Origin of the sequence: Mycobacterium sp. VKM Ac-1816D (assembly GCF_000416385.1) — a bacterium.
Lineage (GTDB): Bacteria > Actinomycetota > Actinomycetes > Mycobacteriales > Mycobacteriaceae > Mycobacterium > Mycobacterium neoaurum_A.
Map to the genome: position 1 here is coordinate 1 of NZ_AOHQ01000128.1, position 57671 is coordinate 57671.

A 57671-nucleotide genomic window follows, 5' to 3' on the forward strand; every position below is an offset into this window, starting at 1 on the left:
CCTATCTGTCGCAGGCCAATCTGCCGGGAAAAGGCTCTACCCGCTCGTGAAGGAGCTCGCCGGCGGCACCCCTGGTCGCGCTCCCCTGGGCTACCTCAACAAACGGCGCGTCGAGGGCGTCGCCGACATCCGGTGGGTCGAGCCAGATCCAGATCGTGCCGACCACCTGCGATGGGGCCTTCGAGCAGTATGCGACCGGCGAGTGGAGTTTGGCGAGGCTCGCGGCCGAACTGGAAGCCCGTGGACTCCGGACCCGTGCCACTCCGAAGGTACCGAGCCGACCTGTGACCATCAGCGCGCTGCACAAGCTGCTGACTAACCCCTACTTCATCGGCATCGTCGCCTACAAGGGTGTGTATCACGAAGGGACACACGAGCCGCTGGTCTCCGTCAATACGTGGCTAAGAGTGCAGGACGTCATGAAGGCACATAACTTCGCAGGTGAGAAAGAAAGCCGTCACAGCCAGTATTTGAGAGGATCCGTATGGTGTAGCGAATGTGACCAGCGTTTAATTTTTTCGAGGAACAAGGGCCGTGGCGGCACCTACGACTACTTTTTCTGTATGGGTCGCCGCGACAAGCAAAAGCCCTGCAGCCGTTCCTATATCGCGGTCACCAGTGTTGAAGAAGGGGTTATTGACTTCTACCGATCCTTGCAACTGAGCGTGGCACGTGCTGCCGTCATTCGCGAAACGATTATCCGCGAACTGGCAGGCCAAACTGAGCAGGCCGCGCGCGACGTGGCCGAAGCTCGCCGTCAGCAAGAACGACTCGAGAATGAGCGCCAGAAGCTGCTTGAGGCCCATTACGCCGGGGCGATTCCGCTGGACATACTCAAACGGGAGATGGACCGCCTCACCCGCGAGTTGCATGAGGCAGACACCCGCGCCGCCGCCGTCGCGCAATCCCAGGAGGAACTTGTCAGGCTGCTCGATGCCGCGCTCGCGCTCGCGACAAACTGCTACCGGCTCTACGACACCGCCAACCACCGGGAACGCCGCATGTTCAATCAAGGTTTCTTCACCCGGCTGTACATCGCCGCAGACGGCAGTGTCGATCACGCCGAGCTACAAGAACCGTTCGTACAGCTCATGGCGCGAGATAAGGGTGTGGTGATCGCCCGCAAGAATCCCGCGCGAGCGGCTTCTCGGAGCACTTTGGAGACCGGCCTAGCAGCGACCGGCACGGACGGCGTCGCGGTGCCCCAATTGCTCTCACGCGGCCAGCAGGCCGCGAAAAGGCAAGCGCAACGCCGACAGGAAGCAGTGCTAATTAGTTTCGGCAAAGACGAACAAACCCAGCTTTCGCTGGGTTCGAACATCGATCTTTTGGCGGTGGCGGAGGGATTTGAACCCTCGGACGGGGGTTACCCGTCACACGCTTTCGAGGCGTGCTCCTTAGGCCGCTCGGACACGCCACCGGCGGGAAGCTTACCGGGCGGTCGCCCTGAGCCCTAATCGCGTGCCGACACGACGGTTTGTGGCGAGAAACGGCCATGATCACGCCACAAAACGTCGTCTCGGCGCGAGCTCAGAGAAGACCACCTCAACGATGCCGCGCGAAGAACTCCTCCAGCGGTGCGGCGCATTCGCGTTCCAGCAGCCCGCCGCGCACCTGCGGGCGGTGCGTCAGTCGCCGGTCGCGCACCACATCCCACAGCGACCCCACTGCGCCCGTCTTGGGCTCCCACGCCCCGAACACCAGCCGGCCGACCCGCGCCATCACCAGCGCGCCCGCGCACATCGTGCACGGCTCCACCGTGACCGCCAGGGTGCAGTCGGTCAGCCGCCAGCCGTCGCCCAACACCTGAGCAGCCGCACGCATCGCCAGGATCTCGGCGTGCGCGGTGGGATCACGCAGGACCTCCCGCGCATTGGCCGCGCGGGCCAACTCCGTCCCGTCGGGTCCGAACACCACCGCACCGATCGGGATATCGTCGGGCCCGGCCAGCCGGGCCGCCTCCAGCGCCTGCCGGATCAGCTCGCTGTCGGAGCTCACCGACCCAGTTTGTCCAGCACCGCGGACAGTTCGTCGGCGAAGCCCATCCGCTCGGCGATCGCCGTGATCTGCTCCTCGATCTCGGATTCTTCGTCGGCGATGATCACCCCGAGCACCCCCTCGGGCAGGCCGATATCGGCAAGCAGCCCGAGGTCGCCCTCCTCGAACGGGTCGGTGTCTTCCAGGTCCTCGTCATCGAAATCGGAATCGAGCGTGTCGAGCACCTCGGCGGCGATGTCGTAGTCCAGCGCAGCGGTCGCATCGGAGAGCAGCAGCCGGGTACCTGCCGGGGCCGGGCGCAGGATGATCAGGAACTCCTCGTCGACGTCCAGCAGACCGAACACCGCACCGGCACTACGCAGCTCACGCAACTCGGTCTCGGCCGCCGACAGGCTGTTCAACGCCGCCCGACGCAGGGCGGTACACCGCCACTTGCCGTCCTCGCGGACGACCGCGACGGCGAATCCACCGGGCAGGTCGGCAGCCTGTTGTGCGGTGGCCCGCTGTGCTCCCATGGCCGCTAACGCTAGTCGCCCGCCATGTGCTTGACCAGCGGTCACAGCCAGTCCCCATCAACCATGTGCCAACCTAGAGCGGTGACCGACACACCGGTATGCGTGCTGGGCCTTGGACTGATCGGCGGCTCGGTGATGCGGGCCGCCACGGCAGCGGGTCGCACCGTGTTCGGCTACAACCGATCGGTCGACGGGGTGAGCGCCGCACAGGCCGATGGATTCGACGCCACCGCCGCCCTCGATCAGGCGCTGACGCGTGCCGCGGACACCGAGGCGCTGATCGTGCTGGCGGTGCCGATGCCGGCACTGGCCGGCATGCTCGAACACATCCGCACCGTCGCCCCGCGTTGCGCGCTGACCGATGTGATCAGCGTCAAGGGCGCGGTGCTGGCCGCGGTGGAAAAGGCCGGTCTGCGATCACGCTTCGTGGGTGGGCACCCGATGACCGGCACCGCACACTCGGGCTGGTCTGCCGGTGACGCGGGCCTGTTCGTCGACGCCCCGTGGGTGATCAGCGTCGACGACGACGTCGACCCGACCGTCTTCGCTCAGGTCATGCGGCTGGCCCTGGACTGCGGTGCCGTGGTGGTGCCCGCGCGCTCCGATGAGCACGACGCCGCCGCGGCCGCGATCTCGCACCTGCCGCATCTGCTGGCCGAGACGCTGGCCGTGACCGCAGCCGATGTCCCGCTGGCGTTCGCGCTGGCCGCCGGTTCGTTCCGGGACGGCACCCGGGTCGCGGCGACCGCACCCGATCTGGTGCGCGCCATGTGCGAGGCCAACGCCGACCACTTGGCGACCGGCCTGGATCGGGCCATCGAATTGCTCACCGACGCTCGCGACCACCTGCTCACCCACACCTCGGTGGCCGCGCTGGTCGAGTCCGGACACGCCGCCCGGGTTCGCTACGAAAGCTTCCGCAGGCCCGACATCCTGCACGTCACCATCGGCGCCGCGCAGTGGCGGGACGAACTGGCTGCCGCCGGGCGAGCCGGCGGGGTGATCAGATCCGCGCTGCCAGTCCTGGGTAGTCCAGGATGAATCCGTCGTCGTCGACAGTGACGACGGTCTCGGCGACCGGCGACTTCAGCCCGAACCCGTCGGCCTCGCGGGTGTAGGTGATGTTCTCCAGCTCGACACTGAGCTCGGGCAACCGCACATAGACCACCGGCAGCGTCAGCGACTCGGGTCCACCACCCTTGTGCAGTTCGTTGCGCCGGATCGGCAGTGCGTTGAAGAACGGGCTGAACACCACATCCACATCGAGCGCTCCGTCGAACGCGGCGCGGCTGGTCTGGTTCTGGTGATCGCGGACCAGCCACATGCCCTCTTCGTCGCGGGCGATGGAAAGCTGGCGCTCCCGCTCGGCCAGCGTCATCGTCAGCGACAACCGTTTGGTGGCGCCTACTTCGTCGGTGACCAGGTCATAGGAGGCGCTGAAGGCGGGATCGGTCGAGGTGGCGGCCGACACGATGCGGCCGTACGCCTTGATTCGATTACCGGAAAGCTGTATCCGCACCGACTCCATCCTCGGCACATCGTGTGCTCGCCAGGTCAGGATCGCGGGCCACGCTTCGGCTGGTTCAGTCACCCTCATACCGTATGCGACGGCCCCCGGGCTCCGTAGCCACGTTGGCCGATTCCAACGCCACCTCGTCGTCGAGCAGCGGTTGCGGCAGATCACTCGACCTCGTGAAACGGGCGGCGCCGGGTTGGGACAACCACACCGCGGCGGCCAGCAGCGCATCGAGCATCAGGGCCAGCAAGGTGACCATCAACGCACCCACCAAGGCGAGATAGAACTCTCGTACCTTGATCCCGTCGATCAGGTACCGGCCGAGGCCGCCGAGGCTGGCGTAGGCGGCCACCGTAGCGGTCGCCACGATCTGCAGCGTCGCGGTCCGCAGTCCCCCGACGATGAGCGGCAGCGCGTTGGGCACCTCGACCCGGAACAGCACCTGGCGTTCGGTCATCCCCATCGCCCGGGCGGCGTCGACCACCGACGGTTCGACGGCCGCGATCCCCGAGTACGTGCCCGCCAGCAGCGGCGGGATCCCCAACAACATCAGCGCGACCGTCGGCGGGATGAGCCCGAGCCCCCACAACAGCACCCCGAGCAGCAGCACACCGAGGGTGGGCAGGGCGCGCAACGCGTTGACTCCGGTGACGACCAGGAAGGTTCCACGCCCGGTATGCCCGATGATCAGACCGATCGGTACCGCGATCAACGCCGAGAACACCACCGCGATACCGGTGTACTGCAGGTGCTCGACGATCCGGATGCCGAGGCCGGCAGGCCCCGTCCAGTTCTGCGCCGTGAAGATGAACGCCAGCGCCTCGTGCAGGAAGTTCATACCGCACCGGCCTTCGCTCGGGTCCACGGTGTGATCGCCTTGCCTGCCAACAGAATCAGCGTGTCGACAACCACCGCCAGGACGAAGATGGCGATGATGCCCGCGATGATCTGGCCGCTCTTGTTGGCCTGGTAACCCTCGGTGAACCAGGTGCCCAATCCGCCGATGCCGATCACCGAACCCACCGACACCATCGAGATGTTGGTCACCGCGACGACCCGCAGGCTCGCCACCAGAATCGGAATGGACAGCGGCAATTCCACTTTCACAACCCGGGTGAAGGGTCGGTAGCCGACGGCGGTGGCCGCGTCGCGCACCGCGGGCGGGACGGCATCCAGCGCCTCGGGCACCGCCCGGACCAGCAGTGCGGTCGTGTAGAGGGTGAGCGCCACGATGACGTTGGCCTCATCGAGGATGCGGGTCGGGATGATCAGCGGAAGCACGACGAACAGCGCCAGCGAGGGAATGGTGAAGATGATGCTGGCGGTGATCGTGCTGACCCGCCGCAGCACCGTGGTCCGCTGCACCAGCGCACCGAGGGGAACCGCGATCAGCAGGCCGAGGACGATCGGCACCAGTGACAGCCGCAGGTGGATGAGAGTCAGCGTCCACGCGTTGTCGAGGTGGGTCAGCAGATACTGCATCTACCCGGTCCGCCGCTTGCGCTCATCGTCGATGGCGGCCAGAACATCCTCGGCGCGGATCCCGCCGAGCACCTGGTCGTTGCCGTCCACGGCGACACCGAGGCCCGCCGGTGACGACAGCGCCGCGTCCAGCGCCAGCCGCAGCGTGCCGTCCGGCCGGAACAGCGAGCCGCCGGCGATGGTGCTGTCATAGAGCGAACTCCCACCGCGGTGCAGGGCCACCCCCTCGGCGTTGATCCAGCCGTACGGCTCGCCACCCGGTTTGGTGACCAGCGCCCATTGGCCCGGTGTGAGTTCGAGTGCGTCGATACCCGGTTCGCCGACATGCTGGATGTCGTGCAGCGGCAGGCCACTGTGGCGCAGGAACTGCAGACCGCGGTAGCCGCGGTCGGCGCCGACGAATCCGGCGACGAAATCGTTTGCCGGATTGGACAACAGGCGCTGCGGCGGATCGAACTGCTGCAGAACCCCACCGCGGCCGAACACCGCGACCTTCTCCCCCAGCTTGAGCGCCTCGTCGATATCGTGGGTGACGAAGACGATGGTCTTGCGCAGTTCGCTCTGCAGCCGCAGGATCTCGGTCTGCAATTCCTCACGCACGACGGGGTCCACCGCGCTGAACGGTTCGTCCATCAGCAGGATGGGCGGGTCCGCGGCCAGCGCCCGGGCCACCCCCACCCGCTGCTGTTGACCACCGGAAAGCTGCGCCGGGTAGCGTTGCGCCAGTGTGGGATCCAGCCCGACACGTTCCAGTACGCCCAGCGCGGCCTTGCGCGCCTCGCGTCGCGACTGTCCCTTGAGCACCGGGACGCATGCGACGTTGTCCACCACCCGCTGGTGCGGCATCAGCCCGGCGCTCTGGATGACGTAGCCGATACCCAGTCGCAACTTCACCGGATCGACCTTGGTGACGTCTTCCCCGTTGACCGTGAGCGTGCCGGAGGTGGGATCGATCATCCGATTGATCATCCGCATGGAGGTGGTCTTGCCGCACCCGGAGGGTCCGACGAACGCGGCGAGCGTGCCCTCGGGGATGTCGAGGGTCAGGTCATCGACCGCAACGGTGCCATCGGCGTAAGTCTTGGTGACGGAGGTGAAGGTGATCATCGGCTCACTCACTTCCCCGGCAGGGGTTGGTCGAATCCGTTGTCGGCGATCCATTTCTGTGCGGCCTCGTCGGGGTCCACACCCGAGTTCCCCTCCACCGATCCGTTCAACTCGATCAGGGCCTCGGTGGTGAGCTTGGCGCTGACGGCGTCGAGCACCGTCTTGAGCTCATTCGACATCTTCTGCGAGGCCACCAGCGGCACCACATTGGCCGCGAGGAAGACGTTCTCCGGGTCTTCGAGCACCACGAGGTTGTTCTTCTCGATCGCCGGCGAGGTGCTGAAGATGTTGGCCGCGGTGACGGTTCCGTTGCTCAGCGCCTGCACCGTCGCCGGTCCGCCGCCGTCGCTGATGGCGATGAAATTGGCGGGCGCGATGTCGAGTCCGTACTTCTGCTGCAATCCCACCAGACCGGTCTGGCGGGTCTGAAACTCCGACGGCCCACCGACTTTCACCTCGGGCGAGCGGGCGGCCAGATCGGCGATGGTCTTGAGATTCCATTCCCTGGCGGTGGTCTCGGACACCGCGAGGGTGTCCTTGTCCTCGGCCGGCGAGGGATACAGGATCGCAAGATCACCGGGAAGGGCGCGCAACAGACCCAACAGCACCTCATCGGAGGTGGTCGCGGTCGCCTCCTTGTCGAAGTACTGCAGCAGATTACCGGTGTACTCCGGGATCAGATCGATCGAATGGTCCTGCACGGCCGGGATGTAGGTCTCCCTGCTGCCGATGCCGAATTGCCGACTGATGTTGAAGCCGTTGGCCTCCAGCGCCTGTGCGTATATCTCGGCGATGATCTTCGACTCGGTGAAGTCGGCCGAACCGACCGCGATGGTTTTCAGGTCCCCCGATATCTCTCCGCCGCCGAGCGGATTGGAACTCCCGCAGCCCGCACTCACCAGGGTGAGCAATGCTGCGGTGAAGACAGCGAACCGTTTCCTGCAGCGCATACCGTCCCCTCAGGTGGCTGTGTGACGCCTGGCAATTTCTTCGACATTAACCGGCGTCGCCACGACATGCCGCGCTTTGGTTCACCGTGAGGTGGTTTGCCGACGGCCTATAGGGGGCAAGATAAGACCATGACGACCGACCCGAACGCACTGCCGCACGAATCAGAGCAGGTGCACCAACCCATTGGCACGTCGGAGCCGGTCCCCCCGCCCGAGGACAATGTCAAGTTCACCAGGGCCGCGGCCCTGTGGACCTCCCTGATCATCGGTTTCCTGGTGCTGATCGTGCTGCTGATCTTCATCGCCCAGAACACCGATCAGGGCACCTTCCACTTCCTCGGCTGGAACTGGACCCTGCCGCTGGGTGTGGCGCTGCTACTGGCTGCGGTCGGCGGCGGGTTGCTCGCTGTTCTGGTGGGCGCGGCGCGCATCGTGCAGTTGCGTATCGCGGCGCGCAAGAACCTCAAAGCCGCCCGGCGCGTGACGTAGGTCAGGCCTAGATCAGTTTCAGTCCCTCGGCAAGCAGCGGAGCCACCGCTGCACCGACACCGCCGTGGGTATCGCCGGCCTCCCTGGCGCGGAAGTCGATACCCGCGGCGATGATGGCGATCTTGAAATACGACAGGGCCATGTAGAAGTCCCAGTTCTGCAGCTCCTGCCCGCTGGCAAGGGCATAGCGCTGCGCCAGCTCGTCTGCCGAGGGCAACAGCGGCGATGTCCATGCCGCGCGCATCCCGAGGACATCGTCGAAATTTGGGTTGCGGTACACACACATCAGGGCCGCGTCCGAGAGCGGATCACCGAGTGTGGACAACTCCCAGTCGAGCACCGCCCGGACCACCGTGGGGTCCGAGGAGTCGAGGATGGTGTTGTCGATGCGGTAGTCGCCGTGCACGATCGATGCCCGCGGGCTGGCCGGAATGCGTTCCGCCAGAGCCGAATGCAGCCGGGCGACATCACCGTCCCGGGTGTCGTCGGTGAGCCGCACATGCTCCCACTGCGACCCCCAGCGCCGGACCTGCCGTTCCAGATACCCCTCGGCGCGGCCGAAATCAGCGAGCCCGACGGCCTCGGGATCGACGGCATGCAGATCGGCCAGCGCGGTGATCAACGACGTCACACACCCGTCGATCACCCCGGGTCCGCCGGCCTGCTGCAGCGCCTCCAGTTCCGCCGCGCTGCGCACCACGTTGCCGTCGACGTTCTCGACCATCTGGAACGGTGCACCCAGCACGGAGTCGTCATTGCGCATGGTGACCGCCCGGGCCACCGGCACAGCGGTCCCGGCCAGTGCGGCGACCACCTTGTACTCGCGGGCCATGTCGTGGGCGGACGGGGTCAGACCGTGCAGCGGCGGACGGCGCAGCACCCAGGCGGACTCGTCATCCCAGACCCGGAAGGTCAGATTCGACCGTCCACCGGAGAGCAGTTCGGCGCGCAGGTCACCGGCGCGGGCGATGCCCTCGGCACGAAGGTGGCGATCGAGGGCGTCGAGGTCCAGGCCGTCAAGATTGGTCACGCGAAATGTTTACCACTGCGCATTTCGCGGCAGCAGATCCCATACGTGTTCGGTGCTGTTGATCGCCGCCATCGACAGGCGGCCGCTGCGCGAGGACAGCACCCGGGTGACACCCGCGTAGTCCACCTGGACGGACAACAACCGCTCGGTCTTCATGACACGGTGCACCACCGCGTTGATCACGCCACCATGGCTGAACAGTGCGATCGTGTCATCGTGACCCGAGCCGGCGACGATGTCCTCGATGCCCGCCCAGATCCGGGACTGGAACGCGTGGGGATCGACGTCACCGGGCAGCTCGCCGTTGATCAACCGCTGCAGATCCTCCTTCGAGGCCTGCTCGATCGGCGTGTAGTGCGACAACCCGTAGTCGTATTCGGCGAGTCGCTCGTCGATGTCGACGCCCAGCCCCAGCGCGTCGGCCACCGGCTGCGCGGTCTGCTGCGCGCGCCGCTGCGGGCTGCTGACCAGCCGGGTGATCCGGAATCGGGCGAGCGCGGCGGGCAGTCGGGCCGCCTGGGCGATGCCGTCGCCGGACAGGTCGGGATCGGAACCCGCACCGGGTTCGCTGCGTAGCGGCAGCGCGTGCCGGACCAGAAGCAGTTGCACGGTGCCACCATAGGGCGGGCGACAGCGGCCGCCCCGACCGACCGCCCCGACTACGGGGTGACGACTACGGGGTGACGATGTCGAAGTTCGGGTCCGGCCGGTCGAGTACCCCGAGCAGGGTGCCCAGCGCCCCGGCATCGCCGGTGAACTCCACCCCCGGGGAGTCGCGGTCGCCGGCGGCGAAGGCCAGCAGCCTGGCCTTCGTCGCGAAGGTGACGGTGGCCGTCGCGGTCGCCGGATCGGCGGCAACGCGGCGGTGCACCAGCACGCCGTTGCGCAAAGTCAGCCGGTAGTCGGCACCCAGGTCGACGAAGGTCACGTCCAGGGTCAGGTCCAGATCCCAGGCCCGCGGTCCGTCGATGCTGATGGCCAGGGTGTCGAAGATCTGCTCGGGGCTCAGTTGGGCGATCATGGTGGGCGCCGTCGTCGTGGTCGGGGTACCGAAGTTGCCCTCCCGCAGCTCGGTTGCCCCGGAGAGGAAGAAGTTCCGCCACACCGCGTTCTCGGCCCCGTAGGCCAGCTGCTCGAGGGTGTCGGCATATAGCTCGCGCGCCGCCGGGTGGTGTTGGTCGGTGAAGATGGCATGATCCAACAGGGTTGCCGCCCAACGGTAATCGCCCGAATCGAAGGCTGCGCGGGCGATCTCGACCACCCGGTCGAGCCCGCCCATCGCCTCGACATAGCGCGGGCCGGCCGCCTCGGGCGGATGCTGCCAGAGCCGGGCGGGGTTGCCGTCGAACCAGCCCATGTAGCGCTGGTAGACCGCCTTGACGTTGTGGCTGACCGAACCGTAGTACCCGTGGGTGTGCCAGGCCTTTTCCAGCGCAGGTGGCATCCGGAAGGTCTCGGCGATCTCGATACCGGTGAATCCCTGGTTCAGCTGCCGCAACGTCTGGTCGTGCAGATAGGCGTACAGATCCCGTTGCAGCGAAAGGTATTCCACGATGTTCTCGCGCCCCCAGGTGGGCCAGTGGTGAGAGGCGAAGACGACGTCGGTGCGGTCTGCGAACGAGTCGATGGCCTCGGTCAGGTACCCGGCCCAGCCGTGCGGATCACGTACCAGGGCACCGCGCAGGGTGAGCAGGTTGTGCAGGTTGTGGGTGGCATTCTCGGCCATGCACAGCGCGCGGAATTGTGGGAAATAGAAGTGCATCTCGGCAGGGGCCTCGGTACCCGGGGCCATCTGGAACTCGATCTGCACACCGTCGACGGTGTGGGTCTCACCGGTACTGCGCACATCGATGGTGGGGACGATCATGGCCACCTCGCCCAGCGACGGCGCCTGCCCGAGACCACAACCCACCTGCCCCTGCGGCCCACGCGCCAGCACCGCACCGTACATATAGGCCGCCCGGCGGGTCATCGCCGTGCCCGCATACACGTTCTCCTGCACGGCGTGTTCGACGAACCCCTCGGGCGCCAGCACCTGCACGCGGCCCGCGTCGACGTCGGCCTGGGTGGTCACCCCGAGTACGCCGCCGAAGTGGTCGACATGGCTGTGGGTGTAGATGACCGCGGTGACGACGCGCTCGCCGCGGTGCGCTCGGTAGAGCGCCAGGGCTGCCGCAGCGGTTTCGGTCGACACCAACGGGTCGATGACGATGACCCCGGTGTCACCTTCGATGAAGCTGATGTTGGACAGGTCGAGCCCGCGCACCTGATAGATGCCCTCGACCACCTCATAGAGCCCCTGTTTGATGCAGAGCTGCGATTGCCGCCATAGGCTGGGATGCACGCTGTCGGGCGCATCGGCCGCCAGGAACCCGTAACTGTCGTTGTCCCACACGACCTTCCCGCCGGCTCCGGTGACCACACAGGGTTCCAGCGCACCGATGAAGCCACGGTCGGCGTCCGCGAAATCGCGGTCGTCCTCGAAGGGCAGGGTGTCCCGGTGCGCGCGGTTGGCGGCGGCGATCACATCGCTGGGTGGCTTGGCGGTCATATCCGTGAGACTGCCACGCAGGGGCGCCGCGCGAGCGCTAACGGACCAGTTTGTGCAGTGCCACCGGGCCCAGCGCACCGTCGGACAATTCGGCCGTCATATAAGTGCAATGTGGCTGCCGTCGGCGGTCGGTGGGTGAGCCGGGATTGAGTAACCGCAGCGTCCCACCGCCCGGCCTGTCGACGGTGGCATCCCAGGGGATGTGGCTGTGCCCGAACACCAGGACGTCGGTATCGGGATAGGCCCGCGCCATGCGGTTGTCCCGCCCGGCCGCCGCACCGGTCTCGTGCGTCACGGTGAAGCGCAGCCCGTCGAGGACGACATCGGCGCGTTCCGGTAGCCGCGCGCGCAGTTCGTCGCCGTCATTGTTGCCCCAGCACGCGACCAGCCGCCGCGCCCGCTCGGCCAACCGGTCCAGCAGGGCGACCTCCATCCAATCCCCGGCGTGGAAGACGACATCGGCCACATCCACCGCGGCCCACACCTCGGCCGGCATATCGCGCGCCCGGGTGGGCAGATGGGTGTCGGAGATCAGCAGCAGCCGCACCGGTCCGAGAGTAGCGCAACCCACGTGAAGCAAGTTGCTGGAGGGACTGCCACGAAATGCCGTCTCAACTGCGAAAACTCGCTCTAAACTGCATGTAATGCCCACTTCCAGAACGAACTTCGGCTACGCCACAGGTGTGGCGGTTTACCTGGTGTTCGTTTGCTGGTTGATTTCCGGTTGGGGCGGACCGCAGGTGACGGCGACCGTCGCGTCGCTGGGCTTCGTTGCGTTCTGTGCAGCAACGTGCGCGTGCACGGTTGCCGCCGCCATATCCGGCCGCGGCAGCATCCGCCTGGCATGGGCTGCACTGACCGTGGGCTTCCTCGGCTGGGTCCTCGGAAGTGCCGTCGACGCGTACTACGAGGTGCTGCTCGATCAGGAGCCGCCGTTCCCGTCGGTGGCCGATCTGGGGTACCTGACGCTTCCGCTTGCCGTCGTGGTGGTGTGGCTGCTGCGCACCACCACGGACCCGTTGTCGATGTTTCGTCAGTTGATGGATGGACTGGTGATCTCGTCGGCACTGTTCGTCGTGGTGTGGGTGGCGGTGCTCGACCGCCTCTTCACCCTCGATGCGTACAGCACCATGGACGCGGTCCTGACCGCCATCTACCCCATCTCGGCGCTCACCATGGTGACGCTGTCGATGTTGGTGTTGACCGTCGGACGTCCCGGGCGGCGTCAGGTCCTCGGGCTGTTCACCACCGGGCTGGCCGCCATCGCTCTCGGTGAGGTCGCCGAGTTGTACATCCAGATCAACGACAGCGTCGACTCGGCGAGCACGTTCCCGATCATCAGCAAGGTGACCGGGCTGCTGATGGTCTCGGCCGGCGCCTACATGTCGGCCCAGGACATCAGGGCTCCACGGCGCGACGACCCACGTCCGTCACCGATGACCATCATCTGGCTGCCCTACGCGCCCATGCCCTTCGCGATCATCGCGGCGGTGGCGCACCTGTGGCCCGACACGAACATCCGACCGGTACTGCTCGGCTCGACGATCCTGGTGATATCGGCGTTGGTAAGGCAGCTGACCGTGCTGGTGGAGAATCGCCGCCTGCTCGACGAGGTCGCCGCCCACGCGTTCCAGGACCCGCTGACGGGACTGGCCAACCGGCTACTGTTCACCGACCGGCTCGAACAGGCCGTCGCCCGGCAACGCCGCGGCGGCCGCCCGACGGCGGTGCTCTCACTGGATCTCGACGACTTCAAGCTCGTCAACGACAACCTGGGGCACCACTGCGGGGACGAGTTGCTGCGCGATATCGCCGGACGGTTGGTGGCGTGCCTGCCCTCCGGCCAGACCGTGGCGCGTCTCGGCGGTGACGAGTTCGCGGTCATCATCGAGGACGGTTCGCTATCCGCCGAGGAGGTCGCTGCGACGGTGGTCCGCGCCTTCGACGAGGTATTCGATCTCGGTGGGCACGAGGTGTACATCCGACCCAGCATCGGCCTCGCCGTGGCGAGCGCGACCGACGATGTTGCCGTCGGCACCGAGGAGCTACTGCGGCAGGCCGATATCGCGATGTACGTCGCGAAGCGGTCCGGGGTCGGCGGGGTGCAGATGTACTCCGCAGGGATGGAACTCACCGACACCGGCACCCTCTGGGTGGAGGACACCGCGCCGACGCCCGTGGTGCCCGAGATCACCCTGCTCGGACAGTTGCGCCGGGTCGTCGACGGTGGGGCGCTGCGACTGGCCTATCAGCCCCAGATCTCGCTGGCCACCGGCGAGATGATCGGTGTCGAGGCGCTGGTGCGCTGGCCGCACCCCGAACTGGGGTTGTTGACCCCGAATCAGTTCCTGCCGCTGATACGCCGCAGCGGATTGATGGGAGCGATGACCGATCTGGTGGTGGAGCAGGCTGCCCGCGACGCCGCGGCCTGGCATCGGCTGGGCGGCCGGGAGATCCCGGTGTCGGTCAACCTGTTCGCACCGTCGTTCGACGATGCCACGCTGCCCGAACGCATCGGCACCGTGCTGGCGCGGCACGGGCTGACCCCGACGTCGATGACTATCGAGATCACCGAGCATTACCTGCTGGCCAATGTGCGCCAGGCACGCCATGTCATCGAACAGCTGCGGGCGGCCGGCTTCCGGGTGTCCATCGACGATTTCGGCAGCGGCTACGCGACCATGAGCTACCTGCGCGACCTCCCGGTCGACGAGCTGAAACTGGACCGGCATTTCGTCTCGCCCATGCTGGAGAACACCCGCGCGGCGGCCATCGTGCACTCGATCGTCACGCTCGCCCACACCCTTGGCATCACCAGCGTCGCCGAGGGCGTCGCCGACGCCGATACCGCCGAGCTGCTGCGCGGCTACGGATGCGCGGTGGCCCAGGGCACATACTTCGGGGAGGCGGTCCACGCCGACGAGTTGCCGGTGTCCGAGCGCGGTATCACCGGGCCTGCCCAAGAAGCGCCGCCATCCGCGGTATGACGGCCTGCAGACCCTTCAACGGCCGGATCATCACCTTGAAGGACGCGATCTTGCCCTCGTCGTTCCAGTGGATCATGTCGATACCGTCGACCGTCACACCGTCGACGGTGGCCTGGAACGCCAGGATGGCCGAACGGTCGCTCTCCCACTGCTCGACATAGCGGAAGTCGGCATCACCGAAGAGCTCGGCCGCGGCGTTCAGATACTTGGCGGTCAGCGCCTTGCCCTGTTGCGGGGTGAACACCGCCGGGGAGTAGAAGACGGCGTCATCGGCGAGCTGTTCGTCGAGGACCGCCGGGTCGTGATCGGTCATGAACTCGATCCAACGTTCCAGATGCGGAGAACTCATGACTGCATACTGCCTGAGTGCGCCCGAAGGGATTCGAACCCCTAACCTTCTGATCCGTAGTCAGATGCTCTATCCGTTGAGCTACGGGCGCCTGGTCGTGCTATTCAATTCGGTACTGCTGGTCGAACTCGGCGGAGGCGAGAGGATTTGAACCTCCGGTCCGCTTTAAGGCGGACAACTCATTAGCAGTGAGTCCCATTCGGCCGCTCTGGCACGCCTCCTGAACGATCTGAGGGTACCGGACCCCCGGAACCGCCGAGCGCAAAGATTACACAGGCCGGGGCTCGGAAGGCAAAGCGCGGGTACACGCACCCCTAGAATGGCCGGGTGACCGCCCGTCTGCGACCCGAGTTGGCCGACCTTCCCGCCTACACACCCGGTCGCACGGTGCCCGGCGCCATCAAGATCGCCAGCAACGAGACCGTGGACGGTCCGCTGCCCGGTGTCCTGGAAGCGATCAGCGCCGCGGCGGCCGGCATCAACCGCTATCCCGACAACGGTTACCTCGATCTGCGGGACCGGTTGGCCAAGCACGTGGACGACGGGGCGTTCGCCCCGGAGAACATCTCGGTGGGCGCCGGATCGGTGAGCCTGTGCCAGCAGCTCGTCCAGATCACCTCGACCGTCGGCGACGAGGTGATCTTCGGGTGGCGCAGCTTCGAGATCTACCCGCTGCAGATCCGCACCGCGGGCGCCACGCCGGTGCCGGTGCCGTTGAAGGACCAGACCCACGATCTGGACGCCATGCTGGCCGCCGTCACCGACCGCACCCGGCTGATCTTCGTGTGCAATCCGAACAACCCGACCTCGACCGTCGTCGACCCCGCCGCCCTGGAGGCCTTCGTGGCCGCCGTCCGGTCGGACATCCTGGTGGTCATCGACGAGGCCTACGTCGAGTACATCCGCGACGGCCTGCTGCCCGACAGCCTCGGCCTGGTCAGGCGTTACCCGAATGTGGTTGTGCTGCGCACCTTCTCGAAGGCCTACGGACTGGCGGGCCTACGCATCGGTTACGCCGTCGCCGACCCGGACATCGTCACCGCACTGGGCAAGGTGTATGTGCCGTTCACTGCGACGACCATCTCCCAGGCCGCGGCCATCGCCTCGCTGGACGCCGCCGACGAGCTGTTGGCCCGCACCGACGCGGTGGTGGCCGAACGCGCGCGAGTGAGTGCGGCACTGCGGGAGATGGGCTACGAACTGCCGCCCTCGCAGGCCAACTTCGTCTGGCTGGTGATCCCGGGGCGCACCGATGATTTCACCAACGCCGCCGCCGACAACCGGCTCCTGGTCCGGCCCTACGGCCAGGACGGTGTGCGGGTGACGGTCGCCGCACCGCATGAGAACGACGCGTTCCTCGCCTTCGCGCAGCAGTGGATCCGCGGTGAGCAACCGTGATGCGGGCGACCACGCGGGCGACGATGGTGGCGGGCAGCACGCTGATCGCACTGGGGTTGCTGGCCGGTTGCGGGCGCACCACCGAGGGCACCGTCGCGATGACCACCGAACCGGGGCCACCGCTGACCACCACGACCAGCGCCCGTCCCCCGGTCATCCCCGGTCTGCCGCAGATCCCCGGCCTGCCCGATATCACCATCCCGGGATTCCCCACCCGGGGCTCGAACGTCCCGGATGTCCCGCCGCCACCCGATGCGCTGACGATGACGTGCGCGGACTACAACCAACTCGACGAGGCCACCCAGAAGGCGGTCGTCAACGCGATCCTCAAGGGCGAGCAGTCCATCCTGGGACCGGACAACATCGAGATCGCCACCTCCCTCGCCGATGCGGTGTGCCAGTTCCTGACCGGCAGCACCGTGCGTGAGGTGCTGCTGGGTGGGCCCGTCCCCTAGCGCACCGGATTAGCCTGCACTCATGGCTTACGAATCCGTGACCGTGGACATCGCCGATCATGTCGCCCGAGTGACACTCATCGGCCCCGGCAAGGGCAATGCGATGGGACCCGCCTTCTGGGCCGAGATGCCGGAGGTGTTCGCCACCCTCGACGCCGACCCCGCGGTCCGGGCCATCGTGCTCACTGGGTCCGGCAAGAACTTCAGCTACGGGCTGGACCTGGCCGCGATGGGCGCCACCCTGCCCGGGCTGGACGCCGGCGCCAAGGCCCGGCACGACTTCCACAAGACGATCCTGACCATGCAGCAGGCCATCAGCGCGGTCGCCGACTGCCGCACCCCCACCATCGCCTCGGTGCACGGCTGGTGCATCGGCGGCGGGGTCGACCTGATCAGCGCCGTCGACATCCGTTACGCCAGCGCCGATGCCAAGTTCTCGGTCCGTGAGGTCAAGCTCGCGATCGTCGCCGATGTGGGCTCGCTGGCCCGCCTTCCGCTGATCGTGTCCGACGGGCATCTGCGCGAACTCGCATTGACCGGCAAGGACATCGACGCCGCGCGCGCCGAGAAGATCGGCCTGGTCAACGATGTGCACGCCGACGCCGATGCGTCGCTGGCCGCCGCGCACGCCACCGCCGCCGAGATCGCCGCCAACCCGCCACTGACCGTGCATGGTGTCAAGGACGTCCTGGACCAACAGCGCATCGCCCGGGTCTCGGAGAGCCTGCGCTATGTGGCGGCGTGGAATTCGGCGTTCCTGCCGTCCAAGGATCTCGGCGAGGCGGTCACCGCGATGTTCGGCAAGCGCGCCCCTCAATTCACCGGGGAGTAGCCGAGCCCTTCAGCTGGTCCAGCAGCTGAAGGGACAAGAACGTCATCGGGCCCTTGTCCTCGAACCTGTGCGAGACGTTGCCCGCGATGCCACCCTGCACCGCGAGCTCACCGATCAGGTCGAGCTTGAGCTGCGGGCTGCCTGCACTGAAGTCGAGATCGGCCAGATCCACCCAGACGATATTGGGCCGGGTGGTCGACTCATAGACGTAGCGCTTCCTGGTCAGGTCCAACACCACCTGCCAGATCGTCTGTGAGGCATCGGGTTTGCCCGGATCAGGGATCCGGAAGGGCTGGGCGGCGTTGCGGATCACCGACAGCATGGCCGCGATCGCCTCGACCTGACCGGCGGGTTGCGGAAGGCGGCTCGCGTAGTAACTTGCCCTGGCGAAGCGGGCGGCGGCCTCGGTGGAGCCGGGCAGCGGCTCGCTCCCGCCCAGTCCGGTGAACGTCTTGACCAGTTCGAGCTGCTGGTCGAAGGTCGGCGAGTTCGTCATCACGCGGTACGCGCGGTCGTGATAGACGACCGCCTTGCCGTCGATGTACTCGATGATCGCCGAATCGCCGGTGGCGTCGTCGAGCGCCAGATGGATGGCCGGCGGTACCCCGCCTGTGGGGTCGTCCATCTGCACGACCTGCACATCGGTCTCGGCGATCCAGGCCACCGCATCGGCGACCGTGGCGAAGTTGTCCAGGAAGTACTGCAGCCAGACCGCCTGGCTGAGCTGGGTGCGCCCGGAATCAGGTTGTCCGTAGGTGGATTCCGCCAGCCAGAGCACGTGACCGGCCAGACCGGCCTCGTTGAGACCGTCGACGGAGATGATGTCGAAGGCCGTGGCGATGACGCTGCCGTACTTCGAGGTCCAGGTGAGCTTGCCGGTGACGCCGTCGTCACGGGTGACGCCGCGCGGTTGCTTCCACAGGTTGGTCATCAGGTCCTTGTGGAAGTCCATGTTCCGTCCCACCAGGACGGCTCCGCCGGCGTCCGGCCAGATCACTCGGGTACACATGCGCGACAGCCTAGCCAGCAGCCGGCTGCGACAGTTCAATCTCGGGCGAGCGCGCCGCGCCCCGGGCTACCCGGTGTCACAGCGACCACCGCGCCGGGCATGAGGAGCAGTCACCTCGAGTACACGGGCAGGCGCGCGGAGTCCGGGAGCCGGGCCGCAGAGGCGCAGCGCCGATCACGGCACCGACAGCTCCGATCAGCAAGGTTGCCGCCATCAACCACAGCAATCCGCTGGCTATAGCTGACTGCATCGTCAATGCTCCCGACAAGTGACTGAACTGGTCATCTGATGATCAACCCGGCGCGTCAGACATTGCCGAGCACACATCAAGATCATTCCCGAAGACCATGACACGCGTGCTGCGCCCGCGTCAATATGGTCCGGCACACAGGAGACGCCTGCGACAGGAGTGAGCAGGAGCTTTTCGATCCTCACTCCAGAGACACACACCTCTTGGACGAACCCCTCAAAATGGCGTCATGGCCACAACGCCCTACATCAAAGCCTGCCTCAATGGTGCCCGCACCCCCGACGAGCACGCCGCGCTCCCGGTCTCGCCGAAGCAGCTGGCCGCCGCCGCCGTCGCCGTGCACAGTGCCGGTGCCATGGCTGTGCACCTTCATCCCAAGACTGCCGACGGCATGGATTCGCTGGAACCGGCGATTGTCGCCGCCGCTGTGAGCGCCGTGCGCCAGGCGGCACCGGGCCTGCCGCTGGGTGTGACGACCGGGTTCTGGGCGCTGCCCGATCCGCATCGGCGGTTGCGCACCGTGGAGGCGTGGACGGTGTTGCCCGATTTCGCCTCGGTCAACTGGGATGAACCCGGCGCCGAAGAACTGGCGCTGTTACTGCTGAGCCGGGGTATCGGGGTGGAGGCCGGCATCTTCCACGCCGCAGCAGCGGAGTCCTGGGCGGATTCGCCCGTGGCTGCCCGCTGCATACGGGTCATGGTCGAGCTGGGGCCCGACGGCGATATCGAGACCGCCGACGATGTGTTGGCGCGCGTGAGCCGTGCCGGGTCGCCCGCGCCGGCGCTGCTCCACGGCCTCGACGCCAGCTGCTGGCCACTGCTCGCGCACGCCGGCGCGCGCGGAGTGCAAACCCGCATCGGGCTGGAGGACACCGTGCTACTACCCGACGGGTCGACAGCGTCGGGTAACGCCGAGCTCGTTGCGGCAGCGTTTGAGCTTCTCAGTCGCTAGTCGGTTTCTGGCGACAAATTGCCGAAAACAGAAGCAGCAGAAACGATTTCAACCCGATAGCGAAGCTCTGCCGTTCCAACGTAGCCGCGGTGGCCTCTGCAACGACACTTCCCGCCCAATCACGCCATGCGTCTGACGGTGGATGGCGTGGCATCGATCCGGTCTCACGTCGACATCGATTGCGCCAACGGTGATGTGACGGCAACCCAGTGGGGAGATCCTGGGATATCGCGATTCGACATCTGCACGCTGCAGATGTAAGGCCAGCAGGCCGCTGCTGCTCTCGAATCTGGATGCATCCTGGGGAGGGAGCTTCACATGAGGGTTACCAGACGTCTACGCCATATGGCCTCGATCGCAATGTCCGTGATGTTCGGCATGAGCCTGGTATCGCCGATATCGGCGCACGCGGAACCTGCTGCAGCCACGGTCCTCACGTTGGCGCCGGCATTTTTCCCGCTGCCGAGCAACTGGCTGCGCGGCGAACTCTTCGCCGCTCCCAACACCACAGTCAAAGTGCCGTACAACAACTTTCCCGCAGCCGCCAACGTGCACAAGGGTGCCGACCTTCTCGACGACCTGCTGCACTCAACCGCCGGCCCCAAGATCGTCCTCGGCCACAGCGAAGGAGCGCAAGTTCAAGACGATTGGCTACGCCGCTACGGCCCGACGAGCGATATCGACCCCGCCACAGTGCAATTCATCCTCACCGGCGACCCAGAGCACAGATTCAACGGGTGCACACGCGTCCCCGCACCCACTCCCGCCGAGCCCGACAAGAAGGTATGCAAATTCATCTACCACAGCTATGACGCCCCCGGTGGCTTCACCGGCCCGGGCTTTCCCGACGACACCCGCTACAACGTGACCGTCATCTCCCGCCAATACGACTACTGGTCGGACTGCCCCAATCCGCTCGTCAGCGGCTCCCCGGCAGACAAAAACCGAGACGCGGCCAATTCCGTCGGCGGGAAGGGAGAGCTCAAAGCTGTACACCTGGACTACAGCATGATCGGGCTCAACGACCCGAACAATCAGGTGTACGTCGATCGAAACGTCAAGTACGTCCTGGGCTCACCAGCCACCTACTACCTGCCCATGGTGACCCAGAAATGGATACCGCAAGCGCAGAAACAAGCCCAAGACCTGGAGCTACGCCCACAAGTCGAACTCAACTACGGCCGCCCCATGGGATCACCGACGCCGCCAAGCTCATAGTCTGGGTGATCTGTTCGATACACATATCGCTACAGGGTTCGAACTTGTCACCGTGAACGAGCAATTGGGGCCCCTTCGGCGTGTACCCGGCGCTAGCAGTTGATCCGTTTGAGGTTCCAGTACATCGTCCCGTCACCCTGGGCGGGATTGCCATACCAAACGTACGCGCGGATCTCCTTGGTGCCCCGGATGAACGGGCCGCGGTATGCGACGACAATTGTTGTCCCAGAAGGATAGGAGCCGTTGAGCTCCACGATCTGCGACTGCCCGATGAACCCGCCCTGCGCGTTGTAACAGCGCAGCCGCGAACGCCAACCAAAGGCCAGGATAGGAACCGTGAACTTGACGGTGACACCGCCTGCACAGCTCACGCGTTCGAAGCGAACAGCGTCGGTCCTGATAGATCCGGCGGCAACTACACTTGCGGCCGGCGCGTCGTCCACGTCGATGACAAGTTCGCCCCACTCACCAGACGTCTCCGTCTCAGCAATCTCGGCTGGGTCAACCTGCTCAACGGCTTCATCCGCATCTTGGTCGGTCATCGTTCCTCCAATAGTCGTTACGTGCTGAGGCTTTCTTCTTTTCGCGGAATCTCGTTGGGGCGGCACTTGGGTCACATGGCGCGCAAGAGCCGCTCCGGCCAAGGGGCAGCCAAGACTTGCTTGGTGTCATCGAGAAGCCCCTTCAAACCGGATGCCGCCCTTTCGGTCGCGAGAGCCTCCCTAGCCTGACCGGTCAGCAGCTCGACGCGACTCTGAACTCTCCATAGTTCGACCGTTTGCACGATCCAATAGACGGTAAACTGCACGAGCAGAATCGTTTCCGCAACGATAACCAGGTGATTCCAGCCGTCGAGCGTCGAGTGGACGACCACAACGCCGGCGATGGTCACTACCATGAGCGCAGAAAGGGTCGCATAACACGCGAAGTAACGGCGCTTGTTCGGACACTCGCTTTCATTCTGCTCCGACGTGATCCGAGCAGTGAGGCCAACCGTTACGCATATCGCCGCAAACATGACGACTGCCGAAACTCCGTGCGCGTACTTGTCGAACCGCGGTTGATCCACGACGAAGACGATGAATCCGCCGATAATCAGCACCCATGCCAGTAACGTCGCGAACGTTCCGAGCACGCTGTTCTTATGTCGGCGAGCAGTATCGTTGCGGCTGGGGCGGCACCACAGCGCAAGACATGAGAGCACGAGTGCAATCGTGACTGCCCAGATGTTGGTGGATACCGACTTCGAGATCTCATAGCCTGGGGGTAATTCCCCTCCGCCACAGATGATCACCGGGCGTGCTGTTGGAACCATCGCGACGACGATCGCCAGCACGCCGGCAAGGCTGAGAAGCACATCTTCGGTGTGGCTGGCGCCGGTGTACACGATCATCAGCACACCCGCTGCGCACAGCACGGCCACGAAAACACTGTGGGCGGAGGTGAAGTAGTACGCGCTGATGGACGCTTCGAAGCAGTTTCCGCCGGCTCGGTCGGTCAATACCCCTGCTGCCAGTGCCGCGACCGCGACAACCAACCCACCCCGCAGATAGCGATAGGTCGTCACAGCTGCTTCAGGAAGGACGGAGATGCTCATAGCTCTCACCCCTACATTCGGTCGATGATCGATTGGATTGGACTGACAGCTGGTGAGTCACCACGGCGAGTGTGGATACGGCGCATGTGCGTTGGCGATGGCGCCACATACCTCACCTGGCAATCCGACCATCGCCACGTAGTACGTGTCACTCGGCGTCGTGATGGCGTACCGATCGGTGCAAACCAGACCACCGCCGGGGCCGCCGCCAGCGACGTCACCGCCAAGCCCGACGCATTCTGGCAAGTACTGAAGGGGGCTCTGTAGCGCTCTCTGGGAGATCATGACGATTCCCCCAGCCCATAGCGCCCCGACGCGCCAGTATCCACGGGTGGCGTAGATACCCGCCCGTTGACCACATTTGTTGAGGGCATTGAGTACCGAAAACATCTGCCTTACAGAAGGATTGAAAACACCCAGTCCACGTCCAACCCACCCGAGCACGTGCGAACCGTCGCCTTCTGCGATGGATGGATCGTTGAAGCTAGGGAGATACGCACCGATCGCGTCTGCAGCAGGCCCGCCACCACTGACATCTCCTCCGGGCTGCAGATCGGGAATTGCACTCCCTGACGCATTGGGATCCGGCGGAACTTGGCCAGGAACATATCCTGTGTCCGCTCCCGGCGGAGCGTCTGGACCACCGGGTGCACAGAATCCTGTGACCGGGTAACTAGCGCAATCGGCAACTGGCTCGGCATGAGCCGGCGCTATCCACAAAGCGGCCATCACGCACACGGCAACCACGGACTCGACGCAGACCCGACGAAAGATCCCCATAACCGCCCCCTTAGGCAGGATCAATCCCAGGCTCGCGACCGTACTCCTACATTTACCGCAGCATCGGCAATCGACGCAGAACGGCATATTCGCACTTAGCAGGTAGTTGCGCGCGCAATCAAGCAAATCTTCGGCACGGCCGCACGAACCGCGTCTTCGTGCCATGACGAGTACGGTTCTGCTGCGCAAGTAGGCGCCAGCCCGAGATGTCCGACGCCCACCTGGATTGCACTTGACGGCTGGAGTCGATGAATCGGTAGGTAGCCCGATAGCTTCGCTACCCATCCGGCGGAATAGCGTCGCTTCCTCGGGGCAGACCGCGTTTGGTCATGCGTCCCAGGAAGACTCGCCAACCTCGACAACTGAGGCCGAGCCAGGTCGCGGGCAGTGCAGACCGGAATCAGGGGCAATCTGTCATCGGTTTCTGGAAAGACGAACAAACCCAGCGTCCGCCGGGTTCGAACATCGATCTTTTGGCGGTGGCGGAGGGATTTGAACCCCCGGACGGTGTTAGCCGTCTCTCGCTTTCAAGGCGAGTGCATTAGGCCGCTCTGCCACGCCACCGTCCGACAGCCTAAGCGGTCTACACCCGTCCGAGCTTCGCGGCCCGCCCATCGGCCTGTAGACCGGCGCTGATCCGCCGGCAGTTCTCGCCCATCGCGGTGATCTGTGAGCGCGACAACCGGTTCAGGTAGTGGCTGCGCACCTCGGAACCATAGGTCTGCATGGCGTCGGCCAACAGGGCGCGGCCCTCGTCGCTGATGGTCGCCAGCACACCGCGCCGGTCATCCGGGCTGGCGACCCGATTGACCAGGTTCAGCTTCTCCAACCGGTGGATCTGCCTGGTGACCCGACTCGGCAGTGACATCAGTCCTTCGGCAAGATCCCCCATCCGCGCCGAACCACTGTCGGAACTGTCCAGAATGTCGAGCAATCGCACGTCGTTGAGTGTCAGCCCATGACTGTCGGCCAACGACCGGTTCAATGTTGCGTACAGCCGCAGTGCCGAGTCCAGAAAATTTTGCCACGATTTCTGCTCGGCGATATCCAGGCCCGGCATCGAGCTCGCCGTACGTCCCCCCACCAACGCTTCCATCGCCCGATCCTACGTTCGCGCGGCAGCGTAGCCTAGCTCCAATGAAGGCCGTTTCAGTTGTTTCACCCGAACGTATGACATGGCAAGAAGTTCCTGATGTCGCAGCTCAAGCGGGTGAAGTAGTGATCCGCGTGGCCGCGGCCGGCGTCAACCGGGCCGACCTGCTGCAAGCCGCGGGCAACTACCCGCCGCCGCCAGGCGCCAGCAACATCCTCGGCCTCGAGGTCTCCGGCACGATCACCGAGATCGGCGACGCGGTACGCGGGTGGACCACCGGTCAGCAGGTATGCGCTTTGCTGGCAGGTGGCGGGTATGCCGAGTACGTCGCGGTGCCCGCCGCACAGTTGCTGCCGGTGCCCGAGGGCATCGGACTGCACGAGGCGGCCGCGCTGCCCGAGGTCGCCTGCACGGTGTGGTCCAACCTGATGATGACCGCGCGGCTCAGGCCGGGTGCACTGTTGCTGGTGCACGGTGGTGGCAGCGGGATCGGCACACACGCCATCCAGGTCGCGCGCGAACTCGGCGTGCGGGTGGCCGTGACCGCCGGATCGCCCGAGAAGTTGGCGCTGTGCACCGAGCTGGGCGCCGAGATGGCCATCAACTACCGCGACGAGGACTTCGTCGAGCGAGTGTCCGAAGCCGGCGGCGCCGATGTCATCTTCGACATCATGGGTGCGAAATACCTGGACCGGAACATCGACGCCCTGGCGCCCGGCGGACGGTTGGTCATCATCGGCATGCAGGGCGGCATCAAGGCCGAATTGAACATCGCCAAACTGCTCGGCAAACGCGCCGGTGTACTCGCCACGGCGCTGCGCTCCCGTCCGGTGGACGGCCCGGACGGAAAGGGCGCGATCGTCGCGCAGGTCACCGAGAACGTCTGGCCGATGATCGCCGCCGGCCGGGTCCGCCCGCTGATCGGTGCGGAGCTACCCGTCCAGGACGCCGCCAGGGCGCATGCGTTGCTGTCCTCCGGCGATGTCGCCGGGAAGGTGCTACTGAAGGTGTCCGACGACAGTTAGCCCAGCGAGGCCAGCACCCGGACCAGCTGGTCGACCTCGGCCGCGGTGCTGTAGTGCGACAGCCCGACGCTGATCGCACCACCGATATCGTTGACGCCGAAAGCCTCCAGCACCCGCGAGTGCTTACTCCTGCTCACCAGCACGCCGTTGTCGGCCAGCCGCTGCATCACCCGCTCGGCGGGCACCCCGTCGACGGCCAGGCTGAGCACCGGGATCCGCTCGACCGGGTTTCCGAGCACCATCACCAGCGGCAACGACCGCAGCGAGGACAGCAGATAGCCGAACAGTCGGTCCAGGTAGGCGGCCGAGGATTCCATCGACACGGCGAGGCGTTCCCGGCGCGAGCCGGTGGCACCCTCGTCCAGGTTCGCCAGGTACTCGATGCTCGCCACCACACCGCCGAGTAGCCCGAACTGATGGATTCCGGTCTCCAACCGGGCCGGGCCGGTGGCATCCGGATCAAGGGAGACCGAGCTGAACTGGTCGATGACGGCCGGGTCGCGGAAGACCAGCGCACCGATCGGCGGGCCGCCCCAGGCGACGGCGTTGAGCGCCACCACGTCGGCGTCGATGTCATCGATGTCGATGAGCCGGTAGGGTGCGGCGGCCGAATGGTCGACGATGACGAGTCCGCTGTTCTCGTGGACGAGCTTGGTGACCGGAGTCAGATCGGTGACGGTTCCCAGCGTCGCCGATGCCGAGGTGAGCGCGACCAGTTTGGTCGGCGCGGTGATCAGACTCTCCCACTGATAGGTGGGCAGCTCACCGCTCTCGATGTCGACCTCGGCCCACTTGACCTTGGCGCCGTACCGGTTGGCCGCACGCAGCCAGGGCGCGATATTGGCCTCGTCGTCGAGCCGGGAAAGAACGATCTCATAGCCCAGCCCGACCTTGACCGATGCGGCGTCGGCCAGGGTGGTCAGCAGGACGGCCCGGTCGGCGCCGAGCACCACACCGTCCGGATCGGCACCGACGAAATCGGCGATGGCCTGCCGAGCGGCGGCCAGGACCGTCGCGCTGCGGCGGGCCGACGGGTGCGGTCCGGTGGTGATGGGCTTGGAGCCTCGGAACGCCGTCGACACGGTGGTGGCCACCGAATCCGGTAGCAGCATCCCGTTCTGGGCGTCCAGATGTACCCAGCCGTCGCCCAACGACGGGTGCAACCCACGCACCCGGGCAACGTCATAGACCATGTCAGCCACCTTAGAACGTCCGTGAATCGCACAGACGGACACACATCGGGTTACGGAGCCTGCCGCGTTGCAGGGACCCGGCCCGGATCACTTCGGCAGCCATACTAATGCAGGCCGCACGCGGCCCGTGGTGCCAATCACCCCCGTTGTTGCTGGTATGTGCGGGAGCAACTCCGGTATGGCCGGGCCGATTCGCCGGGACCGGAAAGGACTAGTGTCGGACACCATGACGATCCACTCCGACGATGACGACAGCGTCGAGATCCTCACCGGCGACGATGCCCCGTCGGGCGCGGACGAGGACAAGGCCTTGACCGATCTGATCGAGCAACCGGCCAAGGTCATGCGCATCGGCACCATGATCAAGCAGCTACTCGAAGAGGTGCGGGCGGCTCCGCTGGACGAGGCCAGCCGCAGCAAGCTCGCCCGGATCCACAGCAGCAGCATCCGCGAGCTCGAGGAGGGCCTGGCTCCGGAGCTGCGCGAAGAACTCGAGCGCCTGACGCTGCCGTTCGGTGACGACTCGGTGCCCTCCGACGCCGAGCTGCGCATTGCCCAGGCTCAGTTGGTCGGCTGGCTGGAGGGACTGTTCCACGGGATCCAGACCGCACTGTTCGCCCAGCAGATGGCCGCCCGCGCGCAGCTGGAGCAGATGCGTCAGCTGCCGCCGGGAATGGCGCCGCAGGGCCAACGCGGGCCGACCCACCCGGGCACCGGGCAGTACCTGTAGCCGCCCGTGACCGACAGTCCTTTCATCTCCACTCAGAACGCGTGGGTGGAGTTCCCGATCTTCGATGCCAAATCGCGGTCCCTGAAGAAGGCCTTCCTCGGCAAGGCCGGCGGCACCATCGGCCGCAATGACGCCAATGTCGTGGTCATCGAGGCGCTGCGCGATATCACCATGTCCCTGCAGATGGGTGACCGCGTCGGCCTCGTCGGGCACAACGGTGCCGGAAAGTCCACGCTGCTGCGGTTGCTGTCGGGCATCTACGAACCCACCCGCGGGTCGGCGACGGTGCGCGGCCGGGTGGCCCCGGTGTTCGATCTCGGTGTCGGCATGGACCCGGAGATCTCCGGGTTCGAGAACATCATCATCCGCGGCCTGTTCCTTGGTCAGACCCGCAAGCAGATGCTGGCCAAGGTCGACGAGATCGCCGACTTCACGGAGCTCGGCGACTACTTGTCCATGCCGCTGCGCACCTACTCCACCGGTATGCGGGTACGGCTGGCGATGGGTGTGGTCACCAGCATCGACCCGGAGATCCTGCTGCTCGACGAGGGTATCGGCGCGGTCGACGCGGAGTTCATGAAGAAGGCCCGCACGCGGCTGCAGAGCCTGGTCGCGCGGTCGGGAATCCTGGTGTTCGCCAGCCACTCCAACGAGTTCCTGGCCCAGCTGTGCAAGACGGCGATGTGGGTCGATCACGGCACCATCCGGATGACCGGCGGGATCGAGGAGGTCGTCGGCGCGTACGAGGGCCCGGATGCGGCCCGGCACGTGCGTGAGGTGCTCGAGGAGAACGAACGGCATGGCTGACGACGCGACTCCGCAGCGTGTCATCGCGGTCATCGTCACCCACCGCCGTGTCGAGGCGCTGACGGTATCGCTGGCCGCGGTGTCCGGGCAGCGCCGCAGGCCCGACCATCTGATCGTCGTCGACAACGACGACGATCCGGTGGTCGCCGAACTGGTGGCCGCCCAACCGATACCGACGACCTATCTCGGGTCCCGCCGGAACCTGGGTGGCGCGGGTGGTTTCGCGCTCGGCATGCTGCACGCGCTGGCGCTCGGCGCCGACTGGGTCTGGCTGGCCGATGACGACGGCCGACCTGCCGACGACTCCGTGCTGGCGACGCTACTCGCCTGCGCCGACAAGCATGCGCTCGCCGCGGTATCGCCGATGGTGTGCGATCTCGGCGATCCCTCTCGGCTGGCGTTCCCGCTGCGCCGGGGCGTGGCATGGCGCAGGCATGTGACGGAACTGAAGGTCGACGCCTCTGACGACCTGCTGCCGGGCATCGCCTCGTTGTTCAACGGCGCCCTGTTCGCCGCGACCACACTGGAATCGGTCGGGGTGCCCGATCTGCGACTGTTCATCCGCGGCGACGAGACCGATGTGCACCGCCGACTGGTGTTGTCCGGCCTGCCATTCGGCACCTGTTTGGACGCGTCGTATCTGCATCCGGACGGCGCCGACGAATTCAAGCCGATCCTGGGCGGCCGCATGCACACGCAGTATCCCGACGATGCCGTGAAGCGGTTCTTCACCTATCGCAACCGCGGTTATCTGCAGGCGCAGCGCGGATTACGCCGACTGATACCCCAGGAATGGGTGCGTTTCGGGTGGTTCTTCCTGGTGACCCGACGCGACCCGGCAGGTCTGCGGGAGTGGCTGCATCTGCGCAAACTGGGCAGGCACGAGAAGTTTTCGAGATATCAGGCTGAGGCGGAGAGGCGGGGCGCATGACGATCGTCGACGCGGCGGCCCAGTCCAAGACAATGGCGCGCGCCTGGGGTGATCTGCGGGGCGGGTTCGGCAAGCGCGAACTGTGGCTGCATCTCGGGTGGCAGGACATCAAGCAGCGCTATCGGCGTTCGGTGCTCGGCCCGTTCTGGATCACCATCGCCACCGGGACCATGGCGCTGGCCCTCGGCGGCCTGTACTCCAAACTGTTCAATCTCGAACTGTCCGAGCATCTGCCGTATGTGACTCTCGGCCTGATCATCTGGAACCTGATCAATGCGGCGATCATCGAGGGCGCCGACGTGTTCGTCGCCAACGAGGGTCTGATCAAACAGCTTCCGACGCCACTGAGCGTGCATGTCTACCGGTTGGTGTGGCGCCAGGTGCTGTTGTTCGCGCACAACATCATCATCTTCGTGATCATCGCGATCATCTTCCCGCAGCCGTGGAAGTGGACCGACCTGACGTTCATTCCGGCGCTGTTCCTGATCGTGCTGAACTGCGTATGGGTGGCAATCGTTTTCGGCATCCTGGCCACCCGGTACCGCGACATCAGCCCGTTGCTCTTCAGCCTCGCGCAGCTGCTGTTCTACATGACCCCGATCATCTGGAACGACGAGACGCTGCGCAGGCAGGGTGCCGGCGGCTGGGCGAAAATCATCGAGTTCAATCCGTTGCTGCACTATGTGGACATCGTCCGCGCACCGCTGCTCGGCGCCGATCAGGAGCTGCGGCATTGGATCGTCGTGCTGGTGTGCACAGCGGTGGGTTGGCTCTGCGCGGCGTTCGCGATGCGGCAGTACCGTGCGCGCGTCCCATATTGGGTGTAGCCACGTCAGCTGACTGATCCGTCGGCGTCATCCGGCGGTCACCCCGACGCCATCGTGCTGTCGGCTGTGCGGCGTTGAATGGTCTCCCATGACCGACACCGTCACCCCCGAGAACACCGAATCCACCGCAGATACCTTCATCGACGCCGAGATCGTGCCGGTGGTCGAATCCGACACCGGTCCTCACGCCGGCGATGTCCTCGAGCGGCAACTCGACGCGGGCCAGGATCTGAGCACCCACCTGATCGAGGCCACCACCGACGCCGCCGTCGCGGTGGTCGAGTCGCCCGCCAAGGTGATCGCGGCGATCCGCAGCGGCGCCACGCTGCCCGCCGCGCTCGGTGAGACCAACGAGGCCGTCCAGGAGGCGGTCCTGATGGCGGGCAGCCGAATCCGCACCGCTGTCGGCGCCTATGTCAATCAGCAGGCACCGTTGCCGAACGCCGTGATCGTCGGTGCCGCGGAGGTGGCCGCAGCGACGGTGCGCGGGCAGGGCGAACTGGTGTCCTCGGCGGTGGACGGTGTGTTCGAGGTGGCCGTCACCGTCGGCCGGCGCGGTGACGTGCGTGACGTGATCGACCGGGAGTGGAGCGAGTTCAACGCCACCGCGGTGTCGGTCCGCGAAGCCGTCGAGGCCCGCATCGCGGTGGCCCGCCGGTCGATCCGGGACGCCGTTTCCTGAACAATCGGTGCCTGTGAGCACCACACTGGCTGGACCGGACGGCACCGAACTCGTCGCCGAGGTGACGGGGTCGGGGCCGCCGGTCGTCTTCGTCCACGGATCCAACGGTGATCTGAATTCCTGGGCCGATATCGCCGGCCGCCTCAGCGGCTATCAGCTGATCCGCTACGCCCGGCGCAACCATCCACCCAGCGGGGTCGGTCCGGCGCCGAACAGTTTCGGCGCGGAGGCCGGAGATCTGCAGGCGGTGCTCGAGTCCGTCGGCCGGGCTCACGTCGTGGGGGCGTCCTACGGGGCGACCGTGGCGTTGCATGCGGCACTGGCCGACAGCAGCCGCATCGCCTCGCTGGCATTGTTCGAGCCGCCGGTGCTGATGACGGGTCCGCATCTGACGGCCGTGATCGACAGCTATCAGCGACTTTTCACCACCGTGCGGTATACCGACGCCCTGGAACTGTTCCTGCGCGAGGCGGCGCAGATCCCCGCCGACGTACTGGCCGACGGGCCGCCCATTCCGGATGACCCCGTCGCGGCGATGAGCGCGCTTGCCGATCTGGAGGCGATGGCCGGTGACGAAGCACGCGTGGATCGCTGGGCGGCGATCGATGTTCCGGTGTTGCTGATGCAGGGCGGTCGGAGCTGGGCTCCGCTGCCCGACGGGATGGAGGCGTTGGCCGCGGCGCTACCTGCCGCGCAGCGCGTGGTGTGGGCCGAGCACTCGCATTTCGCCATGATGACCGCGCCAGATCAGATGGCCGCGGCGATACAGGAGTTCTTGGACGGGCTGGCGTAGGCGACGATTTTGGCGGACCGACGTGGGCGGGGTCTACACCACAAAACCCGAAGGCGCGCTGTCCTTTCCTCGGCTAGCGGCGCCCACGGCAGAACTGGGTCCGATCACCGCGCCACCACCGACGCCGGGCCGAGAACGGGCCGCCCCCACACGATCCCGCATCCGCACACAAAACCGGGCCTACCGAATAGCCCACGAACGCGCACACAACCGCACCCACATCGACACCCACCCACCACCCTTCTGAAGGGCCGGAGGATCGGCGGGCGGGCGGTGCGATTCAGCGACGAGGGGCCGGCATCCGCGTCGCGACGTTGAAACGATTCCAGGCGTTGATGGTGACGGCCATCGCGATCACCTGGGCGAGCTCCTTTTCGGTGAACACCTCGGCAGCGTTGGCGTACACCGCATCCGGCACATGTCCGTCGTGCAGTGACGTGATGGCCTCGGTCAACTCCAGCGCCGCGCGTTCGCGATCGGTGAACAGATCACCGGCCTCCTCCCAAGCCGCGACCAGCGCAAGCCGCTGCTCGGTCTCACCCTGCTTGCGCGCATCTGCGACATGCATGTCGAGGCAGAACGCACAGTGATTGATCTGCGAGGCGCGGATCTTGACCAGCTCACCGATCATCGGATCGATGTCCTTGGCCGAAGCTCCGGACAGCTTCATCATGGCGTCGTAGATCTCCGGCGACACCTTGTAGATGTTGAGGCGATCGACGGCGTGGCGATTGTTCAGTGTCTGTGTCATGCCCTCGACGCTACGACCCTAAAGGCCCATGTACATGGTTCAATCCAACGGTGACTTCATGGGCCAATTCGGGTGCGCGGGATCTGCACCTGGATCTGCGCACCGCCATCACCCCACGCACCCGCGGCGCCAGGGAAGCCCTGGTGTACGCCCTGCGGGACGCAATCCGGTCCGGTCGACTGCTCCCCGGCACCATGCTCCCGCCCTCGCGCACCCTGGCCAACGACCTGGGAGTTGCCCGAAACACCGTGGGCGAGGCCTACTCCGACCTGGTCGCGGCGGGGTGGCTCGCCTCCCGACAGGGTGCCGGCACCTGGGTGGTCAATACGCCCACCACCGCCGTGCAGGCCCGACCGCGCGGCACCCCGGGCATCCCGACCCACAACCTGATGCCGGGTTCCGGTGATGTCTCGCAGTTTCCGCGCAATGCATGGCTCACCTCCACCCGCCGCGCGCTGACCAACGCGCCCGCCGAGGCACTGCGGATGGGCGACGCGAGCGGCCGCATCGAACTTCGCGAGGCCCTCACCGAATACCTGGGCAGGGTCCGCGGCGTGCGCACCACACCGGACCAGATCGTCATCTGCGCCGGCACCCGGCACGGCGTCGAGGTCCTCACCCGCGCGTTGGGTGGCCCGATCGCCGTAGAGGCCTACGGCCTGTTCCTGTTCCGCGACGCCATCGCCGCCAACGGCGCGCGCAGCGTCCCGATCGACGTCGACGACGACGGCGCGGTGATCAGCGAACTGGACACGACCGCGGCGACCGCGGTGCTGCTGACCCCGGCCCACCACTTCCCGCACGGGGTGCCGCTGCATCCCGGCAGACGCTCCGACGTCCTGGACTGGGCGCACCGCACCGGCGGTTATGTGTGGGAGGACGACTACGACGGCGAATTCCGCTACGACCGCCAGCCCGTCGGCTCGGTGCAGGGCCTGGATCCCGACCGGGTGGTCTATCTCGGCTCGGCCAGCAAGAGCCTGTCCCCGGTATTGCGACTTGGCTGGATGGTGCTGCCCGCCGATCTGGTCGACCCGGTCATCGCCGCGATGGGTGGTCAGCAGTTCTACGTCAACGCGCTGTCCCAACTCACGATGGCCGACTTCATCAACTCCGGCGCCTACGACAAGCACATCCGCCGGATGCGGATGATCTACCGGCGACGGCGCGATCATCTGGTCGCCGCCCTGAAACCCCTCGGAATCGGTATCCGCGGCCTGTCGGCGGGCCTGCACCTGCAACTCGCGCTGCCGCCTGGCACCGAGGCCGAAGTGATGCGCCGCGCCGGTGAGGCGGGAATCGGACTCTCCGGCCTGCACGTTCTGCGCCATCCCGACGCGGGCCCCGACGTGCCCGAAGCCGACGGCGTCGTCGTGAGCTTCGGCACTCCGGCCGAACATGGCTTTCCCGCGGCGGTCGATGCGTTGTGCCGGGTGCTCGTCGGGCTCACCCGGTGAGGTCGGCCAACTCCGATTCCAGATTGCGCCGCGCCGCAGCCTCCCACAGGCGACGGCCGTCGGGCGTGCGATACAGCGACGGTTCGGCGAAAAACGATCTGATGATCCGCGCACGGCCCGCACGGAAGTCGGCGTCGGAGACATGGCCGTATTCGGCCCGCACCTTGGCGGTGTTGTTGCGGTATTCCTGCGGTTCCAGTGCAAGCACGGCCAGATCGGCATCGGAGAGCACCTGACCGTTGCGATCGGTCTCCGCCGGGTTGTGCTCGGCGGTCATCCGTATCAGGCGGCCCACCTCGGCCACCATCGCTGCGTCGACATCGAGCGCAGCGAGCTCGGACTCGGCCAACAGCGCACTGTTCTCCTCGTCATCGGGCGCGCCGGCGTACACCGCATCGTGGAACCAGGCCGCCAGTCGCACGGCGTCCGGGTCATCGGCATGCCCGGCCAGCTGGTCGGTGGCGAGCAGCACACCCTCCAGGTGCCCCTGATCGTGATAGCGCCGGTGCGGCTCCGACCAGCGGTTCAGCAGCGCGGCACCGGCCGCGCCGATCTCCGGTGAGGTCGTGTGGCGCCCGAGCAGGGCCTGCCACTGCAGGAGCAGATCGGTCACCTCCCCATTGTTGCCCGTAAGCTGCCCGCGTGACCGCGACCCCGGAAAACGAGCCTCTGAGCCTGCGCGTCCAGGCAACCCGGTTCGTCATCACCGGAGGTCTGTCGGCGATCGTCGACTTCGGTCTGTACGTACTGATGCTGCAGCTCGGGCTGCACGTCAATGTGGCCAAGACCCTCAGCTTCATCGCGGGCACGACGACGGCCTACCTGATAAACCGCAGGTGGACCTTCCGGGCCGAACCAAGCCGGGCCCGATTCATCGCGGTGATGGTGCTCTACGCGCTGACCTACGCCGTCCAGGTCGGCATCAACTACCTGTTCTACCTGCAGTTCGAAGGCCGGCCGTGGCAGGTGCCGGTGGCATTCGTCATCGCCCAGGGCACGGCCACGGTGATTAACTTCGTCGTGCAGCGCACGGTGATATTCCGGCTGCGTTGAACCTGCCCGGGTGACCCGACCGGTATCGTCTGCCACTGACATGACTACCGAACCCCACCTCGTTCCGCGCGCCCTGACCGGCTTCGGCCGCACAGCGCCGAGCGTGGCTCACGTGCTCTCGACCCCCGACGTCGAGGTCATCGCCGACACCGTCAAGCGGGTGGCGGACGCCGCTGGCCACACGGGCGCCGCGTCATCCCCGTACACCCGCGGCATCGTCGCCCGCGGTCTCGGCCGTTCGTACGGCGATCACGCCTGCAACGGCGGCGGCATCGTCGTCGACATGACCCCGCTGAACCGCATCCACTCCATATCGAGTGAGACCGCTATCGCCGATGTCGACGGCGGCGTCAGCCTGGACCAGTTGATGAAGGCCGCGCTTCCGTTCGGCCTGTGGGTCCCGGTGTTGCCGGGCACCCGCCAGGTCACCGTCGGTGGTGCCATCGGTTCCGACATCCACGGCAAGAACCATCACAGTGCGGGGAGCTTCGGCAACCACGTGCGGTCGCTTGACCTGCTGATGGCCGACGGAGAGGTACGCACGCTCACCCCGGACGGCGACACGAGCGAACTCTTCTGGGCGACCATCGGCGGAAACGGGCTCACTGGCATCGTCATCCGGGCCCGGATCGCCATGACCCGCACCGAGACCGCGTACTTCATCGCCGACGGCGTTGCCACCCGCGACCTCGACGAGACGATTGCGGTACACACCGACGGCAGCGAGGACAACTACACCTACTCCAGCGCCTGGTTCGACCTGATCAGCCCACCGCCCAAGCTCGGCCGTGCCGCCGTCAGCCGCGGCAGCCTGGCCAAACTGGATCAGCTGCCGCCCAAGCTGGCGAAGAACCCGCTGAAATTCGATGCCCCGCAACTACTGAAGGTGCCCGACATCTTCCCGGTGAGCGCGATGAACAAGCTGTCGTTCACCGCGATCGGCGAGGTGTACTACCGCCTCGGCGGCACGTACTCCGGCAAGATCATGAACCTGTCGCAGTTCTACCACATGCTCGACCTCGTCAGCGGGTGGAACAATGCTTATGGCCCAAAGGGATTCGCGCAGCATCAGTTCCTGGTACCACCCGATGCGCTGGACGAGTTCAAGGCCATCATCCGCTGGATCCAGACCAGCGGGCAATACTCCGCACTCAACGTGTTCAAACTCTTCGGCCCCGGCAACCGGGCACCGCTGAGCTTCCCGATGGCCGGTTGGAACGTCGCGATGGACTTCCCCATCAAGGCCGGAGTCAACGAGTTCCTCAACGAACTCGACGACCGCGCAATGGAATTCGGTGGCCGGGTCTACACCGCAAAGGATTCCCGGGTCAGCGCCGAGAAATTCCACAAGATGTACCCGCGCATCGACGAATGGATCGCCACCCGCCGCAAGGCGGATCCGCACGGCGTGTTTGCCTCCGACATGGCCCGCCGCCTCGAACTTCTCTGACCGCGAGCCGCTCCAGAAAGGCGTTACCCCTCCATGATTGACGCGACCGGAAACCCGCAGACGATCCTGCTGCTCGGCGGCACCTCCGAGATCGGCTTGGCGATCGTCGAGCGCTACCTGCGCGATGCCAAGGCCCGGGTGATCCTGGCCGACCTGCCCAACTCGCCGCGCAAAGCCGCCGCCATCGCCCAGCTGGAAGCCGCCGGCGCGAAGTCGGTGCAGTACTTGGACTTCGACGCGCTGGACACCGCCGCCCACCCCGCGGTGATCGAGGCCGCCTGGGCCGACGGTGACGTCGACGTGGCGATCGTCGCCTTCGGCATCCTCGGCGATGCCGAGGAACTGTGGCAGAACCAGGCCAAGGCCGTGCTGACCGCACAGATCAACTACACCGCCGCGGTCTCGGTCGGCGTGCTGATCGCCGAGAAGATGCGCGCACAGGGCTTCGGCCAGATCATCGCGATGTCCTCGGTGGCCGGGGAACGGGTGCGCCGCTCCAACTTCGTCTACGGCTCGACCAAGGCCGGCCTGGACGGCTTCTACCTCGGACTGGGCGAGGCCCTGCGCGAGTTCGGTGTGCACGTCCTGGTGATCCGCCCCGGCCAGGTCCGCACCACCACCACCCTGGAGCACTGGAAGGCCACCGGCGCCAAGGAGGCCCCCTTCACCGTGGACAAGGAGGACGTCGCCGAACTGGCCGTCGCCTCCGCCGCCAAGGGCAAGGAGCTCGTCTGGGCACCTGGGCCGGTGAAGTACCTGATGTCCGTGATTCGGCACATCCCGCGGCCGGTCTTCCGCAAGCTTCCGCTCTGATGTCCCCGGCGGCCAGGACGGCCGGCCAGATGCTGGCCGCGGCCGCCACCGCGACGGCGCTGGCCGTCATCGCGCTGCTGGCGATCGCCCGTGTCGAATGGCCCGCCTACAACTCCTCCAACCAGCTGCACGCGCTCACCACTGTCGGCCAATTCTTCTGCCTGGCAGGGGTTTTTGCCGCTGGCGTGCTGTGGCGACGCGGACGACGACTGTTGGCGCGCATCGCGTCGGTGGTGTTCCTCTCGGCCTTCTCGGTGGTGACGCTGGCCATGCCGCTGGGGGCCACCCGGCTCTACCTGTTCGGCATCTCGGTCGATCAGCAGTTCCGCACCGAGTACCTCACCCGGCTGGCCGACAGCCCCGCACTGCACGATATGACCTATATCGGCCTACCGCCGTACTACCCGGCCGGCTGGTTCTGGCTCGGCGGGCGGCTGGCGGATTTGACCGGCATGCCGGCCTGGGAGATGTTCAAGCCCTGGGCCATCATCTCGATCACCGCCGCGATCGCGGTCGCGTTGGTGCTCTGGACGGCGATGGTGCGCTTCGAGACCGCGCTGGCCGTGACGACCGCAACCGCGGCCGTCACGCTGGCCTACACCTCCTCCGAGCCCTACGCCGCCGTGATCACCGTTCTGTTGCCTCCCGTATTCGTGCTGGCCTGGTCGGGCCTCAAGGGCACCAACCGGGGCGCGCTCGTGGGTGCCGGGGTGTTCCTCGGCGTCGCGGCATTGTTCTACACGCTGTTGCTGGCGTATGCCGCCTTCACGATCACCCTCATGGCGTTGGTGCTCGCGGTCGCCGGGCGCCGTATCGCGCCGCTGCTGCGGCTGCTCGTGGTCGCCGGCATCTCCGGCGCGCTGGCGCTGTTGACCTGGGCCCCGTACCTGTTGGCCGCGCTGCGCGGCGCCCCGGCCGATACCGGCACCGCCAGGCACTACCTGCCGATGGACGGCGCCGAGCTGACCTTCCCGATGCTCGACTTCACGTTGCTCGGGGCGTTGTGCATGCTGGGCACCATCTGGCTGGTGGTGCACGCCCGCAGGTCGTCCACCGCAGGCCCGCTGGCAGTCGGGGTGCTGGCCGTCTACGCCTGGTCCCTGTTGTCGATGCTCTACACGCTGCTGGGCACCACCCTGCTGTCGTTCCGCCTGCAGCCGACGCTGTCGGTCCTGCTGGCGGCCGCGGGCACCTTCGGATTCGTCTGGCTGACGCAGGCCGCCGTCGCCCGCTACCAGCACCCGGGACGGCACGTCGTCGCCGTCGCCGCCACCATCGGCCTGATCGGTGGGCTGACCTTCAGCCAGGACATCCCCGACGTCCTGCGCACCGATATCAACGTCGCCTACACCGACACCGACGGCTACGGCGCCCGCGCCGACCGCAGGCCGCCCGGCGCCGAGCAGTACTACCGGGCCCTCGACGAGCGCATCCGGGAAGTCACCGGCCGCCCGCCGAACGAAACCGTCGTGCTGACCGCCGACTACAGCTTTTTGTCCTTCTACCCCTACTACGGGTTCCAGGGCCTCACATCCCATTACGCAAACCCGTTGGCGCAGTTCGAAGCCCGCTCGGCCGCCATCGAGAGCTGGGCGCTGCTGACCACGCCCGACCAGTTCGCCACGGCCCTGGACCAGCTGCCGTGGCCCGCGCCGACGGTGTTCCTGATGCGTCGCGGCGGACCGGACAGCTACACCCTGCGGCTGGCCGCCGACGTGTATCCCAACCAGCCCAATGTCCGGCGCTACCAGGTGTCGCTGGACCCGGCGATCTTCGACGACCAGCGCTGGGACGTTTCGACCGAGGGACCGTTCGTGCTGGCCATCCGTAAACCACAGGCCGACGGTTGATGGCCGGACAACTACCATCTAGCTCCGTGAACGACACGGCGACCAACCACCGCACCGCCCGTCTGGTCGCCATCGTCGCCGGATTGCTGGGCACCATCCTGGCGATCGCCACCCCGTTCCTGCCGGTCACCCAGACCACCGCCACGCTGAACTGGCCGCAGAACAACAGTCTGGACAGTGTCGACGCACCGTTGATCGGCTACGTCGCCACCGACCTGAACATCACGATCCCGTGCAGCGCGGCAGCGGATCTCACCGGTCAGCGCAACGTGCTGCTCTCCACGGTGCCCAAGCAGGCGCCCAAGGCCGTCGACCGCGGCCTGCTCATCGAGCGGGTCAACAACGAACTTCTTGTCATCGTGCGCAACACCCCGGTCGTCAGTGCGCCGCTGATCGATGTGCTGAGCCCGAACTGCCGGGAACTGAAGTTCACCGCGCACGCCGACAAGGTCACCGGCGAGTTCGTCGGGCTGACCCAGGCCTCGGATGATCCCGATCCGGGCGAACCCCGCCGCGGCGAACGCGGGGGTTACGACTTCCGCCCGCAGATCGTCGGCGTCTTCACCGACCTGTCCGGGCCCGCCCCACCGGGGCTGCAGTTCTCGGCCACCATCGACACCCGGTACAGCAGCTCGCCGACGCCGATCAAGACCCTGGTGATGGTGCTGGGTCTGCTGTTGACGATCGCCTCGCTGATCGCGCTGCACCGCCTCGACATCGCCGACGGTATGCGGCACCGTCGGTTCCTGCCGCAGCGCTGGTGGTCGATCACCAAGCTCGACGCCCTGGTCGCCACCCTGATGGTGTGGTGGCATTTCGTCGGGTCCAATACCGCCGACGACGGCTACATCCTGACCATGGCCCGGGTTTCCGAGCATGCCGGTTACATGGCCAACTACTACCGTTGGTTCGGCACCCCGGAGGCGCCGTTCGGCTGGTACTACGACCTGCTGGCGCTGTGGGCGCACGTCTCCACCGCCAGCATCTGGCTGCGGCTGCCCACCCTGCTGATGGGACTGGCGTGCTGGTGGATCATCAGCCGCGAGGTCATCCCCCGGCTCGGTGTCGCGGTCAAACACAGCAGGCCCGCGGCTTGGACCGCGGCGGCGATGTTCCTGGCGTTCTGGCTGCCGCTGAACAACGGGCTGCGGCCCGAGCCGATCATCGCCCTGGGCATCCTGCTGACCTGGTGCTCGGTCGAGCGTGGCGTCGCCACCAGCCGGCTGCTCCCGGTGGCGGTGGCCCTGATCATCGGGGCGCTGACACTGTTCTCCGGCCCGACGGGTATCGCCGCGGTCGGCGCGGTCCTGGTCGCCGTCGGGCCGCTCAAGACGATTGTGGCCGCACATGTTTCGCGCTTCGGCTACTGGGCGCTGCTGGCTCCCGTCGCTGCCGCGGGCACCGTCACCCTGTTCCTGATCTTCCGCGACCAGACACTGGTCGGCGAGATGCAGGCCAGCTCGTTCAAGTCCACCATCGGCCCCAGCCTGGCCTGGTTCGACGAGCACATCCGGTACTCGCGGCTCTTCACCACCAGCCCCGACGGATCGGTGGCACGTCGCTTCGCGGTGCTGGCCATGCTGCTGGCCCTTGCGTTGTCGATCGCGATGACGTTGCGCAAGGGGCGCATCCCCGGGACCGCGATCGGCCCCGCGCAGCGGATGATCGGCATCACCGTCATCTCGTTCCTCTCGCTGATGTTCACCCCCACCAAGTGGACGCACCACTTCGGCGTGCTCGCGGGCCTGGCGGGCTCGATCGGCGCGCTGGCCGCGGTGGCCATCGCCGCCGCGGCGATGAAGTCCAAGCGCAACCGCACCGTCGTCACCGCGATGATCCTGTTCGTGACGGCGCTGTCGTTCGCCACCGTCAACGGGTGGTGGTACGTCTCGAACTTCGGTGTGCCGTGGTCGAACGACTTCCCGGCCTTCGGTTTCGGGTTCACCACCATCCTGCTCGGCTTCTCGGCGCTGGCCCTGTTGGTCGCCGCGTACCTGCACTTCTCGGGACGGCCGTCACCGCAGCGGCCGTGGACACGCTTCACCGGTGCCCCGTTGGCCGTGATCGCCTGGGCCGTGGTGCTGTTCCAGGTGGTCTCCCTGACGATGGCCGTGGTGACCCAGTACCCGGCGTGGACGGTCGGCCGATCCAATCTCGAGGCGCTGACCGGCAAGTCCTGCGGGCTGGCCACCGATGTCATGGTCGAGCAGGATCCCAATGTCGGGATGCTCGCCCCGGTGGACGTCCCGGTCGGTGATGCATTGGGGGCGGTGACCGCCGACGGCTTCCGCCCCAACGGGATTCCGGACGATATCGAGGCCGATCCGGTGATGAACCAGCCCGGCGACAGCAATTTCGCCGATTCCGAGGCCAGCGACGAGACCGGCAGCGAACCGGGCACCGAGGGCGGCACCACCGCCGCCGCCGGCGTGAACGGTTCGCAGGCCCGACTGCCCTACAACCTCGATCCGGCCCGCACTCCGGTGCTGGGCAGCTGGCGCTCCGGACCCCAGCAACCGGCCAAACTGCGGTCGGCCTGGTACCGACTGCCTCCTCGCGATGAACGCGGTCCGCTGCTGGTGGTCGCCGCCGCCGGCCGCTTCGATGCCGGCGAGGTATTGGTGCAGTGGGCCACCGACGAGCAAGCTTCCGCCGACAAGCCCGGTGGCACAATTGGTTTCGCCGATGTGGGCGCGGTGCCGGCCTGGCGCAACCTGCGCGCCCCGATGTCGGCCATTCCCGGTGAAGCCACCCAGGTGCGGCTGGTGGCCTCCGATGACGACCTGGCACCCCAACACTGGATCGCCGTCACTCCGCCGCGGATCCCCGAACTGCGCACCCTGCAGGATGTCGTCGGGGCAGACGATCCGGTGATGCTGGACTGGCTTGTGGGCCTGGCCTTCCCGTGCCAGCGGCCGTTCTTCCACAACAACGGCGTGACCGAGGTGCCCAAGTGGCGCATCCTGCCGGATCGCTTCGGGGCGGAGGCGAACTCGCCGGTGATGGACTACCTCGGCGGCGGTCCACTCGGTATCACCGAACTCCTGCTGCGCGCGGTGCCGGTACCGACGTACCTGCGCGACGACTGGTTCCGCGACTGGGGTTCCCTGCAGCAGCTGCGGCAGTTCTACCCGAACGCGAAACCCGCAGAGCTGGAACTCGGCACCGCGACACGCAGTGGGCTGTGGAGTCCGGCGCCGCTGCGGCCGAGCTGACGGGTCGATCAGCCTCCATCTACCAGGTTTCGGCCACGTCGGCCCCATTGCCCGCGAGACTGACACCAGGTACGAATTCGGGTGCCGCTACGTACCTGGCTTCAGCCGCCGACGGAACAGCCATCGAGACTGACACCAGGTAGGCCCGTCCGAGCTAACGCCGGCCTGAGATGATCGCCTCGATATTGCGTTCGGCCAGCGCGGTGATCGACATGTACGGGTTGCAGCCGATATACCCCGGAACGAGCGACGCGTCGTTGACGTAGAGGTTCTCGTACCCGTTGACCCGCCCGAAGGCATCGGTGGCAACACCCCGCACACACCCACCCAGTGGGTGAACAGTATTGGGCGCGAAGGCTTTCCCCTCGAACAGGTCATCGCGGTAGTCCACCCCGTTGGCCTGGGTCACCTTGTCGAAGACCAGCTTGGCCCGCTCGATCAGGCGGTCGGTGTTGCTCTGTGGCCAGTCGATGGAGATGGCGTCGGACGCGCGGTCATAGCTGATCACCGCGCGGTCGCCGGTGCGGACCATGGCGTAGTAGCCCAGCGCATGGGTCTCCAGCGGCAGCGGTAGCGAGAACATGCTGGCGTACACCGGGTTGTCCGGATCGTTGCGACCGTCCAGGTTGATCATGCCCAGCAGCGACTGCAGGGTACCCACCGGATCCTGCTCGGCGGTGTTGTGGGCCACCATGATGTCCCCGTTGTTGCCATAACCCTCACCGACCTCGTCGGACAGGTCGGCAAGATCGCCGTTCTCACGCGCGCGCAGTAGCAGCTCAGCCGTCCCGACCACGCCGGCCGCCAGATACAGCTGCTCGCAACCGATCTCGTTGCGCGACAACTCTTTGCCCCACCGATCGATCTCGCGGATGGACACCACGTACTCCCCGGAGGATTCGCGGCGGATGCCGGTCACCTCGGTCAGCGGACGCAACGTCACCTTGCCGGTGGCCAACGCCGCGGCGATGTAGGTCTGATCCACACTGCCGAAGCGTCCGTAGTTGTTGCCGTACTGGCATTCCCAGTCCAGTGCCGACTTCGGCGCCTGGCCGGCGGCCTCCGAGACCATGTAATCGAACGAGTAGGCGCTTCCGTTGTAGTCCACTCCGTAGCCTGCCGCCTCGGCATAACTGCGCCCCACCCGCGCATATTGGAAGTAGGGGGTCTGCTCGAACCAGCCCATATCGCGATAGCTGATCTTCAGCGTGGTCTTGGCCCGCTCGACATAGGTGCCGAGGAACTCGTTGGGGTCGATGTCCGGGAAGGCCGCCCGCACCTGATCCGGCGTGGGTATCGCGGCGATCGCGGCGTTCACCATCGAGCCACCACCGACCGCTATCCCGCGGAAGACCTCGTGGGCGCCGTAGGTGATCTTGTCGCAGATGCCCGCCTGGACCGGCTGCGAACCAGGATTCTGGGCAGCGACCGCGTTGACCGATATGCCGCCGAATGAGGGCACCAGGCTCGGTGGCACATCGCGGAACCAACCCGCCCGGGTGTCGGCGGGCAACATTTTGCTGAACCGCTTACCGTCCTCGTCCGGGGTGTCCCAGAGCCGACCGCGCTCCAGGATCAGCGTTTCGACGCCGGCCTCCCCCAAACGCAACGCGCTGACGCCCCCGCCGTACCCGCTGCCGACCACGATGGCCTGGTGAAACGCGCGATCGGCCGGTCGCTCGCCGGACTCGGTCCGCTGGCACGCCACCACGGCGCCGGCACCGGCCGCCGCACCGAGCGCGACACCCAGGAACCGCCGTCTTGTCAGCAAAACCGGTCCACCCTCACAGCAAAATCCCCCTTCGTTATCGTCCCGTGTTTGCACTGCTCTGAGAACCAGGTTAAATGGTTCAGGAAACTCGCTCACTGTCCAGCTTGCAAGGATACGAAGTGCTCGACCCGCAGACCCGCACAACGCGCAGGTGGCGCGATGCGAAAAGGTACTTGTGGCTGCTCGGCGCCGTCGTCCCCGGCCTGGTGGGGCTGGCCTGGTTGCTGGTCCAGCTGACCGGTTCCGCGATCTTCTGGTGGGTGGGTCCGATGATGGCCTTCATCGTGATCCCCATCGTTGACCAGCTAATTGGCACTGACGACGGTTACCTCACTGGCAACGCACTCGCGCACCTCGAAACCGACCCGTTCTACCGGTGGGCGAACTATCTCTATCTGCCAGGTCAATACCTGTCGCTGATCTTTGCCTGCTGGCTCTGGGCCGGCGGCGGTTGGGTCACCATGACGTTGCCGGACAAGCTGGGCCTGATGTTCACCGTGGGCATCGTCGGCGGAATCGCGATCAACGCCGCCCACGAACTGGGCCACCGCCGCGACACGCTGGAGCGCAGGCTCAGCAAGATCGCCCTGGCCCAGACCGGCTACGGGCACTTCTTCGTCGAGCACAATCGCGGCCATCACGTGCGAGTCGCCACTCCGGACGACCCGGCCAGCGCGCGATTCGGCGAGAGCATCTACCGGTTCATCCCCAGGTCCGTGCTGGGCGGGCTGCGTTCTGCCTGGCAACTGGAGACCGCACGGTTGGCGAAGGCAGGCAAGTCGAAGTGGTCACCGGCCAACGACATCCTCAACGCCTGGTTGCTGACCGCGGTGTCGTTCGCCGTCCTGATCGTCTGGTTCGGCGCCGTGATCACGCCGTATTTGCTGGGACAGGCCGTCATCGGCATCTGCCTGTTGGAGACCGTCAACTATCTGGAGCATTACGGGTTGCGCCGCCAGCGGGTCGGAAGCGGACGCTACGAGCGGGTCGGGCAGCGACATAGCTGGAACAGCAACACCCTGATGGCCAACGTGTTCCTGTACCACCTGCAGCGCCACTCCGACCACCACGCCAACCCGCAGAAGCCATACCAGACCCTGCAGCCGTCGGACATCGCCCCGCAACTGCCGACCGGTTACGGCAGCATGCTGGTGCTGGCCTGGTGCCCGCCGTTGTGGCGCCGGGTGATGGATCCGCGGGTTCTTGCCCACTACGGCGGCGACGCCAGCCTGGTCGCCGTCCGCCCAGATTGATTTCCAGCGCGGGTCACGGGACGGCACACCAAGGCTCGTCGCTTACTGTTGAACCTCGTGCCCACTAGGACCATCCGCCTCGTAGCCATCATCGCGGGCCTCGTCGGCATGGTGCTCTGCGCTCTTGCGCCCTTGTTGCCGGTTCGGCAGAGCACGGCGACGATCCAATGGCCGCAAACAGCCGGCGCCGAAGGCTTCATCAGCGATGTCACCGCCCCGCTGGTATCGGGAGCACCGCGCGAACTGGACGTGACCATCCCGTGCCAGGCCATCGCCACGCTGCCCGCCGACGGCGGGCTTGTGTTCTCGACGATCCCGCCGGGCGGTATCGACGCCGGACGCAACGGATTGTTCGTCAACGCCAATGCCGACGTCGTGTACGTGGCCTTCCGGGACACCGTCGCCGCGGTGGCCCCGCGCGATGCCGTCGCTTCCGGGGCCTGCGGCGAACTGCACATCTGGGCCGACGTCGACGCCGTCGGCGCCGATTTCATCGGTATCCCCGGCGCGCGCGGCGAACTGGACGTGGACAAACGTCCGCAGGTCGCGGGCCTGTTCACCGAACTGCCGGTCGGTCTCGACTCTGGCGTGCGGGCGCGGGTCGACATCGACACCCGGTTCATCACCAGTCCGACCGCGCTGAAACTGGCCGTCATGGTGCTGGGCACCGCGTCGGTGCTGGCCTCGATCATCGCGCTGGCCCTGTTGGACCGCACGACGGGACGCCGCCTACGGGGTTGGGACCGCCGTCGCACGGGCTGGGCGACGTGGCTGGCCGATGCCGGCGTGCTGAGCTCCTTGTTGCTCTGGCATATCGTCGGCCCGCAGTCATCCGACGACGGCTACAACCTGACGATCGCCCGGGTATCGTCCGACGCCGGTTACGTCACCAATTACTACCGCTACTTCGGCGCATCCGAGGCCCCGTTCGACTGGTACCAGAGCGTGCTGGCACATCTGGCCTCCATCAGCACCGCCGGAGTCTGGATGCGGCTGCCCGCCACCCTGGCCGCCATCGGCACCTGGCTGATCCTCAGCCATTTCGTGCTGCCCCGCCTCGGTGCCCGACTGGCCCACAACCGGATTGCACTGTGGACCGGTGGCGCGGTCTTCCTGGCCGCCTGGCTGCCCTTCAACAACGGTCTGCGACCCGAACCGTTGATCGCGTTCGGCGTGCTCCTGGTCTGGATGCTCGTCGAGATCTCGGTGGCGCGAAGGATCCTGTGGCCCACCGCGCTCGCCATCGTGATCGCCGTGTTCAGCGTGACGCTGGCACCGCAGGGACTGATCGCGCTCGCCCCGCTGCTCGTCGGCGCGCGCGCCGTCACCCGGATGATCGCCGCCCGCAGGCCGGATCAGGGGCTGCTGGCCCAGCTCGCCCCGCTGGGCGCCGCCGCCGCGGTGTTGTTCGTGGTGGTGTTCCGTGACCAGACGCTGGCCACCGTCGCCGAGTCCGCGCGCATCAAGTACACCGTCGGACCCACGATCGCCTGGTACCAGGAGTTCCTGCGGTACTACTTCCTGACCGTCGAAGACAGTGTCGACGGTTCGATGACCCGGCGGTTCGCGGTCCTCATCCTGCTGCTGTGCCTGTTCGGGCTGCTGATGGTGCTGCTGCGCCGCGGCACCGTCCCCGGCGCGATGAACGGTCCGGTGTGGCGCTTGATCGGCACCGCCGGGATCGGCCTGTTGCTGCTGCACTTCACGCCGACCAAGTGGGCCGTGCAGTTCGGCGCCTTCGCCGGGCTGGCGGGAGCACTGGGCGCCGTGACGGCGTTCGCGCTGGCGCGGGTCGGCCTGCACAGCCGGCGCAATCTCGCGCTGTACGTGACGGCCCTGCTGTTCGTGCTCGCCTGGGCCACCTCGGGTATCAACGGCTGGTTCTATACCGGCAACTACGGGGTGCCCTGGTTCGACAAGCAGCCCGTGATCCTCGGTTTCCCGGTGACGACGATCTTCCTCGTGCTGGCGATCGTCGGTGGACTGCTCACCGCCTGGCTGCACTTCCGTATCGACTACGCCGGGCACACCGAGGTGGCCGACACCGGCCGAAACCGGGCGCTGGCATCGACGCCGTTGCTCGTGGTCGCCGTGATCATGGTGGTGCTCGAGCTCGGCTCGATGGTCAAGGCGACCGTGGGCCGCTATCCCGTCTACACGACAGGGCTGGCCAACCTGTCTGCGTTGCGGTCCGGTCTGTCGGGCACCAGTTGCGCGATGGCCGACCACGTCTTGGTCGAGGCCGACACCAATGCCGGTCTGCTGGAACCGGTCCCGGGTCAGCGCTACGGCCGGTACGGACCGCTCGGTGGGGAGAACCCGGTCGGGTTCACCCCCAACGGCGTCAGCGACACCCTGGAACCCGCCGAACCCGTCGCAGCGAATCCGGGCACCGTGAACTCCGACGGCCCGGTCGACAAACCCAATATCGGTGTCGGTTACGCCGCCGGTACCGGCGGTGGGTACGGGCCGGAAGGAATCAACGGGTCGCGGGTGTTCCTGCCCTTCGGCCTCGATCCGGCACGCACCCCGGTGATGGGCAGTTTCGACGAGAACACCGTGGCCGCCAAGGCGACATCGTCGTGGTACCAGTTGCCGCCGCGCACACCGGACCGTCCACTGGTGAGCGTCGCCGCCGCAGGCGCGATCTGGTACTACGAGGAGGACGGGTCGTTCAAATACGGCCAGTCGCTGAAGCTGCAGTGGGGTGTCCACCGGCCGGACGGGTCCTATGAGGCGCTCAACGAGGTCCAGCCCATCGACATCTTCCAGCAGAAGGCTTGGCGCAACCTGCGTTTCCCGCTGACGACGGCACCCCCGGAGGCCAACGTCGCCCGCATCGTGGCCGATGACCCGAACCTGTCGGAGGACCAGTGGTTCGCCTTCACACCGCCACGGGTGCCGGTGTTGCAGACCGCGCAGGAGTATCTGGGCAGCCAGACCCCGGTCATGATGGACATCGCGACCGCGTCGAACTTCCCGTGCCAGCGCCCGTTCGGCGAACATCTCGGCGTGGCGGAACTTCCCGAGTACCGGATCCTGCCGAACTTCAAGCAGATGGTGGTGTCGTCGAATCAGTGGCAGTCCGCCGAGGATGGCGGGCCTTTCCTGTTCATCCAGGCACTGTTGCGCACCTCGACGATCCCGACCTACCTGCGTGACGACTGGTATCGCGACTGGGGATCGCTGGAACGCTACGTGCGCGTCGTGCCCGCCGACCGGGCGCCCGAGGCAGCCATCGAAGAAGGGACACAGAACGTGTACGGCTGGAGCCGCGGCGGACCGATCAGGGCACTGCCGTGAACGGCGAATCGAACCCTGCCGTGAGTGAATCGAAACCTGCCGTGAGTGCGCCGGTGAAGGAACAGCGGTCGCAGTCCGATCCGGCCCGCGACGTCCAGATCGCCAGGTGGGTCGCGGTGATCGCGGGCCTGCTGGGTTTCGTGATGGCGGTGGCGGTTCCGCTGTTGCCGGTCACCCAGACCACCGCGACGCTCAACTGGCCGCAGAACAATCAGCTGGACAACGTCACCGCACCGCTGATCTCGCAGGCACCGGTCAGCCTGACCGCGACGGTGCCCTGTTCGGTGATCCAGGGCATGCCGGCCGACGGCGGCCTGATCATGGGTACCGCGCCCGCCAAGGGACGGGATGCGGCGCTGAACGCGATGCTGGTGACCGCCAGCGAGGACCGCGTCGACGTCATCGTCCGCAACGTGGTGGTCGCCAGCGTCGAACGCGACCGGATCGGCGGTTGCTCGAGAATCGAGATCATCTCCAACCACGATGGCACGTATGCCGATTTCGTCGGCCTGACCAAGGATGACGGCTCGCCGCAGCGAACCGGGTACCCGGATCCCAATCTGCGGCCGGCCATCGTGGGCGTGTTCACCGACCTCACCGGACCTGTCCCGCAAGGGTTGTCACTGTCGGCCGATATAGACACCCGGTTCACCACGCACCCGACGCCGGCGAAGCTCGCGGCGATCGTGCTGGCGATCCTGTCCACTTTTATTGCGCTGCTTGCACTGTGGCGGTTGGACCGCACCGACGGCCGGCGGATGCGTCGCGTCATCCCGACCCGCTGGCGGACGTTCACCGCGGTGGACGTTTTCGTCGTGGGCGTGTTCGTCCTCTGGTACATCATCGGCACCAACTCCTCCGATGACGGCTACCAGATGCAGATGGCCCGTACCGCCGAGCATTCCGGGTACATGGCCAACTACTTCCGGTGGTTCGGTGTGCCGGAGGATCCGTTCGGCTGGTACTACAACGTCCTGGCGTTGATGTCGCAGGTGAGCACCGCAGGCATCTGGATGCGGCTGCCGGATCTGATCTGTTCACTGGTCTGCTGGGTGTTGCTGTCGCGGGAAGTGCTGCCCCGCCTCGGCCCGGCCGTCATCGCCAGCAGGCCTGCGCTCTGGGCGGCGGGCCTGGTGCTGATCGGCGCATGGATGCCCTTCAACAACGGTCTGCGTCCGGAAGGGCAGATCGCTACCGGTGCACTGATCACCTACGTCCTCATCGAACGCGCCGTCACCTCGGGCCGGCTGACCCCGGCCGCGCTGGCGATCTTCTCGGCCGCGTTCACCCTCGGTATCCAGCCGACCGGGCTGATCGCGGTGGCGGCACTGGTCGCCGGCGGCCGACCCATCCTGCGGATCATCATGCGCAGGCGGCACACCGTCGGCCTGTGGCCGCTGCTGGCACCACTCCTGGCCGCGGGCACCGTGATCCTGGCGGTGGTGTTCGCCGACCAGACGCTCGCGACGGTGCTGGAGGCCACCAGGATCCGGACGGCCATCGGCCCCAGCCAGGAGTGGTACACCGAGAACCTGCGCTACTACTACCTGGTGCTGCCGACCGTCGACGGTGCGATCTCGCGGCGGTTCGCCTTCCTGTTCACCGCGCTGTGCCTCTTCCCGTCGCTATTCATGATGTTGCGCCGCAAGCGGATCGCGGGCATCGCGCGGGGTCCGGCCTGGCGACTGATGGGCATCATCTTCGCGACGATCTTCTTCCTGATGTTCACCCCGACCAAGTGGATCCACCACTTCGGCCTGTTCGCCGCGGTCGGGGGAGCGATGGCGGCGCTGGCCACCGTGATGGTCTCGCCGGCGATCCTGCGTTCGGCACGTAACCGGATGGCGTTCTTGGCCTTGGTGTTCTTCGTGCTGGCGCTGTGCTTCGCATCTGTCAACGGATGGTGGTACGTCTCCAACTTCGGTGTGCCGTTCAACAATTCGGTACCCGCGATCGGCGGTGTCACCGTCAGCACGATGTTCTTCGCGCTGTTCGGTGTCGCGGCGCTGTGGGCCTTCTGGCTGCACGTGTCGGGTAAGACCGAATCCCGACTGGTCGATCGGCTCACGGCCGCACCGGTTCCGTTGGCTGCCGGCTTCATGGTCGTGATCTTTGTCGCGTCGATGGCCATCGGTGTGGTCCGCCAGTACCCGACATACTCCAACGGCTGGGCCAACATCCGCGCTTTCGCCGGTGGCTGCGGGATGGCCGACGATGTCCTCGTCGAACCGAATTCCAACGACGGCTTCCTGCGCGCGCTTCCCGGCGACTACGGACCGCTTGGCCCGCTGGGCGGCACCGATCCCGCCGGGTTCAGCCCGGACGGGGTGCCCGATCGCATCATCGCCGAGGCGATTCGGTTGAACAATCCGCAGCCGGGCACCGATTACGACTGGAACCGTCCGGTGCGGTTGTCGCGCCCGGGGATCAACGGATCCCGGGTACCGCTGCCCTACGGGCTCGATCCCGCCCGGGTGCCGGTGGCAGGCACCTATTCCACCGGTGCGCAGCAGGAAAGCCGACTGGCCTCGGCATGGTACGAACTGCCGGCCGCCGACGATGCGCACCCACTCGTCGTCATCACCGCCGCGGGCACCATCACCGGCACCAGCGTGGCCAAGGGAGTCACCACCGGCCAGACCGTCGAACTGGAATATGCGACCGCCGGTCCCGACGGTGGGCCCGTGCCCGCGGGCCGGGTCGCCCCCTACGACATCGGCCCCACCCCGTCGTGGCGCAACCTGCGCTTCCCGCGGGCCCAGATCCCCGCCGATGCCGTGGCTGTTCGGGTCATCGCCGAGGATCTGTCGCTCGGCCAGGGCGACTGGATCGCGGTGACACCGCCGCGTGTGCCGGAGGTCCGCTCGGTGCAGGAGTACGTCGGTTCCACCCAGCCGGTCCTGATGGACTGGGCGGTGGGCATGGCGTTCCCGTGCCAGCGGCCGATGCTGCACGCCAACGGTGTGACCGAGGTGCCGAAGTTCCGCATCTCCCCGGACTACTACGCCAAGTTGCAGAGCACCGACACCTGGCAGGACGGCATCAACGGCGGCCTGCTGGGAATCACCGACCTGCTGCTGCGGGCATCGGTGATGTCGACCTACCTGTCCCACGACTGGGGGCAGGACTGGGGTTCGCTGCGCCGCTTCGACACGATCGTCGATGCGGAGCCCGCCGAGATCGACCTGGGCACCAGCACGCACTCGGGTCTGTACTCCCCCGGTGAGATCCGGATCGGGCCGTGAGCACGCGCCTGGGCAACGCCGTTCTGAGCCGGGTGGTGGAGACGTCGTTCGCGCCGGGTTTCACGATGTTCGGCGGCACACCGGAACACGCATGGGCCGAGAATGCCGACCTGCTCGCGCCGAGCTTCGTCGACCTGGAAGCCCGCACCTGGCGCGTCGCCATCCAAACCTGGGTGCTCGACGTCGACGGGTTGCGCATCCTGATCGACACCGGGGTCGGCAACGGTAAACGGCGACCGGCGATCCCGGTGCTCGACGGGTTGGACACCGGCTTTCTGGCCGCGCTGGAATCGGCCGGTGTGTCACCCGAGAGCGTCGACATCGTGGTGAACACCCATCTGCACAGCGATCACGTCGGGTGGAACACCCGAGCCGATGGTGCCGAGTGGACGCCAACCTTCCCCAACGCGCGATACCTGATGCCGGAGGCGGACTTTCGGTACTTCGGCCCCGACGGTGCCGGGTGTGACGACGCGGCGCGCATCGTCTTCGACGACAGCGTGGCTCCGGTGTACGAGGCAGGCCAGGTCGAATTGTTCGGCGGTGACCATCAGCTGAGCGAATCGGTGTGGTTACGCCCGGCAGCCGGGCACACGCCCGGGTCGTCGGTGCTGTGGCTGGATGCCGGTGCACCCGCGGTCTTCGTCGGCGACCTGACCCACTGCGCCATTCAGATTCCGCGCCCAGGTGACGCCTGTGCCTTCGATTGCGATGCCGCACAAGCCGTCGCCACCCGCACGCGGGTGTTCACCGAGGCGGCGCGCCGCCGGGCCACCGTCATCCCGGCGCACTATCCCGGCCACGGCGGGGCCACGTTGGTGGCGCGCGGCGATGCCTTCCTGGTGGACGACTGGCTGGATATCGAACCGATCTAGGACCTGAGATAGACAACCCGGCTGCCCAGGACGATGTCCTGCAGTGATCGCCGACGCCTGTCGACGACCACCCACAACAGACCCAGGGGAAAGAGCACACACGCCGCCGCGCGGATGGCCGCGAGCACCGGTGCCAGCCGATCACCGTGACGCCCGGTCACCCGCAGGCCCATGAACGCCGCGCCAGCCGTACATCCCGATACCGTCCAGCAGCCGGCCAGATAGAGCACCGCGACGGTGAACATGACCGCGGTGGAGAACACCGCGTTGACCGTGGGCAGGCTGAACGAGGTGGGATTGAACATCAGTCGGACCAGGACGAGGCCCACATACAGGGCGCCCAGAGCCACTGCGACGACGACGATGTCCAGGACCGCGGCGGCCCCGCGGCTCACGATGCCCGCCGAGCGAGGCTTGCCGAGCGAACCAACCGGCACCGAGCGAGGCTTGCCGAGCGAACCAACCGGCACCGAGCGAGGCTTGCCGAGCGAGCCAACCGGCACCGAGCGAGGCTTGCCGAGCGAACGTCTCGATGTCATCGCCCGTCCCGTCCGAGCAGGCGGTCGACGAATCCGGCGACCGCATCGTCGGCACGTTCGCCCTGACTGCGCACATCGGTCATCACCTCGGCGGTGACCGAGTCCGTGGACGTGCGGATGATCGCGGGCAGATCGATACCGTCGACCACCTCGTCGGCAAGGCCGACCAGGTCCAGCCGGTCGCGGGCCACCGCGTTGAGGTCGATCTGGTCCAGAATCGTCTCGATGCCTACGGCCACCACCCGTTCGCCCCGTGCGATCAGTTCGACACGGCTGCGATGCAACCAGCCCCCCACGACAGGCAGCCGTTCGGCGGCGCTGTACGCCACGGCCACTCCGTCGCACGCCACGGCGACGGCTCCGAGTGCGACGGTGACCGCCGGATGCACGGCATCGGACATCGTTGCATCGTAGTGCCTGCTAGAGGTGTTGTTTGGCGTCCTCATAGGAACCGTTCGGCGCCCCATCGTCCTTGGTGTAGACGCTGTGCACCACGCCGGTCCGGAATGCGGTCGAGCTCAACAATTTCAATGGCAGCGCGTCCGCGTCGCGGAACAACCGGGCGCCGGTGCCCACCACGACGGGGTGCACCAAAAGGTGCAGTTCGTCGAGCAGGCCTGCGGCCAACAGCTCACGGACCACCGACACCGATCCGGCGATCCCGATGTCGCCACCCGGCTGCGCTTTCAGTTCCCGCACGCCGGTGAGCAGATCGCCGTGCAGCTGTTCGGAATTGCGCCAGTCATAGCTCGCCCCGGGCTTGTCTCCCGTCGCTTCGCTCGCCCCGGGCTTCTCCCCCGTCGCTTCGCTCGCCCCGGGCCCGAAACTCAGCCGCTGTCGAGACACCACGATCTTGCGAGTGTCGCCGAGTTTCTTCGCGAACTCGGCGTCCTCACCACCGTCGGCCTCCCGCTGCGGCCAGGCACCGACGAAGCTGTCATAGGTGGCGCGGCCGAGCAGGATGGTCTCCGCCGAGCCCAGCTGGGCATCGACGGCGGCACCCATCTCGTCGTTGAAGTACGGGAAATGCCACTGGTCGGGTGCCTCCACCACGCCGTCGAGCGAGATGAACAGGCCTGCGGTGATCCGTGTCATGCCACATACGACCACCGCGGGCCCGAAAATTCATCGCACACCCGTGGTGGCGCGTCGCCCGCGATTACAGCGGGGTCAGACCGTGCTTGCGGAGCACCTTTTTCACGGGCTGCTTGTCGCGCAGCAGCCGCAGCGACTTACGGATCAGCAGCCGAGTCTCGTGCGGTTCGATGACACCGTCGATATAGCCGCGTTCGGCCGCGATCCACGGCGTCGCCAGGTTCAGGTTGTAACCCTCGATGAAGTCGGCGCGGATCTTCTGCACCTCGGGCGCGGTCGGATCCGGGAACCGCTTCACCAACAACTGGGCCGCACCCTCGGCGCCGATCACGGCGATGCGGGCGGTCGGCCAAGCGAAGTTGAGGTCCGCGGAGAGCTGCTTGGAGCCCATCACGGCGTAACCGCCGCCGTAGGCCTTGCGCACGATGATGGTCACCTTGGGCACATCGGCCTCGACGATGGCGTTGAAGAAACGGCCACCGCGTTTGATGATGCCGCCCTCCTCCTCGGCGACGCCGGGCATGGCACCCGGGGTGTCGACGACGAACACCAGCGGCAGGTTGAACGAGTCGCAGAACCTGATGAAACCGGCCGCCTTGTCCGACGCCTCGTTGCCGACCGCGCCCGACATGTGCATCGGCTGGTTGGCGATCACGCCGACCGGGCGGCCGTCGACGCGGGCGAACGCGGTGATCATCGAGGGGCTGCGCTGATCGGAGATCTCGAAGACGTCACCGTCGTCGAAGATCCGGAGCAGGATCTCGTGCATGTCGTAACCCATGTTGTCCGAGTCCGGCACGATGGTGTCGAGTTCGAGGTCGTGCGCGGTGATCTCGGGCTCCAGACCCGGATTGACGATCGGCGCATCATCGAAGTGGTTGGCAGGCAGGAAGCTCAGGTAATCCCGGACGTACTGGTAGGCCGCGGCTTCGGACTCGACCACCTTGTGGATGTTGCCGCGCCGGGCCTGCACATCGGCGCCGCCGAGCTCGTCGAAGGTGACGTCCTCGCCGGTGACGTCCTTGATCACATCGGGACCGGTGATGAACATGTAGCCCTGATCACGCACGGCCACAACGAGATCGGTCTGGATCGGCGAGTACACCGCACCGCCGGCGCACTTGCCGAAGATCAGCGAGATCTCGGGCACCAGGCCGCGCAGCATCTCGTGGCGCCGGCCCAGTTCGGCGTACCAGGCCAACGACGTCGCGGTGTCCTGGATGCGCGCGCCGGCCGAGTCGTTGATACCGATGATCGGGCACCCGACCATGGCCACCCACTCCATCAGCTTGGCCACCTTGCGGCCGAACATCTCGCCGACCGAGCCCTGGAAGACCGTCTGGTCATGACTGAACACACCGACCGGCCTGCCGTCGATGGTGCCGTGTCCGGTCACCACACCGTCGCCGTAGAAGGCGTTCGGGTCGCCGGGTGTGCGGGCCAGCGCACCGATCTCCAGGAAGCTGCCCGGATCCAGCAGCGCGTGGATGCGCGCGCGGGCACTGGGGATGCCCTTTTTGTCGCGCCGTGCCTTGGCCTTCTCGTCACCGGGATCCTTGGCCAGCTCCAGCTTTTCGCGCAGCTCGGCCAGTTTCTCCGCTGTGGTCGCGGTCTTCGGCTGTACGGGAGTTTCCGTCACGGGGTTTCCTTCTTCGCTTCGATGCGGTTGAGGGCTTCGCTCATGTGCGCGCCGACCTTGGCGATATAGGGCTCGTCGATGGCCTGGATGTGCTCACCACCGATGGGTACCACCTCGAGATCGTCGACGTAGTCGCCCCAGCCGCCGTCGGGTTTACGGGTGGCGTAGGCGGGTTCGAAGACGATGGCGTCATCGTGATAGCGGTCGGCGAGATACAGCGTGACGTGGCCGTCGTAGGGCTGGATCTCGATGGTGGCCAGCGCGCGGTTGTCCAGGTACGAGGTGCGCTGGTGTTCGATGATGCCGCCGGGGATCTGCACCCCGCTCTGGGCGACGATGTCGAGCACGTACTTGACCTGGCCCTCATCATCGAGCTTTTCCAGTTCCTCGTAAGGGATCTCCGGGATCTCGACGTTGAAGGTGCGCTCGGCGAACAGGGCGTAACGGTCCCAACGGGCCCGCATCCCCTCCTTGGACTGGTCGATCGGCTCGCCGGGCAGGGCCAGGTCGATCAGACCGACGAATCGGACATCGGCGCCGGCCCGCTTGAGGCCGATGGCGCAGGCATACGCCAGCGCGCCGCCCAGGGACCACCCGGCCAGTACGAACGGGCCGTCATGCAGCTCAAGGAGTTTGGGCACGTACTCGGCGGCCCGCTCCTCGATGGAACCCTCGACCCGCTCGATGCCGTACACCGGGATGTCGGCGGGCAACCGCTTGATCAGCGGTTCGTAGACCACCGTCGATCCGCCGGCGGGATGGAAGACGAACAGAGGGAGCGCCTTCGATCCATCGGTCGGCGGACGCAGGGTCCGCACGAAACCGTCGACGAGTCCGTCCTCGAGCTGGTCGCGAACGTGGGTGGCCAGTTCCTCGATGGTCTTGGCCGACCGCACCTGCTCGACGCTGATCGGGCCTTCGGCCCGCTCGGTCAGCCGGGCCGACATCTTGGCCGCGGTCGCCTCGTCGACATCGGGCAGCTCGTTGAAGATGCCGCCAGGGGACTTGCCGGTGACGATCGCCCACGTCGCGAAGGTGACACGCTCGGCGGCATCACGTGGGGGCACGTCGGCGCCGAGCGCCTCGGTGACGGCCTCCTGGGTGAGCACCTTCGCCGCGGCCGCGGCGGCGGTCGCCTTCTTGGGCCCGCTCGGATCCGTTGGCGGAGCCGGGATATCGGCGACATCAGAGATCGGAGCCGAGATACCGGCGCCATCGGAGGTCGGCGGCGGGATCTCGATACCCACCTCGGCCAGCGACTCGGTGGTCTCCTTCTCGGTGTCACCCAGGGGATGTCCCGACTCTGCGAGTTTCGCCTCCAGCTCGGCGACCGTGGTCGCCCCGCCCATCAGCTCGGCCTGCGCGGCCGCGATCTCCTCGGCGGACTGCCCCTTCTGGGCCTCGGCCAACGCGCTGACCTCGTCGCGGTGCTCGATCGCGTACTGGATCAACTTCTCCACCGCGTACAGGTTCGCGTCACGCACCGCGGTCAGCTGGATCGGCGGCATGTCGAAGTCGTACTCGACCCGGTTCTTGATGCGCACCGCCATCAGCGAATCCAGGCCCAGCTCGATCAGCGGCACCTCCCAGGGCAGATCCTCGGGCTCATACCCCATGGCGCTGCCGACGATGGTGCCCAACCGCTGCCCGACCGTCTCCCCCGATTCGGGGTTCCACTTCGCGAAATCCGAACCCAGATTGGCCCCGGCGGTGAGGTTGTCGGCCTCGAAGGCCGGGCTGTTCTCTTCGGGCTCCTCGACGGGTACCGGTGCGGCAGCGGCGATCTCGGCAACCGTGCCCACCCCGACTGCCGTCG

Annotated in this window: 51 protein-coding genes, 4 tRNA genes and 1 pseudogene (1 of these 56 running past the window's edge); 26 read left to right on the forward strand and 30 right to left on the reverse strand. The window is 66.6% G+C overall.

The genetic code is table 11. From position 1 onward, the window contains the following. Positions 1-155: 155 nt before the first annotated feature. Positions 156-587: pseudogene (locus tag G154_RS27370) on the forward strand (recombinase family protein); the annotation flags it as partial. Here the strand turns inward: G154_RS27370 and G154_RS27065 are convergent. The 4 genes from G154_RS27065 to G154_RS08275 all read right to left on the reverse strand — a co-directional run bounded on the left by G154_RS27065 (position 510) and on the right by G154_RS08275 (position 2513). Further along, the gene (locus tag G154_RS27065) at positions 510-1061 is read right to left on the reverse strand and encodes a hypothetical protein (protein WP_031601210.1); all 552 of its coding nucleotides are present in this window, start codon (positions 1059-1061) and stop codon (positions 510-512) included. The pseudogene G154_RS27370 and the gene G154_RS27065 overlap by 78 nt on opposite strands. A 268-nt stretch (positions 1062-1329) precedes the next feature. Beyond that, a tRNA-Ser gene (locus G154_RS08265) sits at positions 1330-1420 on the reverse strand. Between the two features lie 125 nt (positions 1421-1545). Beyond that, positions 1546-1998 carry a nucleoside deaminase gene (locus tag G154_RS08270; protein ID WP_019510879.1) on the reverse strand — a complete coding sequence of 151 codons (453 nt, stop codon included), beginning with the start codon at positions 1996-1998 and terminating at the stop codon, positions 1546-1548. Further along, the gene (locus G154_RS08275; protein ID WP_019510880.1) at positions 1995-2513 is read right to left on the reverse strand and encodes a tRNA adenosine deaminase-associated protein; all 519 of its coding nucleotides are present in this window, start codon (positions 2511-2513) and stop codon (positions 1995-1997) included. The genes G154_RS08270 and G154_RS08275 overlap by 4 nt, the downstream gene beginning before the upstream one ends. A gap of 63 nt (positions 2514-2576) precedes the next feature. On the opposite strand from G154_RS08275, the gene G154_RS08280 reads away from it, so the two are divergent. Further along, on the forward strand, positions 2577-3554 hold the full coding sequence (locus G154_RS08280) for a prephenate dehydrogenase (protein WP_023984984.1): 978 nt from the start codon (positions 2577-2579) through the stop codon (positions 3552-3554). Here G154_RS08280 and G154_RS08285 read toward each other — a convergent pair. Genes G154_RS08285 through G154_RS08305 form a run of 5 tightly spaced genes read right to left on the reverse strand, consistent with a single transcriptional unit; the run spans position 3517 to position 7568 of the window. Continuing rightward, positions 3517-4110, reverse strand: a complete 594-nt coding sequence (locus tag G154_RS08285) for a putative glycolipid-binding domain-containing protein (RefSeq protein ID WP_031601211.1) — start codon at positions 4108-4110, stop codon at positions 3517-3519. The two genes, G154_RS08280 and G154_RS08285, sit on opposite strands and share 38 nt — an antisense overlap. Further along, complete coding sequence (locus G154_RS08290; protein WP_019510883.1) at positions 4097-4867, reverse strand: ABC transporter permease; 771 nt, start codon at positions 4865-4867, stop codon at positions 4097-4099. Before G154_RS08290 ends, G154_RS08285 begins: the two co-directional genes overlap by 14 nt. Continuing rightward, positions 4864-5511 carry an ABC transporter permease gene (locus G154_RS08295; RefSeq protein ID WP_019510884.1) on the reverse strand — a complete coding sequence of 216 codons (648 nt, stop codon included), beginning with the start codon at positions 5509-5511 and terminating at the stop codon, positions 4864-4866. Before G154_RS08295 ends, G154_RS08290 begins: the two co-directional genes overlap by 4 nt. After that, on the reverse strand, positions 5512-6618 hold the full coding sequence (locus tag G154_RS08300) for an ABC transporter ATP-binding protein (protein WP_023984985.1): 1107 nt from the start codon (positions 6616-6618) through the stop codon (positions 5512-5514). An 8-nt stretch (positions 6619-6626) separates the two neighbouring features. Then, positions 6627-7568 (reverse strand): ABC transporter substrate-binding protein, encoded by a 942-nt coding sequence (locus G154_RS08305; RefSeq protein WP_019510886.1) that lies wholly within the window; start codon positions 7566-7568, stop codon positions 6627-6629. Between the two features lie 129 nt (positions 7569-7697). On the opposite strand from G154_RS08305, the gene G154_RS08310 reads away from it, so the two are divergent. Next, positions 7698-8057, forward strand: coding sequence for a lipopolysaccharide assembly LapA domain-containing protein (locus G154_RS08310; RefSeq protein ID WP_019510887.1), 360 nt, complete (start codon positions 7698-7700; stop codon positions 8055-8057). Positions 8058-8064: 7 nt separating this feature from the next. On the opposite strand, the gene G154_RS08315 is transcribed toward G154_RS08310, so the two are convergent. The 4 genes from G154_RS08315 to G154_RS08330 form a co-directional block, all read right to left on the reverse strand. Then, complete coding sequence (locus G154_RS08315; protein ID WP_019510888.1) at positions 8065-9087, reverse strand: phosphotransferase family protein; 1023 nt, start codon at positions 9085-9087, stop codon at positions 8065-8067. 9 nt (positions 9088-9096) lie between these two features. Then, a complete protein-coding gene (locus G154_RS08320) occupies positions 9097-9696 on the reverse strand; it encodes a histidine phosphatase family protein (protein WP_019510889.1) in 600 nt (199 codons plus the stop codon). 64 nt (positions 9697-9760) lie between these two features. After that, complete coding sequence (locus tag G154_RS08325; RefSeq protein WP_019510890.1) at positions 9761-11638, reverse strand: alkyl/aryl-sulfatase; 1878 nt, start codon at positions 11636-11638, stop codon at positions 9761-9763. 37 nt (positions 11639-11675) lie between these two features. Next, positions 11676-12185 carry a metallophosphoesterase gene (locus G154_RS08330; RefSeq protein ID WP_019510891.1) on the reverse strand — a complete coding sequence of 170 codons (510 nt, stop codon included), beginning with the start codon at positions 12183-12185 and terminating at the stop codon, positions 11676-11678. Positions 12186-12282: 97 nt separating this feature from the next. On the opposite strand from G154_RS08330, the gene G154_RS08335 reads away from it, so the two are divergent. Continuing rightward, positions 12283-14625, forward strand: a complete 2343-nt coding sequence (locus G154_RS08335) for a bifunctional diguanylate cyclase/phosphodiesterase (RefSeq protein WP_045546667.1) — start codon at positions 12283-12285, stop codon at positions 14623-14625. Here the strand turns inward: G154_RS08335 and G154_RS08340 are convergent. From G154_RS08340 to G154_RS08350, 3 genes are all read right to left on the reverse strand, one after another. After that, positions 14585-14974 (reverse strand): nuclear transport factor 2 family protein, encoded by a 390-nt coding sequence (locus G154_RS08340; protein WP_019510893.1) that lies wholly within the window; start codon positions 14972-14974, stop codon positions 14585-14587. The genes G154_RS08335 and G154_RS08340 overlap by 41 nt on opposite strands. Before the next feature lie 18 nt (positions 14975-14992). After that, positions 14993-15065, reverse strand: a tRNA-Arg gene (locus G154_RS08345). Between the two features lie 41 nt (positions 15066-15106). Continuing rightward, a tRNA-Ser gene (locus G154_RS08350) sits at positions 15107-15195 on the reverse strand. 106 nt (positions 15196-15301) lie between these two features. Between G154_RS08350 and hisC the strand changes: the two genes are divergently transcribed. Genes hisC through G154_RS08365 form a run of 3 tightly spaced genes read left to right on the forward strand, consistent with a single transcriptional unit; the run spans position 15302 to position 17659 of the window. After that, positions 15302-16372: a histidinol-phosphate transaminase gene (gene hisC / locus G154_RS08355; protein WP_019510894.1), complete on the forward strand. Its 1071-nt coding sequence runs from the start codon at positions 15302-15304 to the stop codon at positions 16370-16372. Next, on the forward strand, positions 16372-16827 hold the full coding sequence (locus G154_RS08360; RefSeq protein ID WP_019510895.1) for a hypothetical protein: 456 nt from the start codon (positions 16372-16374) through the stop codon (positions 16825-16827). Before hisC ends, G154_RS08360 begins: the two co-directional genes overlap by 1 nt. A 22-nt stretch (positions 16828-16849) precedes the next feature. After that, positions 16850-17659, forward strand: coding sequence for a crotonase/enoyl-CoA hydratase family protein (locus G154_RS08365; protein WP_019510896.1), 810 nt, complete (start codon positions 16850-16852; stop codon positions 17657-17659). Here G154_RS08365 and G154_RS08370 read toward each other — a convergent pair. Continuing rightward, positions 17646-18668, reverse strand: a complete 1023-nt coding sequence (locus G154_RS08370) for a linear amide C-N hydrolase (protein ID WP_019510897.1) — start codon at positions 18666-18668, stop codon at positions 17646-17648. The two genes, G154_RS08365 and G154_RS08370, sit on opposite strands and share 14 nt — an antisense overlap. Before the next feature lie 479 nt (positions 18669-19147). Between G154_RS08370 and G154_RS08375 the strand changes: the two genes are divergently transcribed. Next, on the forward strand, positions 19148-19870 hold the full coding sequence (locus G154_RS08375; RefSeq protein WP_019510898.1) for a 3-keto-5-aminohexanoate cleavage protein: 723 nt from the start codon (positions 19148-19150) through the stop codon (positions 19868-19870). Between the two features lie 360 nt (positions 19871-20230). Further along, positions 20231-21088, forward strand: a complete 858-nt coding sequence (locus G154_RS08380) for a PE-PPE domain-containing protein (RefSeq protein ID WP_019510900.1) — start codon at positions 20231-20233, stop codon at positions 21086-21088. Between the two features lie 92 nt (positions 21089-21180). Here the strand turns inward: G154_RS08380 and G154_RS08385 are convergent, their stop codons facing one another. The 4 genes from G154_RS08385 to G154_RS08405 form a co-directional block, all read right to left on the reverse strand. Beyond that, positions 21181-21630, reverse strand: coding sequence for a hypothetical protein (locus G154_RS08385; protein ID WP_019510901.1), 450 nt, complete (start codon positions 21628-21630; stop codon positions 21181-21183). 71 nt (positions 21631-21701) lie between these two features. After that, the gene (locus G154_RS08390; protein WP_019510902.1) at positions 21702-22685 is read right to left on the reverse strand and encodes a hypothetical protein; all 984 of its coding nucleotides are present in this window, start codon (positions 22683-22685) and stop codon (positions 21702-21704) included. Positions 22686-23939: 1254 nt separating this feature from the next. Next, positions 23940-24029, reverse strand: a tRNA-Ser gene (locus tag G154_RS08400). A gap of 19 nt (positions 24030-24048) precedes the next feature. Next, positions 24049-24561 (reverse strand): MarR family winged helix-turn-helix transcriptional regulator, encoded by a 513-nt coding sequence (locus G154_RS08405; protein ID WP_023984988.1) that lies wholly within the window; start codon positions 24559-24561, stop codon positions 24049-24051. Positions 24562-24602: 41 nt separating this feature from the next. Here G154_RS08405 and G154_RS08410 point away from each other — a divergent pair, with 41 nt between their 5' ends. Then, entirely contained in the window at positions 24603-25583 is a 981-nt protein-coding gene (locus G154_RS08410) for an NAD(P)H-quinone oxidoreductase (protein ID WP_023984989.1), read from the forward strand. On the opposite strand, the gene G154_RS08415 is transcribed toward G154_RS08410, so the two are convergent. Continuing rightward, positions 25580-26776, reverse strand: a complete 1197-nt coding sequence (locus G154_RS08415; protein WP_019510906.1) for a cysteine desulfurase-like protein — start codon at positions 26774-26776, stop codon at positions 25580-25582. The genes G154_RS08410 and G154_RS08415 overlap by 4 nt on opposite strands. 226 nt (positions 26777-27002) lie before the next feature. Here G154_RS08415 and G154_RS08420 point away from each other — a divergent pair, with 226 nt between their 5' ends. From G154_RS08420 to G154_RS08445, 6 genes are all read left to right on the forward strand, one after another. Further along, complete coding sequence (locus tag G154_RS08420) at positions 27003-27506, forward strand: bacterial proteasome activator family protein (protein ID WP_023984990.1); 504 nt, start codon at positions 27003-27005, stop codon at positions 27504-27506. Positions 27507-27512: 6 nt separating this feature from the next. Further along, on the forward strand, positions 27513-28313 hold the full coding sequence (locus tag G154_RS08425) for an ABC transporter ATP-binding protein (protein WP_019510908.1): 801 nt from the start codon (positions 27513-27515) through the stop codon (positions 28311-28313). Further along, entirely contained in the window at positions 28306-29244 is a 939-nt protein-coding gene (locus G154_RS08430) for a glycosyltransferase (RefSeq protein ID WP_019510909.1), read from the forward strand. The genes G154_RS08425 and G154_RS08430 overlap by 8 nt, the downstream gene beginning before the upstream one ends. After that, positions 29241-30071 carry an ABC transporter permease gene (locus tag G154_RS08435; protein ID WP_019510910.1) on the forward strand — a complete coding sequence of 277 codons (831 nt, stop codon included), beginning with the start codon at positions 29241-29243 and terminating at the stop codon, positions 30069-30071. The genes G154_RS08430 and G154_RS08435 overlap by 4 nt, the downstream gene beginning before the upstream one ends. 88 nt (positions 30072-30159) lie before the next feature. Next, positions 30160-30753: a hypothetical protein gene (locus G154_RS08440; RefSeq protein ID WP_019510911.1), complete on the forward strand. Its 594-nt coding sequence runs from the start codon at positions 30160-30162 to the stop codon at positions 30751-30753. 13 nt (positions 30754-30766) lie between these two features. Next, a complete protein-coding gene (locus G154_RS08445; RefSeq protein WP_019510912.1) occupies positions 30767-31546 on the forward strand; it encodes an alpha/beta fold hydrolase in 780 nt (259 codons plus the stop codon). Positions 31547-31826: 280 nt separating this feature from the next. Here the strand turns inward: G154_RS08445 and G154_RS08450 are convergent, their stop codons facing one another. After that, positions 31827-32297, reverse strand: a complete 471-nt coding sequence (locus G154_RS08450; RefSeq protein WP_019510913.1) for a carboxymuconolactone decarboxylase family protein — start codon at positions 32295-32297, stop codon at positions 31827-31829. Between the two features lie 50 nt (positions 32298-32347). Here G154_RS08450 and G154_RS08455 point away from each other — a divergent pair, with 50 nt between their 5' ends. Next, positions 32348-33754, forward strand: a complete 1407-nt coding sequence (locus G154_RS08455; RefSeq protein ID WP_019510914.1) for a PLP-dependent aminotransferase family protein — start codon at positions 32348-32350, stop codon at positions 33752-33754. Here G154_RS08455 and G154_RS08460 read toward each other — a convergent pair. Further along, positions 33744-34367: a hypothetical protein gene (locus tag G154_RS08460; protein WP_019510915.1), complete on the reverse strand. Its 624-nt coding sequence runs from the start codon at positions 34365-34367 to the stop codon at positions 33744-33746. The genes G154_RS08455 and G154_RS08460 overlap by 11 nt on opposite strands. Positions 34368-34396: 29 nt before the next feature. Between G154_RS08460 and G154_RS08465 the strand changes: the two genes are divergently transcribed. Genes G154_RS08465 through G154_RS08485 form a run of 5 tightly spaced genes read left to right on the forward strand, consistent with a single transcriptional unit; the run spans position 34397 to position 42135 of the window. Next, positions 34397-34807 (forward strand): GtrA family protein, encoded by a 411-nt coding sequence (locus G154_RS08465; RefSeq protein ID WP_019510916.1) that lies wholly within the window; start codon positions 34397-34399, stop codon positions 34805-34807. A 40-nt stretch (positions 34808-34847) separates the two neighbouring features. Then, positions 34848-36257: an FAD-binding oxidoreductase gene (locus G154_RS08470; protein WP_019510917.1), complete on the forward strand. Its 1410-nt coding sequence runs from the start codon at positions 34848-34850 to the stop codon at positions 36255-36257. Between the two features lie 33 nt (positions 36258-36290). Next, on the forward strand, positions 36291-37070 hold the full coding sequence (locus G154_RS08475) for a decaprenylphospho-beta-D-erythro-pentofuranosid-2-ulose 2-reductase (RefSeq protein ID WP_019510918.1): 780 nt from the start codon (positions 36291-36293) through the stop codon (positions 37068-37070). Further along, positions 37070-38920 (forward strand): galactan 5-O-arabinofuranosyltransferase, encoded by a 1851-nt coding sequence (locus G154_RS08480; RefSeq protein WP_019510919.1) that lies wholly within the window; start codon positions 37070-37072, stop codon positions 38918-38920. Before G154_RS08475 ends, G154_RS08480 begins: the two co-directional genes overlap by 1 nt. Then, positions 38920-42135, forward strand: a complete 3216-nt coding sequence (locus tag G154_RS08485; RefSeq protein WP_023984993.1) for an arabinosyltransferase domain-containing protein — start codon at positions 38920-38922, stop codon at positions 42133-42135. Before G154_RS08480 ends, G154_RS08485 begins: the two co-directional genes overlap by 1 nt. Positions 42136-42289: 154 nt before the next feature. On the opposite strand, the gene G154_RS08490 is transcribed toward G154_RS08485, so the two are convergent. Continuing rightward, positions 42290-43906: a GMC oxidoreductase gene (locus G154_RS08490; RefSeq protein WP_019510921.1), complete on the reverse strand. Its 1617-nt coding sequence runs from the start codon at positions 43904-43906 to the stop codon at positions 42290-42292. A gap of 119 nt (positions 43907-44025) precedes the next feature. Here G154_RS08490 and G154_RS08495 point away from each other — a divergent pair, with 119 nt between their 5' ends. The 4 genes from G154_RS08495 to G154_RS08510 all read left to right on the forward strand — a co-directional run bounded on the left by G154_RS08495 (position 44026) and on the right by G154_RS08510 (position 52582). Beyond that, positions 44026-45159 (forward strand): alkane 1-monooxygenase, encoded by a 1134-nt coding sequence (locus tag G154_RS08495; protein ID WP_019510922.1) that lies wholly within the window; start codon positions 44026-44028, stop codon positions 45157-45159. 108 nt (positions 45160-45267) lie between these two features. Beyond that, positions 45268-48462: an arabinosyltransferase domain-containing protein gene (locus G154_RS08500; RefSeq protein ID WP_019510923.1), complete on the forward strand. Its 3195-nt coding sequence runs from the start codon at positions 45268-45270 to the stop codon at positions 48460-48462. 53 nt (positions 48463-48515) lie between these two features. Next, positions 48516-51707, forward strand: coding sequence for an arabinosyltransferase domain-containing protein (locus G154_RS08505; RefSeq protein ID WP_031601212.1), 3192 nt, complete (start codon positions 48516-48518; stop codon positions 51705-51707). Further along, positions 51704-52582, forward strand: a complete 879-nt coding sequence (locus tag G154_RS08510; RefSeq protein WP_019510925.1) for an MBL fold metallo-hydrolase — start codon at positions 51704-51706, stop codon at positions 52580-52582. The genes G154_RS08505 and G154_RS08510 overlap by 4 nt, the downstream gene beginning before the upstream one ends. Here the strand turns inward: G154_RS08510 and G154_RS08515 are convergent. The 5 genes from G154_RS08515 to pks13 form a co-directional block, all read right to left on the reverse strand. After that, complete coding sequence (locus G154_RS08515) at positions 52579-53019, reverse strand: RDD family protein (protein WP_031601213.1); 441 nt, start codon at positions 53017-53019, stop codon at positions 52579-52581. The genes G154_RS08510 and G154_RS08515 overlap by 4 nt on opposite strands. Positions 53020-53117: 98 nt before the next feature. Continuing rightward, a complete protein-coding gene (locus tag G154_RS08520) occupies positions 53118-53522 on the reverse strand; it encodes a hypothetical protein (RefSeq protein WP_019510927.1) in 405 nt (134 codons plus the stop codon). A gap of 19 nt (positions 53523-53541) precedes the next feature. After that, positions 53542-54216, reverse strand: a complete 675-nt coding sequence (locus G154_RS08525; RefSeq protein WP_019510928.1) for a dihydrofolate reductase family protein — start codon at positions 54214-54216, stop codon at positions 53542-53544. A 64-nt stretch (positions 54217-54280) separates the two neighbouring features. Continuing rightward, the gene (locus G154_RS08530; protein WP_019510929.1) at positions 54281-55855 is read right to left on the reverse strand and encodes an acyl-CoA carboxylase subunit beta; all 1575 of its coding nucleotides are present in this window, start codon (positions 55853-55855) and stop codon (positions 54281-54283) included. Beyond that, on the reverse strand, positions 55852-57671 hold the 3' portion of the coding sequence (gene pks13 / locus G154_RS08535) for a polyketide synthase Pks13 (protein WP_019510930.1). It continues 3607 nt past the right edge of the window; 1820 of the gene's 5427 nt are visible here — the last part of the coding sequence; its start codon lies beyond the right edge, outside the window; the stop codon is at positions 55852-55854. Before pks13 ends, G154_RS08530 begins: the two co-directional genes overlap by 4 nt.

What these genes read in the sequence shown, in the direction of transcription:
- G154_RS08310 (WP_019510887.1), top strand. Translation starts at nt 7,698, where the DNA reads ATGACGACCGACCCGAACGCACTGCCGCACGAATCAGAGCAGGTGCAC.
- G154_RS08280 (WP_023984984.1), top strand. Translation starts at nt 2,577, where the DNA reads ATGTGCCAACCTAGAGCGGTGACCGACACACCGGTATGCGTGCTGGGC.
- G154_RS08290 (WP_019510883.1), bottom strand. Translation starts at nt 4,867, where the DNA reads ATGAACTTCCTGCACGAGGCGCTGGCGTTCATCTTCACGGCGCAGAAC.
- G154_RS08410 (WP_023984989.1), top strand. Translation starts at nt 24,603, where the DNA reads ATGAAGGCCGTTTCAGTTGTTTCACCCGAACGTATGACATGGCAAGAA.
- G154_RS08340 (WP_019510893.1), bottom strand. Translation starts at nt 14,974, where the DNA reads ATGAGTTCTCCGCATCTGGAACGTTGGATCGAGTTCATGACCGATCAC.
- G154_RS08475 (WP_019510918.1), top strand. Translation starts at nt 36,291, where the DNA reads ATGATTGACGCGACCGGAAACCCGCAGACGATCCTGCTGCTCGGCGGC.
- G154_RS08370 (WP_019510897.1), bottom strand. Translation starts at nt 18,668, where the DNA reads ATGTGTACCCGAGTGATCTGGCCGGACGCCGGCGGAGCCGTCCTGGTG.
- G154_RS08500 (WP_019510923.1), top strand. Translation starts at nt 45,268, where the DNA reads ATGGTGCTCTGCGCTCTTGCGCCCTTGTTGCCGGTTCGGCAGAGCACG.
- G154_RS08420 (WP_023984990.1), top strand. Translation starts at nt 27,003, where the DNA reads ATGACGATCCACTCCGACGATGACGACAGCGTCGAGATCCTCACCGGC.
- G154_RS08335 (WP_045546667.1), top strand. Translation starts at nt 12,283, where the DNA reads ATGCCCACTTCCAGAACGAACTTCGGCTACGCCACAGGTGTGGCGGTT.
- G154_RS08360 (WP_019510895.1), top strand. Translation starts at nt 16,372, where the DNA reads ATGCGGGCGACCACGCGGGCGACGATGGTGGCGGGCAGCACGCTGATC.
- G154_RS08480 (WP_019510919.1), top strand. Translation starts at nt 37,070, where the DNA reads ATGTCCCCGGCGGCCAGGACGGCCGGCCAGATGCTGGCCGCGGCCGCC.
- G154_RS08305 (WP_019510886.1), bottom strand. Translation starts at nt 7,568, where the DNA reads ATGCGCTGCAGGAAACGGTTCGCTGTCTTCACCGCAGCATTGCTCACC.
- G154_RS08440 (WP_019510911.1), top strand. Translation starts at nt 30,160, where the DNA reads ATGACCGACACCGTCACCCCCGAGAACACCGAATCCACCGCAGATACC.
- G154_RS08385 (WP_019510901.1), bottom strand. Translation starts at nt 21,630, where the DNA reads ATGACCGACCAAGATGCGGATGAAGCCGTTGAGCAGGTTGACCCAGCC.
- G154_RS08485 (WP_023984993.1), top strand. Translation starts at nt 38,920, where the DNA reads ATGGCCGGACAACTACCATCTAGCTCCGTGAACGACACGGCGACCAAC.
- G154_RS08300 (WP_023984985.1), bottom strand. Translation starts at nt 6,618, where the DNA reads ATGATCACCTTCACCTCCGTCACCAAGACTTACGCCGATGGCACCGTT.
- G154_RS08390 (WP_019510902.1), bottom strand. Translation starts at nt 22,685, where the DNA reads ATGAGCATCTCCGTCCTTCCTGAAGCAGCTGTGACGACCTATCGCTAT.
- G154_RS08525 (WP_019510928.1), bottom strand. Translation starts at nt 54,216, where the DNA reads ATGACACGGATCACCGCAGGCCTGTTCATCTCGCTCGACGGCGTGGTG.
- G154_RS08325 (WP_019510890.1), bottom strand. Translation starts at nt 11,638, where the DNA reads ATGACCGCCAAGCCACCCAGCGATGTGATCGCCGCCGCCAACCGCGCG.
- G154_RS08380 (WP_019510900.1), top strand. Translation starts at nt 20,231, where the DNA reads ATGTCCGTGATGTTCGGCATGAGCCTGGTATCGCCGATATCGGCGCAC.
- G154_RS08435 (WP_019510910.1), top strand. Translation starts at nt 29,241, where the DNA reads ATGACGATCGTCGACGCGGCGGCCCAGTCCAAGACAATGGCGCGCGCC.
- G154_RS08275 (WP_019510880.1), bottom strand. Translation starts at nt 2,513, where the DNA reads ATGGGAGCACAGCGGGCCACCGCACAACAGGCTGCCGACCTGCCCGGT.
- G154_RS08450 (WP_019510913.1), bottom strand. Translation starts at nt 32,297, where the DNA reads ATGACACAGACACTGAACAATCGCCACGCCGTCGATCGCCTCAACATC.
- G154_RS08520 (WP_019510927.1), bottom strand. Translation starts at nt 53,522, where the DNA reads ATGTCCGATGCCGTGCATCCGGCGGTCACCGTCGCACTCGGAGCCGTC.
- G154_RS08295 (WP_019510884.1), bottom strand. Translation starts at nt 5,511, where the DNA reads ATGCAGTATCTGCTGACCCACCTCGACAACGCGTGGACGCTGACTCTC.
- G154_RS08285 (WP_031601211.1), bottom strand. Translation starts at nt 4,110, where the DNA reads ATGAGGGTGACTGAACCAGCCGAAGCGTGGCCCGCGATCCTGACCTGG.
- G154_RS08415 (WP_019510906.1), bottom strand. Translation starts at nt 26,776, where the DNA reads ATGGTCTATGACGTTGCCCGGGTGCGTGGGTTGCACCCGTCGTTGGGC.
- G154_RS08430 (WP_019510909.1), top strand. Translation starts at nt 28,306, where the DNA reads ATGGCTGACGACGCGACTCCGCAGCGTGTCATCGCGGTCATCGTCACC.
- G154_RS08470 (WP_019510917.1), top strand. Translation starts at nt 34,848, where the DNA reads ATGACTACCGAACCCCACCTCGTTCCGCGCGCCCTGACCGGCTTCGGC.
- G154_RS08365 (WP_019510896.1), top strand. Translation starts at nt 16,850, where the DNA reads ATGGCTTACGAATCCGTGACCGTGGACATCGCCGATCATGTCGCCCGA.
- G154_RS08375 (WP_019510898.1), top strand. Translation starts at nt 19,148, where the DNA reads ATGGCCACAACGCCCTACATCAAAGCCTGCCTCAATGGTGCCCGCACC.
- G154_RS08405 (WP_023984988.1), bottom strand. Translation starts at nt 24,561, where the DNA reads ATGGAAGCGTTGGTGGGGGGACGTACGGCGAGCTCGATGCCGGGCCTG.